Annotated in this window: 48 protein-coding genes, 2 tRNA genes and 1 other RNA gene (2 of these 51 running past the window's edge); 34 read left to right on the top strand and 17 right to left on the bottom strand. The window is 53.7% G+C overall.

The features are described from left to right. From ggt to GM557_RS08020, 6 genes are all read left to right on the top strand, one after another. A protein-coding gene (gene ggt / locus GM557_RS08045) for a gamma-glutamyltransferase (RefSeq protein WP_155573837.1) crosses the window boundary here: on the top strand, positions 1-600 show its 3' end. The gene continues 1224 nt to the left of window position 1, outside the view; only the last 600 of its 1824 coding nucleotides appear in the window; its start codon lies beyond the left edge, outside the window; it ends in the stop codon at positions 598-600. 43 nt (positions 601-643) lie between these two features. Further along, an RNA gene (ffs, locus tag GM557_RS08040) (signal recognition particle sRNA small type) lies at positions 644-740 on the top strand. A 97-nt stretch (positions 741-837) separates the two neighbouring features. Beyond that, positions 838-2916 (top strand): DNA polymerase III subunit gamma/tau, encoded by a 2079-nt coding sequence (locus GM557_RS08035; protein ID WP_370513457.1) that lies wholly within the window; start codon positions 838-840, stop codon positions 2914-2916. A gap of 27 nt (positions 2917-2943) precedes the next feature. Then, positions 2944-3267 (top strand): YbaB/EbfC family nucleoid-associated protein, encoded by a 324-nt coding sequence (locus tag GM557_RS08030; protein WP_099027016.1) that lies wholly within the window; start codon positions 2944-2946, stop codon positions 3265-3267. Between the two features lie 22 nt (positions 3268-3289). Next, a complete protein-coding gene (gene recR, locus GM557_RS08025) occupies positions 3290-3886 on the top strand; it encodes a recombination mediator RecR (protein ID WP_099027015.1) in 597 nt (198 codons plus the stop codon). A gap of 1 nt (position 3887) precedes the next feature. Then, positions 3888-4640 (top strand): SDR family oxidoreductase, encoded by a 753-nt coding sequence (locus tag GM557_RS08020; protein ID WP_099027014.1) that lies wholly within the window; start codon positions 3888-3890, stop codon positions 4638-4640. On the opposite strand, the gene GM557_RS08015 is transcribed toward GM557_RS08020, so the two are convergent. Next, the gene (locus tag GM557_RS08015; RefSeq protein WP_099027013.1) at positions 4576-5274 is read right to left on the bottom strand and encodes a hypothetical protein; all 699 of its coding nucleotides are present in this window, start codon (positions 5272-5274) and stop codon (positions 4576-4578) included. The genes GM557_RS08020 and GM557_RS08015 overlap by 65 nt on opposite strands. Then, complete coding sequence (locus GM557_RS08010) at positions 5261-5557, bottom strand: FYDLN acid domain-containing protein (RefSeq protein ID WP_155573835.1); 297 nt, start codon at positions 5555-5557, stop codon at positions 5261-5263. The genes GM557_RS08015 and GM557_RS08010 overlap by 14 nt, the downstream gene beginning before the upstream one ends. 166 nt (positions 5558-5723) lie before the next feature. Here GM557_RS08010 and aroA point away from each other — a divergent pair, with 166 nt between their 5' ends. The 6 genes from aroA to GM557_RS07980 all read left to right on the top strand — a co-directional run bounded on the left by aroA (position 5724) and on the right by GM557_RS07980 (position 17304). Then, positions 5724-7052 carry a 3-phosphoshikimate 1-carboxyvinyltransferase gene (gene aroA / locus GM557_RS08005; protein WP_099027012.1) on the top strand — a complete coding sequence of 443 codons (1329 nt, stop codon included), beginning with the start codon at positions 5724-5726 and terminating at the stop codon, positions 7050-7052. After that, entirely contained in the window at positions 7049-7702 is a 654-nt protein-coding gene (gene cmk / locus GM557_RS08000; RefSeq protein ID WP_099027011.1) for a (d)CMP kinase, read from the top strand. Before aroA ends, cmk begins: the two co-directional genes overlap by 4 nt. Positions 7703-7950: 248 nt before the next feature. Next, on the top strand, positions 7951-9660 hold the full coding sequence (gene rpsA / locus GM557_RS07995; RefSeq protein ID WP_155573834.1) for a 30S ribosomal protein S1: 1710 nt from the start codon (positions 7951-7953) through the stop codon (positions 9658-9660). A 184-nt stretch (positions 9661-9844) separates the two neighbouring features. Next, positions 9845-13225, top strand: a complete 3381-nt coding sequence (locus tag GM557_RS07990; protein WP_155573833.1) for a glycosyltransferase — start codon at positions 9845-9847, stop codon at positions 13223-13225. Then, complete coding sequence (locus tag GM557_RS07985) at positions 13222-16242, top strand: glycosyltransferase (RefSeq protein WP_230880650.1); 3021 nt, start codon at positions 13222-13224, stop codon at positions 16240-16242. Before GM557_RS07990 ends, GM557_RS07985 begins: the two co-directional genes overlap by 4 nt. A gap of 33 nt (positions 16243-16275) precedes the next feature. Then, positions 16276-17304, top strand: coding sequence for a glycosyltransferase (locus tag GM557_RS07980; protein ID WP_155573832.1), 1029 nt, complete (start codon positions 16276-16278; stop codon positions 17302-17304). Positions 17305-17387: 83 nt separating this feature from the next. Here the strand turns inward: GM557_RS07980 and GM557_RS07975 are convergent, their stop codons facing one another. Continuing rightward, on the bottom strand, positions 17388-20108 hold the full coding sequence (locus GM557_RS07975; protein ID WP_155573831.1) for a pitrilysin family protein: 2721 nt from the start codon (positions 20106-20108) through the stop codon (positions 17388-17390). A 121-nt stretch (positions 20109-20229) separates the two neighbouring features. On the opposite strand from GM557_RS07975, the gene GM557_RS07970 reads away from it, so the two are divergent. Then, positions 20230-20760, top strand: a complete 531-nt coding sequence (locus tag GM557_RS07970; RefSeq protein WP_143813650.1) for a hypothetical protein — start codon at positions 20230-20232, stop codon at positions 20758-20760. Between the two features lies 1 nt (position 20761). Next, the gene (locus GM557_RS07965; protein ID WP_196424628.1) at positions 20762-21229 is read left to right on the top strand and encodes an MliC family protein; all 468 of its coding nucleotides are present in this window, start codon (positions 20762-20764) and stop codon (positions 21227-21229) included. Positions 21230-21338: 109 nt separating this feature from the next. Here the strand turns inward: GM557_RS07965 and metE are convergent, their stop codons facing one another. Continuing rightward, positions 21339-23669 carry a 5-methyltetrahydropteroyltriglutamate--homocysteine S-methyltransferase gene (metE, locus tag GM557_RS07960; RefSeq protein ID WP_155573829.1) on the bottom strand — a complete coding sequence of 777 codons (2331 nt, stop codon included), beginning with the start codon at positions 23667-23669 and terminating at the stop codon, positions 21339-21341. 209 nt (positions 23670-23878) lie between these two features. Here metE and GM557_RS07955 point away from each other — a divergent pair, with 209 nt between their 5' ends. Together GM557_RS07955 and metF are read left to right on the top strand one after the other, a co-directional pair. Next, a complete protein-coding gene (locus GM557_RS07955) occupies positions 23879-24847 on the top strand; it encodes a metalloregulator ArsR/SmtB family transcription factor (RefSeq protein ID WP_155573828.1) in 969 nt (322 codons plus the stop codon). A gap of 30 nt (positions 24848-24877) precedes the next feature. Beyond that, complete coding sequence (metF, locus tag GM557_RS07950; protein ID WP_155573827.1) at positions 24878-25756, top strand: methylenetetrahydrofolate reductase [NAD(P)H]; 879 nt, start codon at positions 24878-24880, stop codon at positions 25754-25756. 60 nt (positions 25757-25816) lie between these two features. Here the strand turns inward: metF and infC are convergent, their stop codons facing one another. The 4 genes from infC to GM557_RS07930 all read right to left on the bottom strand — a co-directional run bounded on the left by infC (position 25817) and on the right by GM557_RS07930 (position 30175). After that, positions 25817-26377 (bottom strand): translation initiation factor IF-3, encoded by a 561-nt coding sequence (gene infC, locus GM557_RS07945; protein ID WP_155573826.1) that lies wholly within the window; start codon positions 26375-26377, stop codon positions 25817-25819. 115 nt (positions 26378-26492) lie between these two features. Next, on the bottom strand, positions 26493-28439 hold the full coding sequence (thrS, locus tag GM557_RS07940) for a threonine--tRNA ligase (RefSeq protein ID WP_155573825.1): 1947 nt from the start codon (positions 28437-28439) through the stop codon (positions 26493-26495). Between the two features lie 145 nt (positions 28440-28584). Continuing rightward, positions 28585-29550 carry a glycosyltransferase family 9 protein gene (locus tag GM557_RS07935; protein WP_155573824.1) on the bottom strand — a complete coding sequence of 322 codons (966 nt, stop codon included), beginning with the start codon at positions 29548-29550 and terminating at the stop codon, positions 28585-28587. 25 nt (positions 29551-29575) lie between these two features. Then, entirely contained in the window at positions 29576-30175 is a 600-nt protein-coding gene (locus GM557_RS07930; RefSeq protein WP_155573823.1) for a nucleotide exchange factor GrpE, read from the bottom strand. 411 nt (positions 30176-30586) lie between these two features. Between GM557_RS07930 and GM557_RS07925 the strand changes: the two genes are divergently transcribed. The 6 genes from GM557_RS07925 (at position 30587) to GM557_RS07900 (ending at position 37697) form a co-directional block, all read left to right on the top strand. Further along, positions 30587-31363, top strand: coding sequence for a response regulator transcription factor (locus tag GM557_RS07925; RefSeq protein WP_155573822.1), 777 nt, complete (start codon positions 30587-30589; stop codon positions 31361-31363). Between the two features lie 22 nt (positions 31364-31385). Next, the gene (locus GM557_RS07920) at positions 31386-33182 is read left to right on the top strand and encodes a cell wall metabolism sensor histidine kinase WalK (RefSeq protein WP_230880649.1); all 1797 of its coding nucleotides are present in this window, start codon (positions 31386-31388) and stop codon (positions 33180-33182) included. Positions 33183-33212: 30 nt separating this feature from the next. Further along, positions 33213-34148 carry an RNase adapter RapZ gene (rapZ, locus tag GM557_RS07915; RefSeq protein ID WP_155573821.1) on the top strand — a complete coding sequence of 312 codons (936 nt, stop codon included), beginning with the start codon at positions 33213-33215 and terminating at the stop codon, positions 34146-34148. After that, entirely contained in the window at positions 34145-34696 is a 552-nt protein-coding gene (locus GM557_RS07910) for a transcriptional repressor (RefSeq protein ID WP_155573820.1), read from the top strand. The genes rapZ and GM557_RS07910 overlap by 4 nt, the downstream gene beginning before the upstream one ends. 71 nt (positions 34697-34767) lie before the next feature. After that, positions 34768-36177: a sugar porter family MFS transporter gene (locus GM557_RS07905; protein WP_155573819.1), complete on the top strand. Its 1410-nt coding sequence runs from the start codon at positions 34768-34770 to the stop codon at positions 36175-36177. An 86-nt stretch (positions 36178-36263) separates the two neighbouring features. Continuing rightward, a complete protein-coding gene (locus GM557_RS07900) occupies positions 36264-37697 on the top strand; it encodes a sugar porter family MFS transporter (RefSeq protein WP_370513456.1) in 1434 nt (477 codons plus the stop codon). Positions 37698-37775: 78 nt separating this feature from the next. Here the strand turns inward: GM557_RS07900 and GM557_RS07895 are convergent, their stop codons facing one another. Beyond that, positions 37776-39311 (bottom strand): glycosyltransferase family 2 protein, encoded by a 1536-nt coding sequence (locus tag GM557_RS07895; protein WP_155573818.1) that lies wholly within the window; start codon positions 39309-39311, stop codon positions 37776-37778. Positions 39312-39350: 39 nt separating this feature from the next. After that, positions 39351-40409, bottom strand: coding sequence for a quinone-dependent dihydroorotate dehydrogenase (locus tag GM557_RS07890; protein ID WP_155573817.1), 1059 nt, complete (start codon positions 40407-40409; stop codon positions 39351-39353). A gap of 158 nt (positions 40410-40567) precedes the next feature. Here GM557_RS07890 and GM557_RS07885 point away from each other — a divergent pair, with 158 nt between their 5' ends. From GM557_RS07885 to hflX, 7 genes are all read left to right on the top strand, one after another. Further along, positions 40568-40861, top strand: coding sequence for a hypothetical protein (locus GM557_RS07885; protein WP_155573816.1), 294 nt, complete (start codon positions 40568-40570; stop codon positions 40859-40861). Positions 40862-40941: 80 nt separating this feature from the next. Beyond that, the gene (gene dusB / locus GM557_RS07880; RefSeq protein WP_155573815.1) at positions 40942-41991 is read left to right on the top strand and encodes a tRNA dihydrouridine synthase DusB; all 1050 of its coding nucleotides are present in this window, start codon (positions 40942-40944) and stop codon (positions 41989-41991) included. Then, complete coding sequence (locus tag GM557_RS07875; protein ID WP_155573814.1) at positions 41991-42722, top strand: helix-turn-helix domain-containing protein; 732 nt, start codon at positions 41991-41993, stop codon at positions 42720-42722. The genes dusB and GM557_RS07875 overlap by 1 nt, the downstream gene beginning before the upstream one ends. Positions 42723-42733: 11 nt before the next feature. Then, positions 42734-45097 (top strand): ATP-binding protein, encoded by a 2364-nt coding sequence (locus tag GM557_RS07870; protein ID WP_155573813.1) that lies wholly within the window; start codon positions 42734-42736, stop codon positions 45095-45097. Positions 45098-45106: 9 nt separating this feature from the next. Continuing rightward, positions 45107-46534 carry a sigma-54 dependent transcriptional regulator gene (locus GM557_RS07865; protein ID WP_155573812.1) on the top strand — a complete coding sequence of 476 codons (1428 nt, stop codon included), beginning with the start codon at positions 45107-45109 and terminating at the stop codon, positions 46532-46534. A gap of 11 nt (positions 46535-46545) precedes the next feature. Further along, positions 46546-46773 carry an RNA chaperone Hfq gene (hfq, locus tag GM557_RS07860; protein WP_155573811.1) on the top strand — a complete coding sequence of 76 codons (228 nt, stop codon included), beginning with the start codon at positions 46546-46548 and terminating at the stop codon, positions 46771-46773. After that, entirely contained in the window at positions 46770-48086 is a 1317-nt protein-coding gene (hflX, locus tag GM557_RS07855; RefSeq protein ID WP_099026986.1) for a GTPase HflX, read from the top strand. The genes hfq and hflX overlap by 4 nt, the downstream gene beginning before the upstream one ends. A gap of 24 nt (positions 48087-48110) precedes the next feature. On the opposite strand, the gene GM557_RS07850 is transcribed toward hflX, so the two are convergent. Further along, positions 48111-49565 (bottom strand): SulP family inorganic anion transporter, encoded by a 1455-nt coding sequence (locus GM557_RS07850; protein ID WP_155573810.1) that lies wholly within the window; start codon positions 49563-49565, stop codon positions 48111-48113. Between the two features lie 213 nt (positions 49566-49778). On the opposite strand from GM557_RS07850, the gene GM557_RS07845 reads away from it, so the two are divergent. Continuing rightward, positions 49779-49854: transfer RNA gene (locus GM557_RS07845), tRNA-His, on the top strand. Positions 49855-49905: 51 nt separating this feature from the next. Here GM557_RS07845 and GM557_RS07840 read toward each other — a convergent pair. Beyond that, positions 49906-51522: a hypothetical protein gene (locus GM557_RS07840; RefSeq protein WP_155573809.1), complete on the bottom strand. Its 1617-nt coding sequence runs from the start codon at positions 51520-51522 to the stop codon at positions 49906-49908. Positions 51523-51867: 345 nt separating this feature from the next. On the opposite strand from GM557_RS07840, the gene rplM reads away from it, so the two are divergent. The 3 genes from rplM (at position 51868) to GM557_RS07825 (ending at position 54132) form a co-directional block, all read left to right on the top strand. Further along, on the top strand, positions 51868-52341 hold the full coding sequence (gene rplM, locus GM557_RS07835; protein WP_155573808.1) for a 50S ribosomal protein L13: 474 nt from the start codon (positions 51868-51870) through the stop codon (positions 52339-52341). Between the two features lie 11 nt (positions 52342-52352). Further along, positions 52353-52841 carry a 30S ribosomal protein S9 gene (gene rpsI, locus GM557_RS07830; RefSeq protein ID WP_155573807.1) on the top strand — a complete coding sequence of 163 codons (489 nt, stop codon included), beginning with the start codon at positions 52353-52355 and terminating at the stop codon, positions 52839-52841. 205 nt (positions 52842-53046) lie between these two features. Further along, entirely contained in the window at positions 53047-54132 is a 1086-nt protein-coding gene (locus GM557_RS07825; protein WP_155573806.1) for a branched-chain amino acid aminotransferase, read from the top strand. 13 nt (positions 54133-54145) lie between these two features. Here GM557_RS07825 and GM557_RS07820 read toward each other — a convergent pair whose 3' ends face one another. The 5 genes from GM557_RS07820 to GM557_RS07800 form a co-directional block, all read right to left on the bottom strand. Further along, positions 54146-54901, bottom strand: a complete 756-nt coding sequence (locus GM557_RS07820; RefSeq protein ID WP_155573805.1) for a tetratricopeptide repeat protein — start codon at positions 54899-54901, stop codon at positions 54146-54148. A gap of 78 nt (positions 54902-54979) precedes the next feature. Further along, positions 54980-55066 (bottom strand) — tRNA-Leu (locus GM557_RS07815). Positions 55067-55079: 13 nt separating this feature from the next. Beyond that, entirely contained in the window at positions 55080-55751 is a 672-nt protein-coding gene (locus GM557_RS07810; RefSeq protein ID WP_155573804.1) for a M48 family metallopeptidase, read from the bottom strand. Positions 55752-55754: 3 nt separating this feature from the next. Further along, positions 55755-56252: a YcgN family cysteine cluster protein gene (locus tag GM557_RS07805; protein ID WP_155573803.1), complete on the bottom strand. Its 498-nt coding sequence runs from the start codon at positions 56250-56252 to the stop codon at positions 55755-55757. A 17-nt stretch (positions 56253-56269) separates the two neighbouring features. After that, positions 56270-57274, bottom strand: a complete 1005-nt coding sequence (locus GM557_RS07800) for an extracellular solute-binding protein (RefSeq protein WP_230880648.1) — start codon at positions 57272-57274, stop codon at positions 56270-56272. Between the two features lie 326 nt (positions 57275-57600). Between GM557_RS07800 and GM557_RS07795 the strand changes: the two genes are divergently transcribed. Next, a protein-coding gene (locus GM557_RS07795) for a hypothetical protein (RefSeq protein WP_155573801.1) crosses the window boundary here: on the top strand, positions 57601-57671 show its beginning. 373 nt of this gene lie beyond the right edge of the window; the window shows 71 of its 444 coding nt (coding positions 1-71); it begins with the start codon at positions 57601-57603; the stop codon falls past the right edge of the window.

Here is a 57671-nt window from a genome sequence, read left to right as displayed (position 1 = left end):
TTCTCCACTATTGACGCCCAAGGTATGGCGGTCTCCACAACCTATACGCTCAATGGTTGGTTTGGGGCTGGCGTTATGGGCGGGCGGACCGGCATTTGGATGAATGATGAGATGGATGATTTTTCCATCAAGCCTGGTGAGCCGAATATGTTTGGCCTTGTTGGGTCTGCGGCTAATGCGATTGCCCCGGGTAAGACGCCTCTTTCCTCCATGTCGCCTACGATTATTAGCCGTGAGGGCAAGGTGGTTATGGTCACTGGTAGCCCCGGCGGGTCGCGTATTCCGACCATTGTGCTTTCAAGCTTATTGGGGGTGGTGGATTACGGGTTGGATTTAGCCCAAGCGGTTGATCTCCCACGCCTGCATGAGCAATGGAAGCCGGATAGTGTGGAGATGGAGAGCGGCGCGCTTAGCCCCGAGGTGCAAAAGACGTTGGAGCATATGGGGTATCATTTCATCGCGCATCGCCCATGGGGGATTACAGAGGCAATTCTGGTGGGTGGGCCACGTTTGGGTATGCAGCCTTCTGCTAAGGGAATTGGGCCGTTTTATGGGGTGGCGGACCCGCGCCATCCCGGTGGTGGGGCTGTCGCTCCGTAAAGGGCTTGCCATCCCCCCCACCTTTCATGCTAGAAGCCGCGTGGGAGATCGGCCCTGGGCGGTTGACTTGCGAACCCGGTCAGGCCCGGAAGGGAGCAGCCGTAGTGAGATCGTATCGGGTCGGGTGTCCGGTCTTCCACCTGTTAGGCTTTGGAGGTACAAAGTCTGCAGGCTTAGAGAAATGCCCTCCGCGTGGTCTTTTCCAGAACATGAGAGCTGTGGGAGGCCAGAACAGCCGTGACGGATGATGATGCTTTGCCCCTTCCCCCGGAAGAAGGTGGTGCAGGCTTTTTTGGTGATGCTGCCCCGCTAGAGGCCGCTCCCTCGGCAGGGGAGGGTACGCCTTATCGTGTTTTAGCGCGTAAATATCGCCCCCAAACATTTGATGACCTCATCGGCCAAGAGAGTTTAGTCCGTATTTTACGGCGGGCTTTTGCTGTGGGGCGTGTGGCACATGCCTTTATGCTGACAGGGGTGCGCGGTGTGGGTAAGACCACAACCGCTCGGATTATTGCTCGCGCGCTTAATTGTGTCGGGCCAGATGGTAAAGGCGGCCCAACAGCGGAGCCATGCGGAGTTTGCCCTAATTGTAAGGCTATTTTGGCGGACCGTCACCCCGATGTGTTGGAGATGGACGCTGCCTCTCGCACAGGTGTGGATGATGTGCGCGAGATTATTGAGGCCTCCCGCTTCCGCCCCATGCAAGCGCGGATGAAGGTCTTTGTTATTGACGAAGTGCATATGCTCTCGCGCAATGCGTTTAACGCGTTGCTTAAAACGCTAGAGGAACCTCCCGCGCAGGTAACGTTCATTTTCGCTACGACAGAATTGCGGAAGGTTCCTGTCACGGTCTTATCGCGCTGTCAGCGTTTTGACCTCCAACGTGTACCGCAAGCTATGTTGGCTGAGCATTTTGCGCGCATTGCCCAAAAAGAAGGGGCAACACTGGAGGAAGGGGCTTTATCGCTCATCGCGCGTGCAGCTGATGGTTCGGTGCGTGATGGGTTGTCATTGCTTGACCAAGCGATTGCCCAAGGGGCGTCCGATACTGCTGCGGTAGCGGATATGCTTGGTCTAGCAGACCGTGGCTTGGTGTTCGACCTCTTAGAGGCGGCTTTGCGTGGGCAGGTGGCTGAGGTTCTCACCATGGCAGGGCAAGCCTATGCCCGGGGGGCAGACCTTGGCGTGTTGCTGACCGATGTGCTGGATGTGCTGCATCTGCTCTCGCGCCTTAAGGCCCTGCCTAGCCTGCGCGAAGGGAACGAGCTGCCAGAGATGGAGCGTGTTCGTGGTGGGGTGATTATTGAGCATGTCGGGGCGAGCGTTTTAGGTCGTGCATGGCAATTAGTGCTGAAAGGTCTGGCAGAGGTCGATATGGCCCCCGACCGCCGTCAAGCGGCTGAGATGGTTTTGATTCGCCTCTGCCACGCAAGTTTACTGCCAACCCCTGCACATTTGGTGCGTCAGTTGCAGGAGGTTTCCGCAGCAGAGCTTCATAAAACGGCGGGAGGAGCGCACCCAAACGGGCCATCTGGTGGGGCGTCACCTCGTGGGGCGGCAGGGCCAGCGGAGCATATGGGGCAACAGCAGCTTCCCTCAAGCCGTGCCGCGGCAACGCCTTCTTCTACAGCGTCTTATCAGGGGCAGAATGTACCTTCTGGCCCCGTAGTGCGGGGGAGTGCGATGGCGCAGCCACAGTCTGCTATGGAGGCAGAGGCGCAAACCAGCCCCGCCCCGCAGCCTTTGCGCTTAGCAACCGAGAATGGGAGCCCCGTTGCTGTACCAATCATGCCTCAACCGACCTTAGGTGAGGCGGAAGGGGGTGTCCCCCCCATGCCGCGTAGCTGGCGGGAAATGGTGGCGTTGGTAGGCCAGCAAAAAGAGGCGCATCTTCATGGTGTGTTGCGTCATTTGGGGCATTTGGTAGAGTTTGCCCCGCCCCGCGTTGTGTTGCGCATTGCTGATGAGGATAAGGAGCGTAAAAGGCAGGCTTTTCGGACGCTTATCGCGCTGTTAGAGCGGCTTTATCCCGGCCGGTGGGAGGTTCTGCCCTCCGAGGCGGCGGGGGAGCCGACATTAGATGAGCAGGGGGCGGAGATTATTGCTTTGCATAAGGATAAAGCAAAGCAACATCCGCTTGTTAAAGCGATTTTACAGCGTTTTCCCAAAGCAGAAATTGGCGAGGTGCGGGATCATACGTTGGATGATTATGGCCTCCCACCAGAGATGATTGTTCCATTAGGGGAGGATGTCCCCCCTGGTTTTGAGTTCGCCCCACCGGATGCCGATTATGCCGATGAGGATGAGTTTGAATAAGCAGCCCTTTTTTGGAGGAGTGATGTTATGAAGAATCTGGCTGGTATGATGAAGCAGGCCACCCAAATGCAAGCCCGCATGAAGGAAGCCCAAGCGAAGTTGGAACGCTTGGAGATTGAGGGTACGGCAGGTAATGGTCTTGTTCGTTTGAGCATGACGGGGAAAGGCGTGTTGAAAGCCATTACTATCGACCCCAAATTGGCAGACCCAGAGGATATGGAAACATTGCAGGATTTAATCCTGGCCGCTTTTGCTGATGCACGCACAAAGGTTGAAGCTACCAGTGCTGAGGAGATGAAGCAGGTGACAGGTGGGTTGCAGTTACCACCGGGCATGGACTTGCCCTTCTAAAAAGTGAGGACCATCATAGACCGTGCGTATAAGCCCTGAGATTGACGCTCTTATCACTCGTCTTGCCCGCTTACCCGGCCTTGGCCCACGCTCGGCACGGCGGGCGGCCTTAGCCCTTTTGCAAGCCCCAGAGACACGTTTACAGCCCTTGATGGGGGCGATGCAGCAGGCCGCGCAGACGATTCAAACCTGCCCAGAATGTGGCAATTTGGATAGCTGTAGCCCCTGCTCTCTTTGTGCGGACCCGCAGCGTGATGGGTCTGTCATTTGTGTGGTGGAGAGTGTGGGTGATTTATGGGCGTTGGAGCGTGCAGGGATGCATCGCGGGCGGTATCAGGTGTTAGGTGGGGTTCTTTCTGCTCTTTCAGGCTGTGGACCGGAGGATTTAAACCTTGAGGGCTTGATGAAGCATGTGGAGCAAGGCGCGGTGAAGGAGGTTATCCTTGCCCTAGGGGCCACGGTGGAAGGGGCAACAACGGCTCATTGGCTGCAAGAAAAGCTCGCCCCTTACCCGGTGATTGTGAGCCGGTTGGGTCATGGCGTCCCGATGGGCGGGGCGTTAGATGTGTTAGATGAAGGCACATTGGCTGCGGCTATGTCCTCACGCAAGGCGTTATAGGATGGTGGGTCTCTCGCCCCACATGCCGCGTGTGGCGTTAGTGACGGGTGGAGCGCGGCGTCTTGGCCGGGCAATGGTGGAGATGCTGGCAGCGGAAGGGTTTGCCGTTGCTATCCATTATCGTAACAGCCGGGATGAGGCCGAAGCCCTATTGCGCCAGATTGGCGGGCGGGGCTGTGTGGTGCAGGCAGACCTTGCCGATGAGGCCGCCTTATTGCCGATGATGGAGCATGTTACCGCCCAGCTTGGCACGCTGGGGGTGCTCATCAATAATGCATCAGTGTTTGAGCGGGATGAGTTTGGCAGTGTGACGCGTCAGAGTTGGGATGCGCATATGGAGCCAAATCTCCGTGCGCCTTTTGTGCTCTCCCAAGCCATGGCGGAGGCCCTGCCAGAGGGGGCTGAAGGTCTGATTGTGAATATGTTGGACCAACGCGTATGGAATCTCACGCCGCATTTTGTCAGCTATACAGTAGCGCGCTCTGCTTTATGGAGCTTGACGCGTACGATGGCTTTGGGGTTGGCCCCACGCGTGCGGGTAAATGCGATTGGCCCCGGCCCGGTCTTGCCGGCTGCTGGGCAGTCTTTGGAGCATTTTGAGGCGATGTGCCAGCGTACACCGCTGCATCGTGGGGCAGATGTTGAGGAAATTGCGGCGATTGCCCGCATGTTCCTCATGCTGCCATCTGTTACGGGGCAGATGCTCGCCCCTGATGGGGGACAACATTTAAACTGGTCGCCCCCGGCGTTGTAACAGGCGTTAGAGCCGCGCGGTTATAGCGTTCTATCAGATACGCCAAAGGCTTGCCGTCTGCTTTGCGGCGAAGAATGGCGCGATTTTCTATGATGATAAGCGGCGGGAGGCTCCCCATAGGGCGACTCAGACGTTGGCGATAGAAATGCCCTTCCCCCACAGCGCGGCCAAAGGGTGTATGACCATCGGCTAAAAGTGTGCGTGCTTGTGGGGTGAGGCGGTCTGGTAGGTAAAGATTCCACGCTTCGGAAAGTGCCGTACCTTCACAGAGGAGGAGCACATGGCGGGTGGTTAAGTGGCCATCAGAAGGGGCGTTGAGGGCATGACGTGCCTCATTATGGAGGGAAGCCGGAGCGTCTGCGCCTAATAAGCGTGCCGTTATGGGGATAGGGCAGCGTTGTTGCAACACAGCCGTGGCACTATCGCGTTGGTTTAGCTCTTGGGTGAGGGTGGCTATTGCGGTGGGCTGTGCCATGATGGGGAGCGGAATGGCAGCGCAGCCTAGAAAATGGGCAATAGAAAAAAGCCGCACCCAAGGGAGGATACGGCTTTTGCCGGGGAGGTGCGCAAGGGCCTCCCCTTTAGGGGGGCATGACCCCGGATGAGCATGAGAGCGTGATTTAGGAGTCGTCACGCTCATCTTTATCGGTTGAGACCTCAATATCTTTGCTGATGTCATCGTCATCATCCAAATCATCATCCTCGCCTGTATCGAGGTCCACATCATCCTCGTGGTCCTCTTGGGAGAGGTTTTTGTCTTTCTCGTCTGCGAGCTCGTCCTCTTTCTTCAAGCGGGAGAGGTGGCTTGGCTGGGTTGTGCCGCATTTAGGGCAGACAACTGGCATGTTGTTGAGGTCATAAAAGCGCGCATTACAATCGACGCAAGTCCGTTTCAGACCGAGTTCTGGTTTTGCCATAATCTTGGAAGCCCGTATTGCCACAAAAGAGAAGTGTTTGGCCCATGCCACCGAAATGCCCGCCTGTCAAATCATTCATGATAAGGAAGGGGACAGACTTTTCCCTTTAGATGCTGTAACCTCGCAGAATCAAACGCTCTAAACCGAGATAATGTGACGTAAAATTATGACAGCACAACGCCCTTTGATAGTTTCCTCTGCTCCTGCTGGCTTAGCGGGGCGGGTCCGTGTGCCGGGGGATAAATCCATCAGCCATCGTGCCTTGATGTTCGCAGCCCTTGCAGAAGGACGGACGCACATTACCGGCTTATTGGAGGGAGAAGATGTTCTCCGCACGGCTGAGGCTATGCGCGCTTTAGGGGCCAAGGTAACACGCAAGGACACGCAATGGGTTGTGGAGGGCTGTGGCGTAGCTGGGCTTAAAGAGCCTGCCGATGTGCTGGATATGGGTAATTCTGGCACAGCAGCGCGGCTTTTGAGCGGTGTGCTGGCAACGCATCCTTTTATGAGCATCATGACAGGTGATGCCTCATTGCGCAGTCGGCCTATGGGGCGTGTGAGCGTGCCTTTGGCCGAGACAGGGGCGCGATTCGTCACCCGTGCGGGGCAGAAGCTGCCTATGGCTGTGGAGGGGACTGGTAAAGGCAAGCCATTGCATTATCGCTTGCCAGTGGCCTCGGCCCAAGTGAAGTCCGCTATCCTGCTCGCAGGGTTGAATTGCGAAGGAGAAACCGTGGTGGAGGAGCCCGCCCCGACGCGCGATCATACCGAGAATATGCTCCGTCATTTCGGCACAGAGGTGAAGGTGGAGGAGCTACCAGAGGCAGGGCGGCGCATCACGCTAAAAGGTCCAGCGCGTTTGGTGGCTCAGGATGTGTTGGTACCGGGGGATCCATCATCAGCGGCTTTCCCCGTTGTGGCGGCGTTGCTTGTGCCGGGGTCGTCCATTGTTATAGAGGCTGTGGGGCAGAATCCGTTACGTACAGGCCTCTTTAAAACCCTCAAGGAGATGGGGGCCTCACTAGAGATACGCGATGAGCGCATTGAGGGCGGGGAAGTCATTGGGGACCTTCATGTGCGCGCTGGGCGGCTAAAGGGTGTTGATGTACCTGCCATACGCGTGCCCTCCATGATTGATGAATATCCGATTCTCGCTGTGGCCTGTGCTTTTGCGGAGGGGACATCACGCTTGCGCGGCCTTGCCGAATTGCGGGTGAAGGAGAGTGACCGCCTCGCTTCCACCGTAGCGTTGCTAGAGGCAAATGGCGCAAAGGTGCAGGTGGAAGGTGATGATGTGATTATTGAGGGCCAAGCCCGCCTTCCCGGTGGGGGGCATGTGCAAACCCATATGGACCATCGTTTAGCGATGAGTGCTACCGTGTTAGGGCTTGCGGCAGAAAAACCTGTCCATATTGATGATACAGCGTTTATCGAGACGAGCTTCCCCGGTTTTGTGGCTTTGATGAATCATCTTGGTGCGGGGCTTACGGCATGAGCAAGCATGGCATGAAATACCCTATCATCGCGATTGATGGGCCTGCGGCGGCGGGGAAGGGGACATTAGCGCGGCAATTAGCGGAGGTACTGGCTTTGCCTTACCTTGATACCGGGTTGCTATACCGCGCTGTGGCTCGCCGTGTGCTAGACCAAGGTGGTGACCCCGCTCATGATGGGCCAGAGCAAGCCCGCCAGCTTATGCCAGAGGATATGCGCCGCGATGATTTACGCACACCAGAGGTGGATCGTGCAGCCTCTCTCGTGGCAAAGGAGCCAGAGGTCCGCGCAGCGTTGCTAGAGCGGCAACGTCTCTTTGCCCGTGCGCGTGGCGCGGTTGTGGATGGGCGGGATATTGGTACGGTCGTCTTCCCCCAAGCTACGGCGAAGTTTTTTATTACGGCCTCGCCAGAGGTCCGCGCCCAGCGGCGTTACATCCAGCGTTATGGCCAGTCTTGTACCGATTCGGCAGCGTTAGCGGCGGAAGTGGCCGCCATTAATGCGCGCGATGGGCAGGATGCCTCACGTCAAACGGCTCCGCTTCGTCCTGCGGAGGATGCTGTGCAGATTTTGACTGATGGGCTTGATGCCGCTGCCGTGTTAGAGAAAGTATGCCAGATTTTGCAGGAGAAAGGGATTATTCGGGTGTGATTTCACACTTCGTTATTGACAGTCCCCCCTCCAAGCGTGTTGTGGTGGTAGCGTAATATTACACAACCCGTAATGTTACGGCCTTATATGCCTAAAACGGGAATATAAGGTATTGTGATGATGATAACTTCCACTCCGGGTTGTGGGGTTGGGAGGAGACGTTGTTCCTTGAGGCTTCGATAGTCGGGGGAATAGCGCATAGCTGAGTGTCGGGCATAGGCTGCGACGCTCTGGAATGCTGGAAATACATGGCTTCTGCCACTCAGAATACACCGGAACACGGTAAAGAAGATTTTGCAGCCCTGTTGGAAGAGACATTGGGCAGCGACAGTGCGTTTGATGGCACTGTTGTCCGCGGTCGCGTTATCCGCCTGACGGATGACCATGTGATTGTGGATGTTGGCCTCAAGAGTGAAGGCCGTGTGGCTCTGCGTGAGTTTGGCCCGCCGGGTGCAACACCGGACATTAAGCCGGGCGATGAGTTTGAGCTGTTCATTGAACGCTACGAGGATCGCGATGGCTCCATCGTTCTTTCACGCGAGAAGGCTCGCCGTGAAGAAGCATGGACCGCACTAGAAGGCGCATTCGCTCATAATCAGCGTGTTAATGGCACGATTTATGGTCGCGTGAAGGGTGGTTTCACGGTGGATCTAGGCGGGGCGATGGCCTTCTTGCCGGGTAGCCAGGTGGATATCCGCCCCGTGCGTGATGTTGGGCCGTTGATGGGCCAGCCGCAGCCTTTCCAGATTCTGAAGATGGATCGTGCGCGTGGTAACATTGTCGTCTCCCGCCGCGCTGTGCTGGAGGAGACCCGTGCCGAGCAGCGTTCTGAGTTGATTCAGGGCCTGAAGGAAGGGATGATCCTTGATGGCGTGGTTAAGAACATCACCGATTACGGTGCGTTCGTTGATCTCGGCGGTGTGGATGGTCTGCTGCATGTGACAGATATTGCGTGGAAGCGCATTAATCATCCGTCCGAAGCGTTGCAGATTGGCCAGCCCGTTCGCGTGCAGGTGATCCGCTTTAACTCCGATACACAGCGTATCTCCTTGGGGATGAAGCAGCTTGAGGCTGACCCATGGGAGAATGTGGCTGTTAAGTATCCTGTCAATGCGCGCTTTACAGGCCGCGTGACCAACATCACCGATTACGGTGCATTTGTTGAGCTGGAACCGGGCGTTGAAGGTCTGGTTCATGTCTCTGAGATGTCCTGGACGAAGAAGAACGTCCATCCGGGCAAGATCGTGGCTACCTCTCAGGAGGTTGAGGTCATGGTGCTGGATGTCGATAGCGCAAAACGCCGTATCTCTCTGGGGCTGAAGCAAGTTCAGCGCAATCCTTGGGAGCAGTTCGCTGAGGAGCATAAAGTTGGCTCCATCATCGAAGGTGAGATCCGCAACATCACAGAGTTCGGCCTGTTCATTGGTCTGTCTGCCGATATTGATGGCATGGTCCATATGTCCGACCTCTCTTGGGATGAGTCCGGCGAGGAGGTCATGAAGCGTTACGACAAGGGCCAAGTCGTTCAGGCTAAGGTTCTTGACGTTGATGCTGAGAAAGAGCGTATCTCTCTCGGTATTAAACAGCTTCAGGAAGACCCTGCTGCCGATGTGCTGGAGCGCATTAATAAAGGTGATGTCGTAACCTGTGTTGTGACTGCTGTGCAGAGCAACGGGATCGAGGTCAAGGTTGATGATGTGCTGACAGGCTTTATCCGCCGTGGTGAGCTGGCCCGCGATAAGAGCGAGCAGCGTCCAGAGCGTTTTGCCGTTGGTGAGAAGGTCGATGCCAAGGTTGTTGGCCTAGACCGTGCTTCTCGTAAGCTGGCATTGACGATTCGCGGTCGTGAGGTTGAGGAAGATAAACAAGCCATTGATGAGTATGGTTCTTCTGATTCCGGGGCGTCTTTGGGTGATATTCTGGGTGCGGCTATTCGTCGTCGTAGCTCAGAGGACTGAGGCGTCTAACCTAAAGCAGGGAGGGGGCTTGCGTCTTTCCCCTGTCTAAGGCGATAAGGGGGTGGCCGGTTGTGGTCACCCTCTTGTTGTTTCATCCTAATAAGAGTGATAAATCGCCGCTTAGTAATGAAATGAGATGGGCATTCGCTGCATGATGCAATATTTTTGGGGCGCGGAGTTATAAATGGCGGTTATCTACAATACGAATTATACACATAATCCGAATGCCTATTTGACCCTTGCTATTCAGCGTGCGGCAGAGGATCTGTTCGGCAAAGAGAATATCTTTGTTGCTGATAATATGAGCCTTGCTGGGGTTGCGGCCTCTGGTCAGCATGACACGTTGCTTTGTATTGATGGTCAGCGGCTTAATCAGGCTTTGATTCGCCGTGTGCGTCCTGCCTTTAAGACTGTAATTTTATGGACGTTTGAAGATCCCTTTATGAGGGAGTTTAACGCCCAAGCAGCTTCGTTATTTGATTATATCTTTACTAATGATCCTTCTTGCGTAGAGGCTTATCAGGGTAAGGGGCATTATCTCCCGCTTGCGGCAAGCCAGAGTCTGCATGAGCGCAAAGTGCGGGCATTGCCTGATTGCGATTATGATTTGTTTTTTGCTGGAACAATGTGGCCTAACCGCGTACGGACCTTGCGGCGTGTTTTGGCGAGCTTTCCGGATGTTCGGTTAAAGTTAGTATGTCCCGGTAACGAGTTTTTACCCCCTCTGCCAGAGGATATTGCAGCCCTTGCTTTGCAACGGCCTGTAAGTCATGAAGCGTTTATTGACTTTGCTAATGTAAGTGCTGTCGCGCTGACGATGTTTCGTGATTATGCAAGTCATGGTGATGTCAGCCAAGCGACAGCACCCGGCCCTCGTTATTTTGAGCTGGGATTAGCGGGTACGGCGCAAGTGGTCGAAGTTGCGCCGGGGATGGATGCTAATTGCTTTAAAAGTGTAGAAGGGGTTCATCTCGCTCATAATGATGATGAGGTTGTCGAGAACATCGCACGGCTCCTCAATAATGCGGCCTTGCGGAAACGCTCTGCCGTTAGTGCTCAGGAAGCTGTTTTGAAACAGCATCTTTATGAGCATCGCTTGCAAAAAATCCAAGAGATTACAAAGGCGGAGTTTAAGCGGACTTTTCCAGCGGATGTTCTGTCCAGCCCCCGGCGTAGCCGTTTGCGTGTGTTGATGTGTACGCATTCCACAATTCATGAGCAAGTGTGGGGTGGGGTAGAGGTTTATCAGCGGGAGTTGTGCGCAGCTCTTGGGCGTGAGGTTGAGTTTTATTTCTGGTTAAGGCGGGGGGCGTTTTGTCGTCTTCTCTCTGCTAATGGGCATGAGCTAGAACGCTTTGATATTGCTGAGCATGACTGGCAAGATATTGTGTGCGATGCGCAGGAGGAGACGGCGTTCTCCAGCGTGTTGAGTCAATATAATATTGATGTTGTTCATTTTCAGCATCTTGGTCATCACGCGTTGTCATTGCCGTTAATTGCAAAAGCCAATGGGACGGGGGTGCTATTCTCCGCGCATGATTTTTGGCTTGTTTCCTCGCGTTATAACTTACTGAATCAAGATATGCGCTATGTTGAGGGGGAGTTTTACTCCGTCCTTGCAATGGATGTAATGCTCAAAATAGCTGAAGGGGTGGAATATGGCGGGGAGCAAACGCGCCGCGCCTTTATCGACCGGATGTTGCATCATGTTGATGCCATCATATTTGGGACAAACCATTCGCGTGACTTCATGCACCGGGTTTATCCTGTGCTGGATAAGAAGATTAGCTTGGTAAATGGGATTCCCAGCCCAGATGTGACGGTTCCAGTTGTTCCGAATAAATATGAGCCATTAGACCGCCGCCCTCTCGGTGTGGCGATTGTGGGTAATTTTGTACGAACAAAAGGGGCTGATACTGTCCTTGCCCTTATTGAGGCTGCCCATCCAGAGCATTTCCATTTTCATATCTTAGGGTACATTCACCCCGATTATCAGCCTGTGTTGGATGCGATGGAACGGCCTAATGTGACCGTTCATGGCCGGTATGATGTAGGTGGTACGGATGTGATGAAGCAGGCTGACGTTGCTTTGTTCTTGTCCATATGGCCGGAGACTTATTGCATTTCCCTCTCTGAGGCTTGGCAATATGGGCTTGTGCCTATTGTTACTGACGTTGGTGCGTTGCATGACCGTGTAACTGATGGGGTGAATGGTTATAAAATCCCCATTAGTCGGCCTGATATTGCTTTGGAACGATTGGAGCTTTTACGGTCTTCGGAAGAGATTCGTCATAAGATGATGAAGGCTATTGGGCCAGAGCTTTGGACGCATGAGGGTGATTATGCGGCGGGCTTGCTCAAGCTGTACCATGATCTTGCACCGCGGCGTGTCTTGGGTGTTTCGGAGTTAATGCTTGATGCAGGGCAGATCCATCTCTTGCCTATCCCATCATGGAAGCACCAAGCCCCGCCGCGGCATATTTTTGATCCACCACTTATTCGTGACCTCTCAGTAAGCTTGCCTGCACAGATTACGGATTGGTTCGCCATCCAAGGGGCGCAATGTTACTTGGATGATATTTGCCATCATGTGTTGGTTGAGGGTGCAGAGAAGACCTTTAAACCTGCTGATGAGTTTCATGTGCGTGGCTGGCTCTTCTTGCCTGATGTCAGTACCTCTGGGCAGGTCTATGTCGTGTTGATTAGTGAAGATGACCCTAGCTCGTTAATTTTCATGAAGGCAGAGCGCGAGATTCGGACGGATATTTCGGAGCTTTTCGGCAGCGAAGTGCCGCGGCGTTCTGGTTTTTCAGCGAAGGTAGCGTTGCGTGGGAAATGGTGTGAGGGACGTTACCGCATCGGCATTATCAATGTGATTAATGGTCGCGGAGCCTTCCAGCTTTTATCTTATGGGATAGAGGTGGAAGAAGGCCGGGTGCAGAAGATTCTCGCTGAAAAACCGGAGAATAGCGTCATTCTGGCTGATTTCTTCCGTGTGACAAATGGGGATACTGTGCTGCGTGGTGTGCCCTTAGCCCGCTTCCCACGGGGGCGGTTATTTGCTCAAGAACGTGGCGAGCAGCTTTATTTCTTAGATCGCTTCGAGGTCCTTGGCGTAGGGGATAAAGAGGCTGTAGCCGCCACGCCAGAGGAGGAGCGTGGGGCTTTAGCCTTGCGGGGTTGGAGCTTCCTTAATGGCTTTGGCCGTTCTGGCATGCTTTATGCAGCGATGGTGAGTGATGAGAGCGATAAAGTGGTTCTTTTCGCTTTGGAGCGGTTTGCGCGAGATGATGTGCGTATGGTTCACGGGGATGCACCGCTCTGCTCCGGTTTTGAGGGGATATTGCACCCTTGGAAAGGCCAATTACATGCGCTGACGGGGACATGGCGTTGTGCGTTGGTCAATATCATTGGGGAGGTGTTTAGCATGGTGGTGACGGACCACGTCGTGCATATGGCGGACGGGCGGTGTCAGTCTGCCCAACGTAAAGAGCCAAAGGTCCAGCATGTTGAGCGGGTGCGGGCTTTGGTGTCAGAGCTTGCTGACCAACAGCCGAGTTTATGACAGCTATGCTTCCGCCCCTAGAGACCATTCCCCAAGAGGGGCGTATCCCATGTTGGAGGAGGTTTGAGAGCGACTGGTATAGGTTACGCTACCCCGATGTGGCTGAGCTTATGGCTCAGCATGGCTATGATGATGTGCAGCGTTTTTATGAGGAAATAGGCTGCCATCGGGGCCATTCTCCTAATCGGTATTTTGATGAGATGTGGTACAGGCAGGCTTACCCGGAGGTTCGCCGTGGTCTGTTGGAGCGGCGTTGGCCATCCGGGTTTGCTCACTATTGTGCTGGTGGCTATAAGCGATGCTCCCCACATTGGTTGTTTGATGAAGCTGCCTATCGCCGCCGTTATGTCGCGTTAACGGGTCATTACCTTGCCGAGCAGGGCTTTTATAACGGGTATGATCATTACCTCTCTTATGGGGAGCAGCATGGCTTTAAGGCGGGGCCGTTTTGTGATGTCCGTCTCTTGCGGGCTATGGCGCGCCGTTATGAGGCATGGTTTGGCCCAGAAGGGTTATTAGCCTCATGGCTGGTTTTACCCTCTCATATTGCTGATGCCGCTCCAGCTTCATGGTATTTTGATGCCCCTTGGTATCTACAAACCTACCCAGAGGTGCAAGAGGCGATTGCAGCGGGGGAGTATAGTAATGCGTTGCATCATTATCTCACAAACCCCACACCGGAAGCGTTTAATCCCTCCCCGTGGTTTGATGAGGCTTATTACCGCGAGACATCGCCCGATATTCTGCCCTCTTTAGGGGGGGATGGTTTGCGTAATGGCTACGAGCATTTTGTGCGTTTTGGCGCGCATGAGGGGCGCAGCCCTGCAAAAGGGGTGGACCTTCATCGCTATAAGCAATGCCCGCTTGTATGGTTTGATTGCGATGGTGGGGTCTTTGAGAGCCCCTTTGCTCGTTTTGTGGCGGAGAAACATGGTCATGCTACACCGGCGGGGATAGATGACCCCGCAGTGTTGGAGGACCAAACACGTCAGCTTTTTCGTGATGATGCTGCGCTAGCATTGCCTCTCCTAGCACGTCAGAAGTTGGATTTCCGTGTGTGGGGGATGCCGGAGGTCAGCGTCATCATGGTGGTGCATGACCAGATAGACCTTACACTTCAGGCTCTTGCCTCTTTGCGGGGGAATTATGATGGGGCGATAGAGCTTATCCTTGTGGATTCTGGCTCTTGTGATGAAACAACGGGCTTAGAGACGCTTGTGGAAGGGGCTATCATTCTGCGCCACAAGGTCAATATTGGGTATTTGTTGGGGTGTAATGAAGCCTTGGCTCATGTCACAGCCCCGGCGGTTTTATATCTTAATAATGATGTTCGTTTGTACCCAGATGCGTTGCATCACGCTCTGAGGCGGCTTTATCGTGCGGAGACAACGGGGGCTGTGGCAGCGCGGCTTGTGCGGACGAATATGCAGCTGCAAGAGGCAGGGTCTATCATTTGGCGGGATGGTGCGACATATGGGTACCGCAGGCAGGATGACCCGAATATCCCAGAGGCTAGCTTTACGCGGGATGTTGATTATGGCTCGGCAGCGTTTTTGCTGGTTAAGGCGGGGTTGCTGCGCCGTTTAGGGGGGTATGATACGCGCTATTGGCCTGCTTATTTTGAGGATACGGATTTATGCGTTCGTCTCCAAAAAATTGGGGCGCGGATTGTGTATGAGCCATTGGCGATGGTTGAGCATTTGGAGTTTGGGAGTTCTGGCCAGAGTGGGTCGCATAGTTTGATCCAACGGCATTGGAAGGTCTTTGCCCAGCAACATCTGGAGTTCCTGCGTCATCAACAGCCTCGGCATATTCGCAATGCTCTTTTAGGGCGGGAGCGGCGCAGGCCGGATCGGCAGCGTGTGCTTTTGATAGAGGATCGAATCCCCTTGCGGGGGCTTGGCTCAGGTTATGTGCGTTCTAATGATATCGTGCGTGCGTTAGTAGCGTTGGATTATCATGTGACGGTCTTCCCCGTAATGCGCGAGCAACTGCCCGCCTTTTTGCTTTATCGGGACTTCCCAGAGGAGGTAGAGCTAGCCTTTGATCATGATATGTCCACCTTGCCAGCTTTCTTGGAGGAGCGTGCGGGTTATTATGATTTGCTGTGGGTGGGGCGGACTCATAATATGGCGCGCCTATTGCCAGTATTAAATGAAGCGAGCCGGTTTTTACCTCATTGTGGCTCTGTGTTGGATACAGAGGTTGTAGCGGCCCCAAGAACATTGTTGCAACAGGCGGTGACGGGCCTTTTGCCTGATGGAACGCCTGCGGCACCTGTTAAGGGTGAGGAGTATGAGCGAGCTTTGGATGCTCTCTTAACGGAGGAATTGCAAAGTGCCCATTACTGCCAGCAAATTATTGCCGTTACAGAGCATGATGCGGAGCTGATTCGCCGTGCAGGTTATGGCAATGTGATGGTGCTTGGCCATAGCATGGAGGTTGCGCCAACGCCACGGCCCTATGCGGAGCGGCGGGATATTCTCTTTTTAGGGGCGTTCCATAGTGAGCAGTCGCCTAATTATGATAGTATGACGTGGTTTGTAGAGGAGGTTTTGCCGCATCTAAAGGCTTTGCCAGAGGATGTGTGTTTGCATATAGCAGGCTATGTTCACCCCTCTGTTGATATGACGGCGTTAGGGCAGCATCCGCGTGTGGAAATTATAGGCCCTGTGGAGGACTTAACCGCCCTTTTTGACACATACCGGGTTTTTGTTGCACCAACCCGCTTTGCGGGGGGGCTGCCGTTTAAAGTGCAGGAAGCGGCTGCACGGGGGTTGCCGATGGTAGTGACGGACTTGCTGCGGGAGGAGGTCGGCTGGCAAACGGAGGAAAGCCTTTTGAGCGTTCCTGCTGATGAGCCTATGGCCTTCGCAGTGGCGGTAGAACGGCTATATAATGATGAGGCATTATGGCAGCGGCTTCGTCATTCTGCTTTAAAGGCTGTTCAGAAGGATACAGACCCGGAGCATTTCCGGCAGGCGTTACAACATATTGTGCAAGCCTCCTTGGGCTAATAGGGCAGAGAGAGCGAGAAAGTAGGAATTGCAATGAGCGCAGCGAAGAAACGGACCACAAATAAGGCAGCTCAAGCATCTGGTTCTGCCGAGACGCAAGGGCGTAAAGTGTTGCTCTGTAGTGGCGGACGCTATGAAAGCCATGCGAATGCTCAGGTGCGCGCGACCATCATGGATGGGTTGGAGGATTGCTTTGGCAAGGGGAATGTTGTTGCGGTTAATGTCGTCACAGCAGCCTCGGCTATCCGCGCTTTGGAGCCTACGTTGGTGTTTGCGATGGGCTCTTACTTGCCGGAGAGTACCTATTATGGGGAGATTGCGCGGGAGGCACGCCATGTAGGGGCGGTAACGGCCTTTTGGGCAACAGAGGACCCATACGAGCAGGATGCGAGCTATCAAATCGGGTATGATTTTGACGTCATCTTCTCGTGCGACCGCTGGGGGCATAATTTTTATCAGCGTGATAGGGTTTTTCATTTGCCTTTAGGGGCGTGCCCTAAGCTGCATTATGTCCCGCTGGAGCGGAATACGGACAAGACGATTGATGTGCTATTTTGTGGTGTGGCGTTTAGCTCACGCAAAGAGGTGATTCGTAATTTGATGCCTCTACTGCAACAGTTGAATATCCGTATCATCGGGCCGGGCTGGGGCGAGATGGGGATTGGCTTTTCTGATGCACGAATTGAAAAGCAACAGCTTATTGAGCTTTATAGCCGCTCCCGCCTTGTGTTGAATCTAGGGCGGTCTCTGCATTTTGAGAATAAACGCTTCGTCATTGCCCCTTCCACACCAGGGCCGCGGACCTTTGAGGCTGCAGCGGCAGGGGCCTTCCAAGTCTTTCATGAGGAGACTTATGAATTACGCCGCTATTATGATGCAGATGAGATTCCCGTTTTCTCCAACCGGGATGATTTTGAGCGGATTATAAGCCGGTATTTGCGTGATGATGATTTACGTTTTGAGATGGCTAAAAAAGCGCAGGAGCGCACGATGAAGGAGCATCTCTACGGCCATCGCATCCGCCAAGCGGTGGAATATCTTAAAGCGGAGAAGCTGCTTTAAGCTGTTTTGCGCTAAAGGGAGTAGCGATGGAAAGGGCACCCGCTGGGGGTGCCCTTTTTGTTATGGGGTTGTTATGGGGCTGCTTAGTGCTGCGGCTTTGTGTGTGGGGCTGGCCCCATGATGATACGCGCCATATCCGCCGGGCGGACCCATTTAGCAAAAGCTTTCTGCACATCTGCGGCACTGAGTTCATATACAGCTTTCGCAGCTTGGTCAGGGCTATCAAGTGGGAGGCCGAGGTCAATGAGGGAGAGCCATTGCCCAGCAAGGGAGCTAAAGCTGGCGCGGCTCATAGGGAAGTTACGTAGCAAGCTGGCCTTGGCGAGGTCTAGCACATCGGCAGAGACGGGTGTTGTCCGCAAGCTTTCAAGGTCTTTTAGTGCAAGAGCTTGGGCGGCGGAGACTTTAGCGGGGTCTGCTCCAAAGGTGATGGAGATGGTACTGCGCGTACGGCTATAATTAAGCTGGCTACCCACACTATAAACATACCCCGTGCGGACGCGGAGGTCCTGCATTAAGCGGGAGGAGAAGCCATCCCCGAGGATGGTATTGCCAACGGCAAGAGCGTGACGGTCTGGGTTGGTGATAGTCAGGCCCAATGTTTCAGTCAATGTAACATGGTCTTGGGAGCGACCCGGGTCCGCTACCACGGCTTGGCTTGCCCGGCTGAGGGGAACAGCTGGGAGGTCTAGTCTAGGGGTGGGGCCTTCGGCCTTCCATCCCCCAAAAGTGGCCATGATTTTTTGGCGTGCTTCCTCTGGGGTGATGTCGCCAATAATGACGATGGTTGTAAGGTCTGGCCGGTAGGCTTGTTTATAGTAGCTTTTGACATCTTCAAGGCTAAGAGCGCGGATGCTCTCTGGTGTTGCCTCGCGGAGTGTGGGGTCCGTAGCGGGGACGAGGGCCTTACGCACCGCACGGCCAAAATGATGGGCCGGGGATTGGAGTGTCCCTTTCTGGCTACGGGCTTCTTGCTCCCGTGTGATGCGGAAGGCGTCCTCTGGGAAGGCAGGGTGAAGCTCATGTTCCGCAAGGAGGGACAGCCCTGCTGGGAAGGATTCCGTCAATGTGCTGAGGGTGAAGCTGCTCCCAGCATTTTCCTCAGCCGAGATGTCGTCCAACGCACGGGCAAGGGCCAAGCGGTCATGCTGTGTGCTGCCATAAAGGAAGAGTTGATCGGTCAGAGAGGCAACGCCATCCTTCCCCTGCGGCTGTTGTAAGGAGGGTGTCTGGCGGATTGTGCCGTAAAGCTCAATGGTGTGGCTAACATGCTCAGGCTGAACAATCAGCCGCAGCCCATTTGGTAGGATTGTCGCATAAGGTTGGGGTGAGGCTGGGGGCAGGCTCAGCCGTGCGAGGGCTTGCTCGGCCCAATCAGGGAGGGTGACATGCTCTTTGGGAGGATTAGTGAAGGATTCTGCCCCGCCAAAGCCTTTATCAGCCAAGGGCTTGCCGGAATTGCTCGGGGTGAGTGTGGCACTAATAGCATGGTCAGGCTTTAGCCATTCCTGCGCGAGGGCATCAATCTCGGCCTTTGTAACGGTTTGGAAGGCGCGGATCATATCGCGTGGGTTGTGTAGATGTTGGATGGCAACAGCTTGTGACCAGCTTTCAGCCTGCCCGCTAATGCTGTTGGCATTAAACTCCAATGCGGCAATTTCGCGCCGCCGGGCAGCCTCGATGAGGTCTGCGGGGAGGCCCGTTGTGCGGTAATGCTCCATAATTGCGGCCATTTGGGCCCGGAGGGGGGCTGGGTCACCCCCTTGGGGGAAGGCGGCATAGACGGTGGCAATGCCGCCTTGGGCGTCTGGGTCGTATAAAAAGCCAGTCTCTAACGCTTTGCCTTGGGGAACGAGGGCAAAAAGGTCGCCTCGCTGGCTGGAGAGTACATCAGCCAGCAAGGTGGCAGCAGCAAAGCGCGGGTCACGCTGGCCGGGCATTTGCCAGGCGCGTGTGACTAACCCCACAGGGAGGTCGGTCGGCAAGGCAAGCTCATGCGGGGTGACGGGCTTGGGGGTAAATTGTGGGCGCGCAGGCAGAGGGCGCGCGGCCAAAGCCCCAAAGGCCTTCTCAACAAGGGCTAAGGTGTGGGTTGGTTCAACATCCCCCGTGATGATGAGGACGGCATTATTGGGGGCATACCAATCTTTATAAAATTGCCGTAATTGCTCAACCGTTGTGGCATCGAAGGAAGGACGGCTGCCAAGGGCATCAGCCTCATAAGGTGTGCCTTTATAGAGCAAGCCGCGCACTTGCGACATATAGCGATAAATGGGGCTGGAAAGGTCGCGTGAGACTTCTTGCTCAATCGCGCCGCGCTCATGAGCCCATTCATCTTTGCTGAGGGTGAGGCCTTCCATCCGCCCTGCCTCAATGCGGAGGAGAATGTCTAAATCACTTGCAGGGGCTGTGAAGTAATATTGGGTGACATCCGAGGTTGTATCGGCATTATCATTATTGCCTAATCGTGCGCTGAGGGTAGCAAGCTGGTCCCGGCTTAAGGTTTGGGAGCCATTGAACATCATATGCTCTAGCGCATGGGCCGTACCGGGGAAGCCAGCCGGCGCATTGACCGAGCCGACCTCATAATTCATCATGGTTTGCACGACAGGGGCGAGGTGGTTCTGGATGATGATAACCCGCAAGCCATTTTTGAGAGTCGCGCGGGTGACCCCGGCTTCATCCTGCTGTGTGGTCTGCGGTGCGGTGGGGGCCGGTTGCGCAAAGGCCGCATAAGCTGGGAGGCCGCCTGCTAGGAGAGAGGCTGCTAATAAAGCAGAGCGGAAGAGTGTAGGCCGGGGCATGAGGTATATATCCTTTGATGACAAGGAGAGGCGGCTTATCGTTAAGAGGAGGGGTTTATTATCCTCCATCTCTATAAGGGATTATGCTAGGCAATGCTGGCATGGAATGGAAGAGGGCGGAATGAAAGCAGATTTTCTAAAAGCGATTGATGATTTTATTTTGGATAGGCTGTTTCAACCTCTGGTGGACCGTCTGCCAGAGGAAACATCCGCTTGGAATATCGGCATCAGTTTTGAGCTTGGGTCTGTTCTTTTACAAGTTGTCTGCCTTTTAGCTCCGTTACTCCTCTACGGGGCAACGCTGGGTGAAAGTGTGGAAGCTATTTTGGTGCTGCTTTGTAGCATCATGTTGTTTATTGGCTTCCAGCGGTTCCAGACCTTAGTAAGGCCGAATATGATGAACCCTCTAAGGCCGATGATGTATAGCTTGCGTGTGGTGTGTCTTGGGTTTTTGCTCTACGAGACCATCTCGCTATTTGTGGGGGCAGCCAAGCCACAAATGTGGTTATGGGACCGCTTGGGCTTATTATCGCAGCTGACTTTCGTTGTGGGGCTGTATTTTATGGCATGCCAAATGCCCCCGCCCGGTGCGCGTCAGGCGCGTAAACGCCGCACAGTGATAAAGGGAGTTGTGTCTGATGGGGTGCAGTAAGATGCTGAAACAGCAAAGTCGTTTATGGTTATGTGGGGTTGCGGCTTTCATGTGTGTAAGTTCTATGGCCATGGCAAAGCCTGCCCATAAGGGGGAGAATCATTTGCTCATCCCCCTCCCAGCGGATGAAACAGTCGGGCGGCAGGATGTGACCTATAATTGCACTGTGGATAATGAGAAGGCCGGGGATGATGTCCGCTCTTTACGGACTTCCCTGCCAGCAAAGCCGTTTACGGTCACATATTATAGTGCGGATATTATGGCCCTTGCCATATTGCCTGTGGATGGACGGGTGATGGTGTTTGCCAATGTTGTCGCTGGTGATGGCGCGAAATATGTCGCAGACCGCTATAGCTGGTGGTCCAAAGGCGATGAGGTCACGTTCGCTCGGGAGGATAAAGAGGGTACGGCTTTTACCTGCCATGTTGTGCCTTCTGGTAAAAGCGATAAGCCAACATCAAGCCATTAAGTCTATTATAGGATGGGTCCATTAAAAAAGGCTCTTTCCCATTAAAGGGAAGAGCCTTTTTGCTGTGGGGGAGGGTTGATGACACCCCTCCCTCAGCTTACTGCCTGCGTTAACCGCGCAGGATCTCGGCAGCTTTGACCATGTTAGCAATGGCCGGGCGGACCTCTGCCCAATTACGGGTCTTGAGGCCGCAATCAGGGTTCACCCAAAGTTGACGGCGGGAGACCTTCTTCTCCGCAGCACGGAGTAGCTCGACCATTTCCTCCACAGAGGGGACGCGGGGGGAGTGAATATCATACACACCCGGCCCAATCTCAGAGGGGTATTTATGGTGAGTAAAGGCCTCTAGCAGCTCCATTTTGGACCGTGCTGTCTCGATGGAGATAACGTCAGTATCCATAGCGGCGATGGCTTCGATAATGTCGTTAAACTCGGAGTAGCACATATGGGTGTGAATCTGCGTCTTATCCTGCACACCGCTGGCAGTGATGCGGAAGCTCTCCACAGCCCAATCCAGATAATGTTGCCAGTCTTTACGGCGGAGGGGGAGGCCTTCGCGCAGGGCGGCTTCGTCAATCTGGATGACGCCACAACCGGCTTTTTCTAGGTCTTGCACTTCATCACGGATGGCAAAGGCAATCTGACGGCATGTCTCAGAGCGTGGTTGGTCATCACGCACAAAGGACCAGTTGAGGATGGTGACAGGGCCCGTCAACATGCCCTTGACCGGCTTTTTGGAGCAAGATTGGGCATATTGCCACCAATCTAGCGTCATTGCGGCGGGGCGGGATACATCACCAAAGATGATGGGCGGGCGCACATAGCGGGAGCCGTAAGATTGTACCCATGCATGTTTGGTAAAGACAAAGCCGGAGAGCTTCTCACCAAAATATTGCACCATGTCGTTGCGCTCAAACTCACCATGAACGAGCACATCCAACCCAACCTCTTCCTGCCATTTGATGGCGGATTCTGTCTCCTTCTTGAGGAAGGCTACATAATCTTGTGTAGAGAGTTCCTTCTTCGCATGGCGGGCACGGGCTTGGCGTACCTCTTTGGTCTGCGGGAAGGAGCCGATGGTCGTTGTGGGGAAGAGCGGCAGCTTGAGGGCGTCTTCCTGCGCTTTTTGGCGTGTAGGGAAGGGGGATTGACGCTGGGTTAGCTTTGCATCTTTTTGAGCAGCACGTTTTTTGACTTCCTGATTATGGATGCGTGTGGAGGTCTTACGGCTCTGCACGGCAGCATCGGAGGCATCTAAGATGGCTTTTACGCTCTCATGCCCCTGATTAAGGGCTTTGGCAATCGTAGCCAGCTCGGCAATTTTCTGCACAGCAAAGGCGAGCCAGTTTTTAACCTCTGCATCCAGCTGTGTTTCACGCTCTAGGTCGATGGGCGTATGGAGCAAGGAGCAAGACGGTGCAACGATGATGTCCCGTTTCTCCGCAATCGGGGCAATTTGTGCGATAATTTTGGAGAGGTCTGCCTTCCAGATGTTACGGCCATCAATCACACCGAGGGAGAGCAGCAAGTCCGGCCGCGCTTTTGCGACAACGTCATTAAGTTGCTGTGGAGCGCGGACGAGGTCGATATGTAAGCCTTGGACAGGCAGGGAGAGGGCAGTCTCTAGGTTATCGCCTAACCCACCGAAATAGGTTGTGAGGAAGAGCTTGATGCCGGGTACTGCTTTATTCAGGCTCTGATAAGCATGAGCAAAGGCTTTACGGGCGGCATCATCAAGGTCCAGCACTAAAGTTGGCTCATCAATCTGGACCCATTCTGCCCCGGCTTGGTGCAATGCTTGGAGGACCTCATGATAAACAGGCAGCAAAGCTGGGAGTAAGTCTAGCTTATTAAAGGCAGCCCCATGCGCTTTACCGAGGAGCAAGAAGCTAACGGGGCCAAGCAGAACAGGGCGTGTCTCAATCCCTTGGGCCTTGGCCTCTTTATAATCATCAATAATTTTGGTGGAGGAGAGGCGGAAGCTTTGCCCCGCTTTAAACTCCGGCACCAGAAAATGATAATTAGTGTCGAACCATTTTGTCATTTCCGCCGCAGGAACATCGGTTGCGTGTTGATGCTGGCAGGAACAATCATGGGATTGGCCATGAGCGGGATGCTCGCCAGAGACCTGACGACCACGGGCCATGGCAAAATAGGTGGTGAGGTCCACCTTGCCGCCTTTATGGCCGTAAATCTCCGGCACAGCCCCAACAAGTGCGCTGGTATCTAACACATGGTCATAAAGGGAGAAGTCGTTAGAGGGGATAATATCCGCTCCTTGCTCCTTCTGGCGGGTCCAATTTTCTTTACGGAGGGCTGCGGCGGTTTCGAGCAGTTCAGCCTCGCTGCTGTTACCAGCCCAGAAGCTCTCAAGGGCTTTTTTTAGCTCACGGCGACCACCGATACGGGGAAAGCCCAATGTGGCGACACGTACGGTCATGACATACCTCCTGGCGTTTTGGTGGAGGGAAGCCCCCACCAGTAAGAATGAGACTGCTCGTGTAAGACAGCCATGGAAGATTACGTCCAACCGCTTTTTTGCTTTCAACGCGGCGGGGTGATCTCTCTTCGGCCATTAGAAGTGGCAGGGCTTTTTTAATGTGTCAATATGTATTGCATATATAATGAAATCGTTATATATGCTCTCACATGGATCGTGCTCTTATCATCTTTCAGGCTCTTGCAGAGCCAACACGTTTGCGAATCTTACGCTTATTGCGTGAGATGGAGTTGTCTGTCGGTGAGCTGGCTCAAGTTTTGGGCCAGAGCCAGCCGCGTGTCTCTCGCCATGTTAAAGTATTGGCGGAGGCGGAGTTGGTGGAACGCCGCAAGGAAGGGAGCTGGGTTTTTCTCGCCTTAGGAGATGAGAATGACCTAGAGCCCATCTTTGCCGCGTTGGACCATTGGCGGCGTTATCATGAGGAAGAAGATGACGAGACAGGCCGGGCTGACCGTCAACGTCTCCAAGCTGTGCGGAATGTCCGTATGGGTGAGGCAGAAGATTGGTTTGAGGTCCATGCCGCGGAATGGGATGCGATTCGCTCCCTTCATGTCTCGGAAGATTCGGTCGAGTCGGCCATTATAGAGCTTGTCGGACCGGGGCCATTGGGGCGCGTGGTGGATATTGGGACAGGTACGGGGCGCATGTTGGAGCTTCTCGCCCCACGTTGTGAGAGTGCCATTGGGTTTGACCGTAGCCCTTCTATGCTCCGGCTAGCGCGTGTGAAATTGGAAGATGATCGCACGGCTGATGGTGAGGAGATTAAGTTACGGCAGGGGAATTTTTATGCTCTGCCGTTAGCAGCAGGCTCGGCTGACCTGACGATTTTGCATCAGGCCCTGCGTTATGCACAGCATCCGGCGGCTGTGATTGCCGAATCGGCGCGGATTTTAAGCCCTGGTGGGCGTTTGCTGGTGGTGGATTTCGCCCTGCATGACCGTGAGGAGCTCCGTACGCGGGATGCGCATATGTATCTCGGTTTTAGTGATGAGCGCATGCAGCAATGGTTTAAAGCGGCTGGGTTGGAGTTAGACCCGCCTCTCTCTTTGGATGGTGAGTTGACGGTTAAGCTTTGGATGGGCCGCCTGCCGTTACATCAGGATTCGAAAACGCGATAACTTACATTTATTTTAGAAGGAACGGACGTCATGGCTGAGGTCTCATTCGAATTTTTTCCCGCTAAGACGGACGAGAAAGCCGCGGCTTTATTGCGGGTAGCGCAGCGTCTTGCTGCCTATGAGCCACGCTTTATGTCCGTTACATACGGGGCGGGTGGGTCCTCGCGGGAGCGTACGTTAGAGGCGTTACGACAGATGGTAGAGGCATTGCCTATCCCATTGGCGGGGCATCTTACATGCGTTAATGCCGCTAAAGGTGAGGTGGATGATGTCGCCCGTGCTTATTGGGACCTAGGGGTAAAGCATATTGTGGCGTTGCGGGGTGATGCCCCGGTTGCCAAAGGTGAGGCCCCAACGCCTTATCGCCCGCATCCAGAGGGGTATCATTATGCAGCAGACCTTGTAGCGGGGCTGAAGAAGATTGCCCCTTTTGAGATCTCTGTTGCGGCATACCCAGAGACGCACCCCGAGGCGCAATCGGCGCAGTCTGATATTGAGCATCTTAAAGAGAAGTTTGATGCGGGGGCCGATAGGGCGATTACGCAATTCTTTTTTGACCCAGAATGTTTTTTGCGCTTCCGGGATCGTGCGGTGAAGGCGGGGATTAATAAACCCATCGTACCGGGGATTTTGCCTATTGGTAAGGCGGCACAAGCATGGCGTTTTGCCAAAATGTGCGGGGCTTCTGTCCCGGAGGAGTTAAAAACGCTCTTTGAGGGGGTGGATGACCTCCCCCCTATTCGCACGCGCTTGAGTGCCGTGGTGGTGGATCGCCTCTGCCAGCGTTTGCGCGCGGAAGGGGTGGAGCATTTCCATTTTTATACGCTCAATCAAAGTGTCCCTACCTCTACCTTATGCACTTTATTAGGGCGGCAGCGGTCGCATCCACTTGTGGAGCTTGCAAGCTGATAGAAACTAAAAAACCCGGCCTTATAAAGGACCGGGTTTTTTATGGAGCAAGTACAAAGCCTACTTTGTATCCCGCTGTTTGCTTGGGGCCAGAATCATAATCATCTGACGATTTTCCAAGCGAGGGGTTTGCTCAGCTTTAGCAATATCATCCACAGACTCGCGGATGCGGTGCATCATCTTAGAGCCAAGCTCCTGATGAGCAACCTCACGGCCTTTAAAGCGGAGAGAGACCTTAACCTTATCGCCTTCCTCTAAGAAGGAACGGACAGCCTTCGCCTTGGTCTGGAAGTCATGCTCGCCGGTACCGGGGCGGACCTTGACCTCTTTAATCTCAATGACCTTTTGCTTTTTGCGGGCCTCGTTACGCTTCTTTTGCTGTTCATATTTGAACTTGCCGTAATCGAGAATCTTCGCCACCGGAGGCTCGGCCGTAGGGCTGATTTCCAGCAGGTCTAACCCTTCAGAAAAAGCACGGGAAAGAGCCTCTCTTGTTGACATAATGCCAACCATCTCGCCTGCGGCATCAATAACGCGCACCTGCGGCACTCGGATCTCTTCATTAACGCGCGGCCCTTCGCGATTAGGGGCGGCGGGAAACGGCGGTCTAGCTATGGTCATCTCCTGTCGATGTTAGGGCCTCATCCGATACAAAACGGTGAGGGGTCTCAAACTTTCTGTTTAGATTCATACCCCCCGTGCGGGTACGGCGCAAGGGGGGAGGATGGACTGCGTATCAGGCTGTTTTCTGCTGCATAGCGCGGAGGAGGTCCGGCGGTGTTGCCTCCTCCTGCAAGGCGGGGAGGATCTCCTCAAAAGGGAGGACCTTTTGGGCTTGCTCCCCAAGGCGGCGGAGGCTGACTGTACCTTCCTCTGCCTCACGGCGGCCAACAACGAGGATGACTGGTACACGGGCAAGGCTATGCTCACGCACCTTCGCATTGATTTTCTCATTGCGAATATCAGCCTCCGCATGCAAGCCCGCTTTTTGCAGACGTGCGGTAATCTCTTGGGCATAATCAGCGGCATCCGTCACGATGCTCGCTACCACAACTTGCGTTGGGGCCAGCCAGAGGGGGAACTTCCCGGCATATTGCTCAATGAGGATACCAAGGAAGCGTTCAAAACTCCCCAAGATAGCGCGATGGAGCATAACGGGCCGGTGGCGGGCACTATCTTCACCAATATAAGAGGCATCTAGCCGCTCTGGCAGAACATAATCGACCTGCAATGTCCCACATTGCCAGTCGCGCCCGATGGCATCAGTCAGCACGAACTCCAATTTCGGCCCGTAAAAGGCACCTTCGCCGGGGTTTAACTCATACTCTACCCCAACCATTTCGCAGGCACGTTTTAAGGCTCCTTCGGCACGGTCCCAGACCTCATCAGAGCCAGCACGGGCTTCAGGTCGGTCGGAAAACTTGACGCGGAAGCTCTCAAAGCCAAAATCTTGATAGACCTCGCCTAGCATAGTGACGAAGCGGGCCGTTTCTTCAGCGATTTGGTCATCCGTGCAGAAGATATGCGCATCATCCTGCGTAAAGCCGCGCACACGCATAATCCCATGCAGCGAGCCGGAGGGTTCATAGCGATGACAGGCCCCGAACTCAGCCATACGCAGCGGCAGCTCTCGGTAAGAGCGCAAACCATGGCGGAAAATCTGCACATGGCAAGGGCAGTTCATCGGTTTGAGGGCGAGGGTCTTATCCTCATCCTCCACTGTGGCGATGAACATATGCTCACGATATTTATCCCAATGGCCGGAGGCTTCCCACAAGGTGCGGTCCACAAGTTGAGGGGTGCGGACTTCTTGATAGCCGTTTCGGTTCTGGGCGCGGCGCATATAATCTTGCACCGCTGTGTAGAGCCGCCAACCTTTTTGATGCCAGAAAATCTGCCCTACGGCTTCTTCTTGAATATGGAACAGGTCCATATCCCGGCCAATGCGGCGATGGTCGCGTTTTTCGGCCTCTTCTAGGCGTTCTAGATAGGCTTTAAGCTCCTTTTTATCGCGCCATGCTGTGCCATAGATGCGCGTAAGCATGGGGTTGCGATGGTCCCCCCGCCAATAAGCCCCGGCCACCCGCATGAGCTTAAAGGCATTGCCAACATCCCCTGTCGTGCGGAGATGCGGCCCACGGCAGAGGTCTAACCATTCCCCTTGGCGGTAAATGGAAATCTCCTCACTCTCTGGCAGGTCGCGAATCAATTCGGCCTTAAAGCTCTCACCGCGTTCCTCAAAGAAGGCAATGGCCTCGTTACGGTCCCATACCTCTCGTGTGAAGGCATCTCCACGGGCGATAATCTCGGCCATTTTGGTTTCGATGGCGTCAAAATCGGCAGGGGTGAAGGGCTTGTCGCGGAAGAAGTCGTAATAAAAGCCGTCTTTAATGCTTGGCCCGATGGTCACTTGCGTCCCCGGCCAGAGGGCTTGCACAGCCTCGGCCATGACATGGGCAGCATCATGGCGAATCATCGGGAGGGCATCTTCATCTTTGCGGGTGATGAAACGAACAGCACTATCCTGCGTGATGGTAAAGCCTATATCCACAGCCTTGCCGTCAACCTCCATCGCGATGGCCGCACGGGCTAAACCTGGACCAATGGAGTCGGCGATAGTTGTCCCTGTCACTGCCCCATCGAAGGTGCGAATGCTTCCATCGGGTAGGGTAATGGCGGGCATGAAAGGACTCCTTGGTCAGTCATCATCAAGAGGGATTCTTCAGCTCATGATAAGCGAAAAGGGATTCGTTGAACATAGCGGATGGCAAAATGGCCTTTAAAGTTATGTCTCTGCAAGCTCTAATATGAGATAGTGTGCCGCTGGATCATTTTTTTGCGTAATGTGCTCTGCGTGCTTGCATGAGGGGGAGGCCCCAATCGTGTAGCAAGGTAATCACACGCTCTGGCTGTATATGAGCAAGCGTATCTGCTTGTATCACGCGGTTTTGCCCTACTGTGAGGCCGTGGGGGGCGCAACGGCGGGGGTCACTCTCGGCAGAAAAGAGGGTTAAGGTGGGGCAATCCATCATAGCGGCCATATGTAGTGGCCCAGTATCATTGCCACAACAAAGCAAAGCGCGATGGAGCAGCCCTGCTAAAGCAGGCAATGTGGTTTTGCCGGTAAAGTCCCGCGCTGTGGGAACATGGTGGCAGATATGCGCGGCAAGGGGAGCGTCTGCTGCACTCCCTACAATGAGGGGGACATACCCCCATGCGGCGATAGTGTGGGCTAAATCTGCAAAATAGGCGAGGGGCCATCGCTTGGCGGGTCTATGTGGTGCAGCACCGGGGACAAGCACCACATAAGGTTCAGTAAGGAATGGGCCTTCATCCTTTAGAAAGGTTGGAATCGTGCGGGGCTGTAAAGGGACATTTGCGCTGCGGAGCTGGTCGCGTTGTCGGCAGAGCGTATGCATCTGGCGGGCTTGGGGATTATGATGAGGGAGGCTCGCCCGCTTTTGTTGGCCTGACCATAGGATAGTACGCGGTGCAAGCGTGCGATAACGGCTCGTACGACCAGAGTTTTGGAGGTCGAACACAAGGTCCATCTTGTGCAGCAGAGCGCGGATATTACGCCAATGCCGCCAATGTGTGATGGGGGGGCGGTCATCAATCGCGATAGCGTCAAACCAAGGGGTGGAGGCAGCAAGAGCCTGATAAGGGCTGCTGGTGAGGAGGGTAATATGGGCATGCGCAAAGGCCTGCCGAATGGAGGCAAAGGCCTCAAAAGCCTGACAAACATCTCCTAAGGCCCCATGACGAATAATAAGGATGTTCTGAATGTTCGTCATAGAGCCATGAGGGTGTTTGTTTTGCTTAATCCTTCTTCGGTGCTTGACCGGTTGAGGAAGGGTTGGAGACTATAACCATAGCAGGTTTAAGCAGCCGGTCTTTGAGCAACCATGTTGGTGTCCATGCTTGGACGACATGCCCTGGTGGGAGGTGATCGACCTCTTGCTCCTGCATGGCTTGATGCAGATTGGCATCAAAAGGCTCATGGGTAGGGTCTTGTTTGGTGATGCCATGCCGCTCCAAAATGGAGAGGAAGGCACGCTCTGTCCCCTCAAACCCTTCACGCAGGCGGGTGATGAGTCCATCTTCGCCTTCTTCATGCGGGGGTAAAGCAGAGAGGCCTCGTTGAAGGTTCTCGGCAGCCTCTACAACATCGCGCGCAAATTTCTGCACCGAGTAATGACGGGCATCCTCAAGTTCACGTTTATGGCGGGTGCGAAGATTCTGGTTTTCCGCTTCCGAGCGTTTCCAGCGGTCTTCCATCTCGGCCAATTTCTCTTCTAATGCGGCGATGCGTTCTTCGGCAGTACCCTCCTGCCCTTGCGTGTGGCCCTCATCTGCTGGGGCTTCATGCGGGGTGGGGTTAGGTTGTTCTGTATCGGTATGAGATGTTTGTTCTGTCATATCGTGACCCTATTCGCGTCTTATGGGATAGCGAGCCTGCTTTATATGGCAGAGACCATCATCGCACGCTAGTCTCCTGAGATTTTGAATGTCGTGGCTTTGCACGTCTTTTGCAAGGCCTTGGGCTGGGGGGAGGTGATTTCGTACAATATCGATAAGAGATAATAGCTGCATCGATAGATATGAGGAAAAAGGTTCTGTGCGGCATTCATAGGTTAATGAAAAGTAAAATAGAGGTACAATAACTTACATAGACCATATTATTAGGTATTTAAAAATTATGAATTTTTGGTGTATAAATTATGACCGGATATGGATTTTAGATATATCCGTCAGTTTTGAAATTATATTGTGCCATAGGGGCGAGATTCTCGGTTGTTTCTAGCTCCGTGGTTAATGGTAGGAGTTCCCATGGTGAAGAGTTCCTTCCCTGGTGTTTATAAACCTTTTGGGGAAGAAACATGTGGCGGCGGTGGGCAGAAGGCCCCCATCATCGCCCTTGTAGATGATGATCGTAATATTCTAGCCTCTGTGCAGATGACATTGGAGGCTGAGGGATTTACCGTCCATACCTATACGGATGGGGAAAGTGCCTTACAGGGTATTTTATCGCGTGCGGCGTCTTTGGCCGTGTTGGATGTTAAAATGCCGCGTATGGATGGGATGGAGCTTTTACGCCGTCTACGGATGCGCTCGAGCAGTTTGCCCGTTATTTTTCTGACCTCCAAAGATGAAGAATTAGACCAGTTGATGGGCTTACGGCTTGGAGCGGATGATTACATCACTAAGCCTTTTTCTGTTCGTTTGTTAGTTGAGCGTATTCGGGCTTTGCTACGGCGGCATGAGATAAGCCAAACCGGATTGGATGGTGAAGGCTCAGGGCGTAATGAAATCATCGTTCGTGGGGGGTTATCGCTTGATGAGGCGCGCCATCAATGTATGTGGAGTGGGCAGGATGTTGCCTTAACCGTGACGGAGTTTTTGCTCGTTAAGGCCCTTGTATTAAGGCCGGGGATGGTGAAATCGCGCGACCAGCTTATCGATGCGGCTTATGGCGATAGTATTTATGTTGATGACCGCACAATCGATAGTCACATTAAGCGGGTCCGCAAAAAGTTCCGCCATATAGATGACAGCTTTAACCATATCGAAACCCTTTATGGTGTTGGATATCGGTATCGGGAGTAATACAGCAAAGGTTGAGTACGTGATGGCGGGATTAGAGGCGGCGCGGCGATGGATGGCGCATATGTGGCTTGCATCGCGTTTGCCTAAATTGCGGCGGTGGGTGTCCCCACTTACAAGCCGTCTCTTGCTGGTTAATTTCTTACCCTTACTTTTTATGGGGGGGATGCTGCTCTCCATCAATGCGGTACGCAATACGCTATTGGAGGATAGTATTGAGGCCCTGCGCGAACAGGCGCGGATTTATGTCTCGGTCCTACGGCACGCACAATGTGATGATGTATCGTCCGGTAAGCAGTTGGATGTAACAAAAGCTCATGCTCTTTTAGAGGGCATGGTGCGGTTTAGCCGCAATGCAGAAGCCCGCCTTTATGCACCGAATGGCCATATTCTAACAGAAAGCCAAAAGCAGTCCTCCCCGATTGGAGGGGTAAGCTGGCAGCCGAATGTCAGTATGGCTGATAAGCTTTATACATGGGTTTTAGCGTTAATCCCGTTACATACGAAGGAAGGGCCGGTCCCATTAGATAATTCAACAACATCTCAAAACTTTGGCAATGAGACAGGCGATGGGGTTTTAATCAGTTCGCCGTTAGACATTCCACCTTATATACGTCTGACAGATGCTCATGAGCTTGTCATGACGGTTGTAGAGCCTGTCCTCATAGAGGGGCAGACGGTGGGTGTCCTTCAATTAACGCGCTTTAATGCGGATATTGATCGCTCTTTGATGAAGGTGCGGTGGGTTATTATCGTGATGATGTTGCTGAGCATGGGTGCGGCGGTTTTGCTCTCATGGTATCTTGCGATGACCCTCGCTATTCCTTTGCGGCGGCTTGTGGTGCGCTCTCGTGATATGCGCGAGCCGGGGGCGGGGCATATAGATAGCATGCCCTATACATTACTACGCCGCCGCGATGAGATAGGTGAGCTTGCGCGCGCTTTGCGGGAGAGTGCCTTGGCCTTATGGGCACGTATGGATGATGTGGAGCGTTTTGCTGCAGAAGTTAGTCATGAATTGAAGAATCCACTCTCTTCCATCCGTTCCGCTTTAGATACGTTACCGCGGATTACGAATATGCAGGCGCGGGACCGTCTTTTATCTATCCTCGGGGGCGATGTGCGGCGGTTAGAGCGGTTAATCTCTGATATTTCCTTTGCTAGCCGTGTGGAAGGGGAGTTGCAGCGGGAAGACAGGGTTATTGTAAATCTTGTTGAGTTATTAGAACAATTTGTTGATGTTCATGAGACTGTTCGTGAGGAAGGCGGGCCACATTTAGTCCTCATCGTGCCAGAGGGGCAGCGTATCATTTGTGTGCAAGTGGTGCGGGATCGCTTAATGCAGGTCTTCCATAATCTGATAGGTAATGCTGTATCCTTTTCTCCGGCAGAGGGAACAATACGGCTTGTGATTCGCCCTGTTATTGGGCCGCCTCAGTTAGAGGAGGACGGCTTCATCACCCCCGGTAGTCCAGCTGTAGAAATCGCTGTTGAGGATGAAGGCCCCGGTATCCCCCCAGCAAAACTTGATAGTATTTTCGACCGATTCTATTCAGAGCGTCCAGCGGGGGAGCATTTCGGGGGACATTCTGGGTTAGGGCTTGCCATTAGTCGGCAAATTATTGTGGCGTTTGATGGTGCCCTTTATGCCGAAAATTGTGAGCGTGTGGATGAGGAGAGCGGGGAGAGGCATATTTGTGGGGCCCGCTTCGTGATTCGCCTGCCTTTGCTTACCTGCTTTAGGCAGAACTACTCTATGCGCCAAGGGGGGGAGTGTTTCTTGCCTGTTGGAGAGTGTGTTATGCTGCGTAAAGGGGTTTAGTTTTACCATTTAAGCGCGGGATAGAGAGCTATGGGTATCAGGGCGAAGGAACACTCTGCGCAGCATATTGTGTTGGTAACTGGCCTCTCTGGTGCTGGTAAAGCCTCCACTTTGCGGATGTTGGAAGACCTTGATTATGAGGTCGTGGATAATCCTCCGCTTGATTTATTTGAGGCCCTAGTTAGCCGGGCAGGCCAACGCTTGGCTATTGGGCTTGATGTCCGCAGCCGTGGCTTTGAGGCGCATCGTGTGGCGGATTTCTTAACCCGCACGCGGCGTCATCAGGATTGTGCGGTCCAGTTGCTGTTTGTGACAGCGGATTATGATGTGCTGTTGCGCCGCTTCACAGCGACAAGGCGGCGGCACCCTCTAGCTGGTGATGGGGGTGTGCGTCCCGCCTTGGAGTTAGAGGCCGAGATGCTGTCACCCCTACGGGCTATGGCGGACCTAGTGATTGATACGAGCGACCTCCCCGTGCCGGATTTGCGCCAGATGATAAATGCTCGCTTTAGTGCGGGGGTTGAGGCGATGTTGTCGGTTACGTTGATGTCTTTTGCATATCCGGCGGGCCTCCCACGGGAGGCAGACCTCGTTCTTGACGCCCGCTTTTTGCGGAATCCTCATTATGATGAGACGTTGCGCCCTCATACAGGGTTAGAAAAGCCCGTGGCGGATTATGTCAAAGCGGATTCCTTTTATCAGCAATTCTACGCTCATGTTTTGGGGCTAATACGCACAGTCTTGCCGCGCTTTGCCGCAGAGGGGAAGAAATACGTTACCATTGCCGTGGGCTGCAGCGGCGGGCGGCATCGTTCTGTCACATTGATTGAAGCCCTCGCGCGGGATTTAGCAGAAGACCCCATGATTGATGAGCTGCGCACAGCTGTTATGGTGGTCCATCGGGAATTAGCGCGTGAGGGGTTGGCCTCATGGCGTTGGGCTTTTTTGCCAGATGATGCATCATGAAGGGACGAAGCGTCATACCGCCGCATGTTGAGACGCCTTTTCCCGCTTATGTTACAGCGCGTTTGGAGGAGGTTGCACAATGGTGCCACCAACAGGGCCAGCGTCTCACACCAACAAGACGCCTTGTTTTGGGGCTTATTTTGGCAGAGGAGCGGCCATTAGGGGCTTATGATATACTCTCTTTATTGCGGGAGCATCACCCCAAGGCCGTACCGCCGACCGTTTATCGGGCGTTGGAGTTTCTTCTTGAGCAAGGGCTTATCCATCGCATTGAACGCTTGAGTGCCTTTGTAGGCTGTCATCATCGTTTAGCATGCCATGCGGATTGTAAATCGCATAGAGCGTGGGGTGTGCATCGCGCTCAGTTTCTTATCTGCCGCCATTGCGGGCGTGTGCAAGAGCTAGAGCAGGATGTCGTTGCGGCTGTTCTGCTGCAATCGGCCCGCGGGCAGGGCTTTCATGCAGAAGCGGCAACAGTGGAGATTGAAGGGACCTGTGCTGAATGTGCGGAAAAGAAAGTGGATAAACATGATATGATAAAGCATTAGGGTAAATTATAGTTTATGCTATCGCATGATTCTGATGCAAAATGCCCCTGAGATAGGAGAGGCTTGAGATTATGAACGAGACAGTTGAGTCCCCGCATTCGACTATTGACCCAACAGCTAGGCGACGTGTGTTGCTAGTCTGTATCCTTGCCTCCCTTGCCGGGTTGATGTGCGGGATGGATATTGGTGTCATCTCTGGTGTGTTGCGTCCTTTTGGGCAGCAGTTCCATGCCACAACGGTGGAGTTGGAATGGGTTGTCGGGGGGATGCTGGTTGGGGCGACCATTGGTGCGCTGACAGGCAGCAAGATAACATCATGCTTAGGCCGGAAGTTTACGCTAACAGTCGCTGCGGCAGCATTCTCGATTGGGGCGATTGGCTGTGCCACATCGCAATCAGTCGCGATGATGATTGCATGCCGTTTGATTGTCGGCTTCGGGATGGGCCTGTCAGATTTTGCAACACCGCTTTATCTCTCAGAGGTCTCACGCACAGAGCAGCGCGGGGCGATGGGTTCACTTTACCAGCTGCTTAAGACGATGGGCATTTTCTTAGCCTTCTTCTCTAATAGCTGGTTTGCCCCTTCTGGTGCATGGCGGTCTATGATGACGGTGGAGGCTATCCCGGCTGTTATTTTCTTACTTATCTTCCTGTTCCTCCCCCAAAGCCCACGCTGGTTGATGATTCAGGGGCGGAAGGAAGAAGCTTTGGAGACCATGACGCGTCTGCGTGATGGGCCTGCACAGGCACATAAGGAGCTGGCAGCCATCAGCGAGCAGCTGAAAACCAAGGAAGAAGGGTGGAAGCTCTTTAAGACGAATGGCAATTATCGCCGCTCTGTAGGGTTGGGGATGTTGTTGCAGATTATGCAGCAATTTGCCGGTATTAACATTATCATGTACTACGCCCCTCGCATTTTGGAGGCTGCCCATTTTGGCCTTTCTGCTCAGATGTGGTGTACAGCCCTTATCGGCCTTGTGAATGTGCTGATGACCTTTGTCGCTGTTGGATATTCCGATAAATGGGGTCGTAAGCCTATCCTTTATGCCGGTTATGGCATCATGGCTGCGAGCATGGCGATTTTGGCCTTCCTTCTCTCGATTGGGACGACAACTCTGCCCCAGCAGCTTCTTGCCTTGGCGATGATCATCATCTTCGTTGGTGGGTTTGCGATGTCTGCTGGGCCGCTTATGTGGGTTATTTGTGCAGAGATTCAGCCAGCAGAAGGCCGTAACTTGGGGATTTCCATCTCCACAGGGACGAACATGCTCAGCAACCTCCTTATCGGTACAACCTTCCTGAGTGTGATGGAGGCTATCGGCAGTGCAAATACCTTCTGGCTTTTTGCGATATTAAACGCTGTTGGTGTGGTTCTGCTCTATCTCTTTGTGCCAGAGACAAAGGATGTCCCGCTGGATGTTATTGAGAAAGACCTGATGAGCGGCGTAAAATTGCGCGACCTTGGTCATCGGAAAGATTGACCTTAGTGTGAGGGTGGGGGCGTTCTAGAGTAGAGGCCCCCATTTAGGTTCATTTATCTTTATTGTAGAGAGGGTATACTTCGCACATGGTAGATGATGTTGACCCCCGCGTAGTTCCTCCCGGTATGAGTGATGAGGATGAAGATACTTCATTCTTTGACCCAACAAAGTTTAAGATTTTAGTCATTGGCGTTGTTGCCGCTTTGGCTGGGTTGATGTCTGGTATTGATATTGGTGTGGTGTCTGGTGCGTTAGACTTCTTCTCGCGGGAGTTTCACCCCTCTACGATGGCCCTTTCTTGGGTTGTGAGTGCTATGATGGCCGGGGCGGCGATCGGCTCTGTTAGTGCGAGTACCCTTGCCCATAAGATTGGCCGTAAACGGGCGTTAATCTGTGGTGCGTCTGTGTTTGTGATCGGTGCGGTAGGCTGTGCGATTAGCTGGTCTATCTCATCGATGATTTGCTTTCGTGTTGTGATGGGCTATGCGGTGGGGCTTTCGGCTTTTACAGCACCGCTTTACCTCTCCGAGATTGCCAGTGAGGACACGCGCGGGGCGATGATTTCTACCTACCAGCTGATGCTTACGGTGGGGATTTTCATCGCCTTTTTGGCTGATACATTCTTCTCTTATCGGGGGAATTGGCGCGGGATGTTCTGGTTTGCTTCAGCTCCTGCGGTGCTGTTCTTTGTTGGGGTGCTGTTTTTGCCCTATAGCCCGCATTGGCTGGTGATGAAGGGACGCCATAAAGAAGCACGCCGTATCCTGCTGGATTTGCGTAATGACCCGCTAGAAGCGGCTAAAGAGATTCAGGCCATTCGCGCGCAATTAGAGACAAAGCAAGAGGGCTTCTCTCTATTGAAGCGGAACAAGAACTTCCGCCGGTCTGTGCTGCTGGGGATTGTCTTGCAGGCTATGCAGCAATTAGCGGGCATTAATATCGTGATGTTCTACGCGCCGAAGATTCTCCATGCGGCGCATTTCGATACCCATTCGCAGGTTTGGTGTACGGCCATTATTGGGCTGGTGAATATGCTGGCGACCTTTGTGGCTGTAGGGTTGGTGGACCGCTGGGGGCGTAAGCCGATTCTATATGTTGGTTTTGCGGTGATGGCTCTGGCTATGGGCGCATTAGCGGGCTTGTTGAATGAGGGTATGACCGAGCAAGCCTCCCAAATGATGGCGGTGTTTGTGTTGATGATCTTCTGCGCAGGCCATGCCATGTCCGCTGGGCCATTAATGTGGGTGCTATGTGCGGAGATTCAGCCCATCCAAGGGCGGGATTTTGGGATGTCCATCTCTACCCTGACGAACTGGCTGGCCAATATGGGCGTGAGTGTCAGCTTCCTCCCTTTGATGGAGTTTTTCGGCGCGGCAGGGACGTTCTGGCTCCTTGCGGTGCTGAACTTCCTCTTTATTGGGCTGACCTACCTTTATGTCCCAGAGACAAAAGGCATGTCCCTTGCGAAGATTGAGGAGCGGCTGATGAGCGGTGTGAGGCTGCGTAATCTGGGCCGCTAAAGCGTCTTTTTAGAGTGCTACAAAAAAGGCTCCCCAAGAGAGGGAGCCTTTTTTATGGGTAAACAGAGTTTGTGTCTCTTATAGTATGAAGGGCGCAAAGGGGCCTAGATAGCTTCGTAGAGTCCGGGCTTCGGCTTCGTCCAGATGCGCTGCGAGTAGTGGCAGCAACCATGTTGTTATATGGCGGTCCAACGCCGTGAGGAGGGAAATATCCTCCAAGGTCAGGGCGGGGGCTGTAAGGAGCATCTCTGCAAGGTTTAAAGCAGGGAAGGTAAGCCAAGATTGCCCCGTGGGTAGAGTTGGCTGAGGGATAGCGGTAAAACATTCCCACATATCCGCTTTAAGACGGTTGGTGGTTAGAGGCTCTTTAGGGGGAGCGGAAAGGAAATAACCGCGTCGGGAGAACCCCCCTTTCTGGCGCAGCACAATCGCTTTTTGCTCCATAATTGGCAGCAGGTCATAACGGGGCAGCCCGCCTAGTCGTCCATCGCCAAGGAGGGCAAAATCCACAATTTTATGATTTTGGTCTAAAGCAAAGAGGAAGGCCGCTGTAGGGACGCGGCGGCTTTGGAGCATAAAAAGGCCAACGCCATTTTTATGCTGCTCTAGCTCTTGAGCCTCCACATCCTGAATCAGGCCCTCTTTAAGGCCGAGATGGCGTTCCTCTTTGGGGTAAAGAGCAAAAATAGTGAAGGAGGAGGGATTCTGGGTGGAGGATGGGGGAAGATGCTTTGTTAAGGGAGGATGGCGGCGGTGGAGTTGCTCCAACGCGCTGACAGCCCCGGAGGTAATAACAGGCCGTACCCAATTTAAAAGGGAGGCTGTGACGGCACGAGGCGAGTGGTCTTCCAGCTCATTCCATTGGGAGAAATTAACATCTGCTAGGTTAAGGTGAATATCCTTGCGGTTGCGTGTACGCTCAACAAATTGCTCCACACTACGGTTTTGAAAATGCCTTAAAAAGGCAACAGACCAATCCGCTTGCTCTGCTGTGATGCCTTGCGCCTCGGCCGACCATGTGACGGGCTTGCCGCTTGCGGTAACATATTGTCCTTTTTTGAGGGGGAAGTAATGAACATTCACCCAGCTTTTTTGGTCCCAATAAGACGGGCGGATGAAGCATTTCACATGCCGGTTTATGGCTTCCTCAACCATGCTATGTTGGATGAAGCTGTGGGAGGGCGGTAAAGTAGGGGCCGTGATATGGCCATTATGACCATAAACACGCCAATGCAGAGCCACCGCACCGACATCCGTCCCCATCGTAGCGAGGAAGTCAGGTAAGGTTTCGTGTTCGCATAGGGTGAGATATTCATCTGTATCAAACAGGCCCACCCAGTCGAATTGCCCCTTCACGGCATTGAGCGCATCGCAATAGACTTGCTGTTGCCGTTTAAGGTGGCTTTGCTCTGTGAGGTCTAAACTATGCTCACGAATGTGAAAAAGACGAATATCCCAATGCACACAAGCAGCGCGGATAAGAGCGCGGGTGCCATCATCTGAATCGTCATCAAAGAGGATGAAGCTATTAATGCCTAAGCGGGCATGCCAGCCAAGCCAGTATAGGATGTCATGGGCTTCATTCTTGATGATGCCGACCAGAGCAAGTTTCATAAGATGGTCCGTGGTCCTATGGTAATTCGTCAGGAGTGTTTAGCGTGGTAGAGAGGCAAGGCTGCGAATACCATCGCGGCTCATTTCTTGCAAAAGCTCCTGCTTTAAACGTGTGAGCGCAGCAGGCCCTTCATAAATAAAGGCGGTATAGATTTGGACAAGATTAGCCCCCATTTTGAGGCGGTCTAAGATGTCACGCCCGCTCTCAATACCGCCAGATGATATGAGGCAGAGCCGCCCTTTATTCAAGTCAGCGACCAGTTTTAGCACATCGCGCGCCCGGGTAGCGAGCGGTGCGCCAGAGAGGCCGCCTGTCTCTGTACGGTGGGAGCTTGTTAAGCTCTTGGGGCGGGCGAGAGTCGTGTTGGTGAGGATGAGGCCATCCGCTCTACCATCAATCGCCGCTTGGAGGATGGGACCGTAAGCCTCGTCCTCAAGGTCGGGTGCGAGTTTGATGAGCAAAGGTGGCCGGTCTGGATGGGCCGTTTGGATGGCTTTTAACAGGCGGGAGAGCATGTCCACCTCTTGGAGGTCACGCAAACCCGGCGTGTTGGGGGAGGAAAGATTGATTGTAATATAATCGGCGTAGGATTTTACCCTGCCAACAAGGGCGGGATAGTCCGTTAAGGGGTCGGCCCCCGTTTTGTTAATGCCTAGATTAATGCCTAGAGGTACGCCAGCCGCTTGGACGTGGCCTTCTTTATTGGGGCGGAATAGCGGTGTGAGATTTTGGCAGAAGCGATCAATCCCGCAGCTATTAAAGCCCATGCGGTTGATGATGGCATGGTCATTAATTAAGCGGAAGAGGCGTGGTTTGGGGTTGCCGGGCTGGGGGCGGGGGGTAACGGTCCCTGTTTCAATATAACCGAAGCCCAATTTTGCGAGGCCTCTTACAGCGCGGGCATTTTTATCAAACCCCGCGGCAAGGCCAATGGGGTTGGGGAAGGTTAGGCCCAAAGCGTGCGTCTTTAGGGCGGAGTGGTCGGCTTTGCCACGGCCTGCTAAGCCGTATGCAATGCTGTGGATGGCGATTTCATGAGCCGTTTCGGGGTCGAGGCGGCGTAGGAGCTGTGTGGCGATTTGTCCGAGGTCCAGCATTCTCTTTCCCCTTCATATCAATGGTCTTGGCTGTTTCAGACCTCATAGCGAGGGTTTGTCAAGTAGTTTCACGCCATTCATGCCGTGTGATGATGATAGTTTAATGATATTCGTGGACGCAATAAAGTGATGAAGCGGCTCATCAGAGAGGAAAACGCATGAGTTGGGATGAATTATATTTAGAGACATGCTGCCGCTCAGCCTTGCATAGGGTGGTGTTAAGCGGCGCAACGGGGCGGCCTGTTGGCCCCCCGCCGGAGGGGAAGATGCCGGACTTCCGCGCCCCGTTAAAGGACCGTGCATGCTTAGAGCGTCTTGCAAAAAAGGGGTTTACCCAGCAACGAGAGGATGGCCGGTTTGAGGTCACTGCGGCGGGACGACAACGCCATGAGCGGGAGATTCTGGCTATGCGGCGGGTACGTCATCGTAGAGGTGGTGGAGGGGCAGGGTAGGCCCTTGTTTGCTCTTTAGCGGGGAGAGCGGTAAAATCCCCCTCATGCCCTTTATAAAAACCCGTAGGTCTTAACGAGCGATGCCCACCCCGATTCCTTTGCCTCCTATCACATTAGGGCCGGATTGCGTGATTGAGGACCCTGTCATCCTCGCGCCTATGTCTGGTGTGACGGACCTTCCTTTCCGCCGCTTAACACGCGAGCTAGGGGCGGGGTTGGTGATTTCGGAGATGATTGCCTCTTGGGCCATGGTGCGGGAGAATGAACGTACATTGAGTATGGCGCGTAGTGCTGGGGCTGGCGGGATTAATGCCGTACAGCTTGCAGGCTGTGACCCTCAAGCTATGGGTGAGGCTGCTAAAATCGCCGTGGCAGGTGGGGCGGATGTGGTGGATATTAATTTCGGCTGCCCGGTTAAGAAGGTGGCGATCGGGCAGATGGCAGGCTCCTCCCTCATGCGGGATGAGGCATTAGCCGCGCGACTTTTGGAGGCGACCGTTAAGGCAGTAAATGTCCCTGTGACGTTGAAGATGCGTATGGGGTGGGACCATGCCAGCCTTAATGCGCCTCAGTTGGCGCGGATTGCGGAGGATGTGGGCATCCGTATGATTACCGTCCATGGGCGGACACGGCAGATGTTCTATAATGGTCATGCTGATTGGCGATTTGTGCGGACGGTAAAAGAGGCCGTAAAGCTACCTGTGATTGTAAATGGGGATATTGTCAGCATGGCTTCAGCCCGTCAGGCTTTGGCGGAATCAGGGGCGGATGGCGTGATGGTAGGGCGGGGCTGTTACGGGCGGCCTTGGTTTTTAGCACAGCTTGTACAATCCTTGCGCAGTGGGGTGGATGTGCCAGACCCTGACCTCGCCACCGAGAGAGATATTGTCCTAAAGCATTATCATATGATGATGGAGTATTTTGGAGAGCGTCCCGGCCTGCGTCTCGCTCGTAAGCATGTATCTTGGTATTCGGCAGGGTTGCCGGGGTCTGCGGCTTTTCGTGCGGAGGTAAACCGGCTGGATGATCCGGGTGCTGTCATCGCGTTGCTTACGCGTTTTTATGATGAGGCGATCGCCGCAGGCATTGTAAGGGACCGAGAAGCCGCCCTTGCTCGGCATGCCGCATAATGGCAGAGCGTACTGCCCGCGAGGCCCGTGCGATGCGGCCTTTATTCCTCCACGGGGCTAGCGCGCGGGAGCGGCTGGATATTGCCCAGCAGATTCATGTTCACAGCCCTTGCGCGCATGGGGCATTTGTGGTGGCGGGCCTAACAGGCGTGCCACGGGCTTTGCGGGAGGAGCGTCTCTTTGGCACGGCAGGGAATGGCTGGTTAGAGCAAGCTCAAGGAGGCACGCTCTTAATTGATGAGCTGGATTGCCTCTCCCCCCAGATGCAGCATCGCTTTGCGCTGTTTTTAGCCGGGCGGACTCATGTGAGGCGGGAGGAGCGCGTACGGATTATTGTGGCGAGCTGCCATGACCATGCGACTTTGTTGCGTCATGGGGGGCTGGAGGACGGCTTGCGGCATTGGCTAGCCTCCTTACCGGTGGAGCAATGTTTAGGCCCGGAGCGTTTGCAAGCTGTGGGTAGTTTAGCGGCGGCCTCTAAAGGCGGTTTGGCGGCGATGTTTGAGCCTGTGATGCGGAGCTACGTGCGTGCAGGGTTAGAGGCAGGGAGTTGTAACCTCCATAATAGTGTGGTGGGCGCGGTAGAGAAGCCTCTTATTATGATGGTCTTGCAGCATACGGGGGGTAATCAGCTTAAAGCCGCTGCTTTATTAGGGTTGAATCGGAACACATTGCGCAAGCGGATTCAGGAGCTTCAGATTACGATTCCCCGTCCGCCAGGGGCGCGGTAGGAGAGCGCGTGATGAGGCGGTTCTTTTCTGGGAAAATGAGGGCCTCCCTCTGGCGGCTTACCAGCCCTAACGGTATGGTGGTGCTGACGGTTGTGGCGTTGGTACTGACCTTTGTGACCTTCATCGTCTTAGCTGGGGGTGTGTCTCTCGCGCGTGTGCCGCGGGCCCAAGCTTTGCTTTTTCTGCTCGATTTCATCACAATTATGCTCATTGGGGCGGCGGCAGTGCGGCAAATTGGCCGGATGTTGGCCGAGCGGCGCATGGGCCAAGCAGGTGCGCGGCTGCATACCCAGCTGGTTATGCTCTTTGGTGTTGTGGCTGTAGCCCCTGCTTTGATGGTCGGGGTATTGTCTGCGCTATTCTTCCATTACGGGGTGGAGATTTGGTTCTCCAATCGGGTGAATAATGCGTTGAGTGAGGCACGCTCTGTCGCGGCGGGGTATTTGCGGGAACATAATGAGAATACACGGACAGAAGCCTTCGCTTTAGCTAATACGCTGCTGACGGTTCAGAATGATGAAATGTTCACCCATGGGACGGATTTGTTCCATGATCATTCCCGCTTACAAGCGTTGTTAGAAGATGAGGTGACCGAGCGCGGGTTGAATGATGCGATTATCTTTAACCCGCTGACTTATAAAATCATCGCCACTGGGGGATTGCTGGCCATTCGGGCGGAGGACCCGCAAAAGGAGCTTCCTCCACGCTCTGTTGCGGCTATGGCGCGGACGGGTGAGGTCGTGCTGCTGGACCAACCAGAGGCAAAACTGGTCCGCGGGGTCGTCTCGCTGGGGGGTAATTCTGGCTTGATGCTCGTCATTACCCGCCCGGTGGACCCTGAGATTCTTCATCATATGACACGGACAAATGCGCTGGTGCAGGATTATCAGCGCATGCTCAATAATCGTGGGAAGGCGCAGCTTGTCCTTATTGTGATTTTGGCTCTTATGGGGCTGCTGGTGTTAGCGGTGGGGATGTTAAGTGGCCTCTCCCAAGCTAATCGCATTACACGGCCGCTTAGCCAGTTAATCCGCGCGGCACAGCGTATCTCACGGGGGGATTTAACAGCGCGTGTTCCCGTGGAGGGTAAGGGGAATCGGGAAGATGAGTTGATGGCACTCTCTCGGGCGTTTAACCTCATGGCCAGCCAGCTTGCTGACCAACGCTCTGAACTCATGCTGGCTTATGACCAAATTGATGAACGCCGCCGTTTTACCGAGACAGTCCTTGCCGGTGTGTCTGCTGGGGTGATTGGCTTAGACCATAATCAGCTTGTTGAGCTGCCTAACCGGGCAGCGTCTTTTATTCTTCAGCGGGATATGGAGCAAGCAAAGGGGCGGCCCTTAGTGGCCTTCGTGCCAGAGTTTGCCGCTTTGCTGCAAGCGGTGAAGGAGCAGCCTGATAAAGAGCATGGCGCGGAGATTCAAATTGATGCTGAACATGCTCATGCCCCCGGTGGCCCGGGGAGTGGTGGCGGGGCTGGGGCAGGGCGGACCTTGCTTGTTTGTGCTGTGGCGGACCAAAATGATCATGCAGGGTCAACGGGTTATGTTGTCACGTTTGATGATATTACCCTCCTCCAAGTCGCGCAGCGTAAAGCCGCATGGGCGGATGTGGCACGCCGTATTGCTCATGAGATTAAAAATCCACTCACGCCGATTCAATTAGCGGCAGAGCGATTGCGGCGGCGTTTTCATAAAGAAATTACCAGCGACCCGGAGATTTATGACCGTCTCATCAGCACGATTGTGCGGCAGGTGGGGGATATAGGGCGCATGGTGGATGAGTTTTCCTCCTTTGCGCGGATGCCCCAGCTGGAAATGGCCGAGCATGACCTCGTCCGGCTTTGCCGGGAGACGTTGTTCCTCCAGCAAAATGCCCATCCCGAAATTGCTTATCAGTTGGATATGCCAGAGGGAGGGGCGGTTATTGTACGGTGTGACCATCGTTTAATTAGTCAGTCTCTTATCAATCTGTTACAAAATGCAGCAGATGCTATCCTCATGACCAAGCGGCAGGTTGGGGAAGGGCACCCTGTTATCGGGACGATTATCCTGCGCTTGACGCAAGAGGAGGGAGTGGCAATCATAAGCGTTGCAGATAATGGCGTGGGTCTGCCTGCTGGGGAGCATCAACGCCTTACCGAGCCTTATGTAACCCATAAGGAGAAGGGGACGGGGTTGGGGCTGGCCATCGTTCATCGTGCGATGGAGGCTCATCACGGTCAGGTGCGGTTACGCCCGTTGACAGAGCAGGAATGTCAGATGTTCGTTGGGGCTCTTGAGGCAGGACAAGAGGCAACAGGGACGTTGGTCGCATTGCATATCCCTTTGATGGATAAAGACCTTGCAGGAGATGGCGAAAGCAGAGCATGAAGGTAAGTCATGGAGCATGAGATTCTGATTGTTGATGATGAGCCGGATATCCGCTTTCTCTTAGCTGGGATTTTGGAGGATGACGGCTATCTAACCCGTGAAGCGGCGAATTCTGATGAAGCGATTCGTCTCTTTAGGGAGAGCCGTCCCTCGCTCGTCATTTTGGATATTTGGCTGCAAAACTCGCAGCTTGATGGTATGGCCCTTTTAAAGCTCTTTAAGGAGCAACGTCCTGATGTGCCCGTGATTATGATCTCTGGCCATGGGACGATTGAGACCGCCGTCTCCAGCCTTCATCATGGGGCTTATGATTTTTTAGAGAAGCCATTTCAGACGGATCGGCTATTGGTCATTGTGCGCCGTGCGTTAGAGGCAGCACGGTTGCGAAAGGAAAATGCCGAGCTACGTTTGCGGGCAGGTGAGCAAGGGACATTGATGGGCGATAGCGCGCTGATTAATGCTTTGCGTGGGCAAATTAGCCGTGTGGCCCCTACAAACTCACGCGTGTTGATTTCCGGCCCGGCTGGGGCAGGGAAGGAAGTGGTCGCGCGGATGATTCATGCGCAATCTAAACGCGCAGAAGGTCCTTTCGTGGTGTTGAATTGCGCGGCTCTTGCGCCTGATCATTTTGAGGAAGAACTTTTTGGGGTGGAAGGGAGTGAGGGCAAACCCGGCCGCCCCGGCTTGTTAGAGCGCGCCCATAAAGGCACGCTCTTGTTGGATGAAGTCGCAGATATGCCGCTGGAGATTCAGGGCAAAATTGTGCGCGCTTTGCAGATTAATACCTTCGAGCGTCTCGGTGGGACGCATAGTATGAAGGTGGATGTCCGCGTTTTAGCGGCAACAAGCCGGGATTTGCAGGCAGAGATTACAACACGGCATTTCCGGGAGGATTTATATTACCGCCTCGCTGTTGTGCCGTTGCAGGTCCCCTCTTTGGCGGAGCGGCCAGAGGATATCCCCATGCTGGCCCAATATTTTTTGGAAAGTTGCGCACGCTCCTCTGGCTTGCCTGTGCGGACATTGTCGGTCGATGCGTTGGCGTGTCTGCAAACTTACGATTGGCCGGGCAATATTCGTGAGCTGCGTAATTTGATGGAGCGTATGCTCATTATGCTTCCCGCTGGGGAGGGGGAGCAGTCCAACATCATCCGGGCGGAGATGTTGCCTGATATTGTGCGTGAGGGGGCCCCCTCTATGACATGCCTTACTGCGGAGGCCGATGTGATGAGCCTGCCCCTGCGTGAGGCGCGGGACCATTTTGAGACGCAATATCTGCAAGTCCAGCTTATGCGTTTTGGTGGTAACATCAGCCGGACAGCGAATTTTGTGTGTATGGAGCGCAGCGCGCTACATCGTAAATTAAAACAACTGGGCGTCACGCAAGAGGATCGCTCTGCTGCTCAATCAGCGCGAAGCGGGCAGGAAGCAAAGTGAAGAAGGACCATATGGTAGAGCCAAAAGGGAGCGATGTGCAGAGGCAGTTTTTGGCCTATGTGCAGCAGCAGGAAGAAGCGGTGACGGTCTTTTTAGTCAATGGGGTGAAGCTACAAGGCGTCATCGTTCAATTTGATGATGAGAGCGTGTTGCTACGCCGGGATGGTCATGTACAGCTCGTCTATAAACATGCGGTGAGCACGATTATGCCTGTTGCTGCTTTACCGGATATGCTGTGAAGCAGCCTTTGCACGATACAGCCCGTAAGCCGACCCTCGCTGCTGTTATCCTTCCCGCAGAGAAGCAGGCTTTTCTTGAAGGGCGCGCGGCTGCGGCACGCCTTGAGGAAGCCGTAGGGCTGGCGGCATCGATTGGGTTAGAGATTGTCCATACGGCGATTTACCCGCTAAGGGCGCGGCGGCCAGCGACCTTGCTGGGGGCAGGGCAGGTGGAGGAACTGACGGAGATTGTCAAAGCAGAATCCGTTGGGGTTGTGGTAGTAGATGCGCGCCTCTCACCTGCGCAGCAACGTAATTTAGAAAAAGCGATGGGCTGTAAGGTCGTGGACCGTACGGGCTTAATCCTTGATATTTTCGGCGCACGGGCTGCCACGCGGGAAGGTGTGTTGCAGGTCGAGCTTGCACATTTGGAGTATCAACGCTCCCGCCTTGTAAGGCTTTGGACGCATTTGGAGCGGCAACGCGGTGGGTTTGGCTTCCTCGGGGGGCCGGGGGAAACGCAGATTGAGGCTGATAGGCGGATGCTGGATGAGCGTTTGGTCAAGCTGCGTAAGGAGCTAGAGCAAGTCCGCCGGACGCGTGGGCTGCACCGTCATGCGCGCCGGAAGGTGCCCTTCCCCGTTGTGGCGTTGGTTGGCTACACGAATGCAGGGAAATCAACCCTTTTTAATAAAATCACAGGGGCGGGTGTGCACGCGCAGGACCAGCTTTTTGCAACGCTAGACCCCACAATGCGCAATCTGACGCTCCCTTCCGGGCGGCGGGTGATTTTATCGGACACGGTGGGGTTTATTAGCGACCTCCCTACGGAGTTGATTGCCGCCTTCCGCGCAACTTTAGAGGAAGTGGCGGAGGCTGATATTATCCTCCATGTCCGCGATGCTGCGCACCCAGATAGTGCTGCCCAACGTGATGATGTGTTGTCCGTACTTAATGATATGGCGGCCGATGGCATGTTGGATGAAGCATGGCCGGAGCGCGTTATCGAGGTCCTCAATAAAGCGGATTTGCTTGGTGGGACAGCCAGTATTCCTGTGCGGGAGGGGAGTGTTGCTGTCTCTGCCCTGACAGGGGAAGGCCTCCCAGACCTTATGGAGGCGATTGATGCCTTCATGACCCGCTCTATGAAGCGTTTTAGCGTATCCATCCCCGTGACAGAGGGAGCCGCTTTAGCGTGGCTCTATGAACATGGGGAGGTGACAGAGCGGCATGATGGGGAGGAGCGTCTCACCCTCATGGTCCGTCTCTTCCCAGCTGACCAGCAGCGTTTTGTGCGGCATTACCCGCATCTCACCCTCCAGCCAGAGGGTTAGAATATGGCGTAAAGAGAGCTGCCTTCAGAGAGTGAAGGCATCCTCGTTAGATTGCTCGGTCAGGATGGCATGTTGGGCGTGATTTAACCCGCAGACAGTGACCTCCTTGCCGTGTTTACGGAACTTCTCGACAATCTTTTCCAAGGCTTGCACGGCGGTAATATCCCAAAAACGGGCATGGGAGAGGTCTAGCGTTACGCGGGGGGCGGAGGTTCCATAATCCATAAAGTCGGCCATGAGGTCAGCTGAGGCGAAGAAGATTTGCCCCTGTATCTGGTAGGTGAGGATGTTATGTTCCTCCATGGCATGGACATGAACAAGCCGTGCTGTATGCCAGGCAAAGAACAAGCCAGAGAGTAAAACACCGACCAACACACCAGCTGCGAGATTATGGGTCAGCACCACCACGATGACGGTGATAATCATCACAAGGCTGGTTAATTTGGGATGATGGAAAATATCCCTTAGGCTCCCCCATGCAAAGGTGCTGATGGAGACCATAATCATGATGGCCACCAAGGCTGCCACAGGTACACGCGCGACCCATGGATGCAGCACAACCATGAGGAGCAATAAGAAGGCCCCTGCGGTGAAGGTAGAAAGCCGGCCCCGTCCGCCATAGCGGAGATTACCCACTGTTTGGCCAATCATCCCACAACCGGCGATTCCACCAAACAACCCGACAAAAATATTGGAGATTCCAAGGCCGGTACATTCTTGTTGGGGTTTCCCATGCGTATCGGTGAGGTCATCTACCACGCTGGCCGTCATGAGGGATTCCAACAACCCCACGGCAGCCACAGCAAGAGCGTAAGGGAATGTGATGGATAATGTTTCCGCCGTGAGGGGGATATGCGGCAGTGTGAAATGCGGCAGGCCAGTCGGCAGGGGGCCGAGGTCCGCAATCGTGCGGACAGGCATAGGATGAATCACGGTGATGAGCGTGAGAATAACAATGCAAATTAGAGGTGAGGGAATGGCTTGGGAGAGGCGCGGCAGCAAGTAAATCACCGCTAGCCCAATGAGAATCAGCATATGAGTTTGCCACCCGACCCCCAGCATTTGAGGCACTTGGGCAGAGAAGATGAGAATCGCCAACGCATTGACAAAGCCCGTGCGGACTTCGCTGGAGACAAACCGCATGAGGGAATGAAGGCGCAGCATGCCAAAAAGGATTTGCAGTCCCCCCGCCATGAGGGTGGCGAGGAGCATGTAATCGACCCCATGAGCATGGACAAGTGGGGCTAAGACCAAGGCAACGGACCCCGCCCCGCCAGAAATCATCCCCGGTCTCCCCCCAAAAATAGCGATGGAGACGGAAATGACAAAGGAGGCAAAGAGCGAGACGGAAGGGGCGACCCCCGCAACATAAGAAAAAGCGATAACTTCGGGAATCAGCGCAAAAGTCCCCACCATCCCAGCGAGGAGTTCTTTAACGGGGCGTTGGGTCCATTGTTGGATGTAATGATTCATAGCCATAGATGCTGTACGTTGTTCCCTATTATTATAACGATATGCCAAGGATTCATGCGGTGATATGTCTCGCAACTATAAGCTGCTGGCTCGGGAGTGTGAAGCCCGCGCCCCCGTTTGGAAGGGGGGCTGTGTCATCTTGCAAAAAAAGATGACAAAAATCTTTGTAAGGGGCTGGACGCGGCAAGCAGGATTTAATAAATATCAGGTCGCTGTGTGGCGGATGTAGCTCAGTTGGTAGAGCGCCGGTTTGTGGTACCGGTGGTCGCGGGTTCAAGTCCCGTCATTCGCCCCAGCCTCTTTCCCTTACAAAATGATGATAGACGCCTCTGTAAGAGCTTAAGGCTTATTGCATCTCCTGCGTTGTGACGCTGAGGATATGTAGCCGGTCGAAGCGGGATTCATCAGTGGCATCGGTCGAGATATGGGCGAGGTCCTCCAAGGAGAGGGGGCCGGTTTTGATAGATAAAGTGCGTCCCTTCGGGCTGAGGAGAAAATCCAACACAGGGGCAAGAATGGGCCGTTGTAAGGCTAACGCGTTAAAGCGTGGGGCAATGGTTTTGTTCGCTTCTGCGGGCGGGGTATTCTCACCACTGCTTTCTCCCTCTGTAGGGGCAGGTGCAGCAGGTTGATGGGTGAAGAGTTTGTAATAAGAGAAGAAATCCGCCCCTTGGATAGAAAGCTCCGTGCTCAGGCACTGGCCTGTATGGAGGAATCGTGCTGCGTTATTATCGGTAAGATGGAGCGGGTTAATCTCTGGAAGGCTCAGCTCCATGGAGAGCAAGGTGGGACTATCGGTGCCAAAAGTGGTCCGTAATTGGAGGCTCTCACGCCATGATCCCATCTCAAGGCGTGAGTTCGCGTTAAGATGATACATAGCGGGCATGCTCACTGAGGGCGCGGTAAGCGATGACGGAGGGGCGAGTCGTGTTGTCAGCCCTTGTAAGTCGGCTTCCGTATGGAGGTTATTTTTCTCATTACGCCGTTCTCCTGTGAGATGAGCGAGATTGATCGTGCGGCGGTGGTCAGCTTGATTAACGATGAGCGACAGCCCTGCAACTTCAATTTTACCCGGTTTTTCCCATAGAGGGGCAGCAGGGTCTTGCCAAAAAACCTCTGCAGGGTCGCTATCGTGATGGGTGGGATGTTTCAGCCATTGAATATAGCCTTGCCGTGCTTCCAAATGTTGGAGAGCAAGATGAGCAGCAAGCGGAGCTTTTGCTTGCGGTGCTGATAAGCCTTGTGAGGGGAGGAGGATTTGCCGCAGAATAGCGGGAATTGCGCCATTTGGCTCGCTAGGGAAGCGGACATCCAGCGTAACATTATCCATTAATGTATGGACGCGGACCCCCTTACCATAACCCTCTACAATAAAATCCTCTGCTGAGAGGGCTTGTATCGTGAAGGGGCGTGGAGGTGTGGGGGTTTGTGGCGTTGTGGGGGGGAGGCTACTTACTTGCAAATGCGTAAGTTCCATATGCTCAAAGCGTAAGGAAGTAATATCTTCTGGCTCGAAGGACATAATCGCCACGAGGGAGTGCATACTATCGGCTTCATCATGGCCTTCATGCAATGTCTCGGCGGAGGAGGGGATGAGCAGATGATGGAAGTTAGCTTGTGTGACTGTGATGTGATGGGTGTGGTTTGTATAGCTTGGGGTTTCTAAGCGGAGGCTAGAGAGGCTTAATGTCCCGTTGGAGAGAAGTTTAGGATAGCCAAAACGGACCCGCTGCGCTTGGAAGGTTGTATCTTTATAATGGAAGGATACGTCATAAAGGGTGATTCCTCCCAATAGGAGGGCTGGGCGAACCTTACGGTAATGAAAGCTGGCCTCTGCGGGCAGAGCGGTACGAAAACGCTCTAACGCATGGGAAAGGCGTACGCCGGCCTCGCGATAGATGCCGAATCCTCCCATAATAATGACAAGGGAGGCCAGACATAGGGAGAGCCATAACCGTTTCATGCAGAAAAACCTTATCCGGGCACGCCATTAACAGGCCGTACAATAGCATTGGTAGGCTTATGGGCAAGCGGGGGGCAGGTAGGAGAGCGAGAAAAAGGGTAAAAGAGGGTCATTATTTTGCGGTAATATAATACCATACACTAAAAAACGGCTATTTTCTGCCCGTCTCTCGCATGGGGATGGAAAAGAAAAAGCTTGACCTTTTCGCTGCTGCTCGCGATAAGGCACCCATCTTAGAACTGTTCTTTGCATCTGGTGCCTTCATTTATAGGGGAGAGCCGTGCTGGGGCGGTCCTTTTTCTGGCACTATTATGGTGTGGTGCCTCAAACAGGAAATGATACGTCATGAAGACTACACTTTCGCTGAAACCCGCGGAGGTGACGAGAAAATGGATCCTGATCGATGCCGAAGGGCTGGTCTTGGGTCGTCTCGCCACCATCATTGCTAACCGCCTGCGTGGTAAGCATAAGCCGCAATACACACCGCATGTTGATTGCGGGGATGCGGTTGTCGTTATTAATGCAGAGAAGATTGCTCTGACAGGCAACAAGGTCGGCCAGAAGCTCTTTCACTATCATACCGGTCATCCCGGTGGGATTAAAGAGCGCAGCATCACTCAGCGTCTTGAAGGGAAAAACCCCGGTCAAGTCGTAGAGAAAGCTGTCGAACGGATGATTTCTCGTGGCCCGCTTCAGCGCGCACAGATGAAGCATCTCTATGTTTATGCGGGTACAGAGCATCCGCATGATGGGCAGAAGCCAGAGGTGCTGGATGTTGCATCCCTGAATCGTAAGAATATCCTGAAACGTCAGTCGTAAGGCCTGTCACTATGTCAGAAACTCAAGAGCGTACCGGCACATTGCAGGACCTCGCCAATGCGGCCCCTGCTGTTGCTAATGCAGCCCCCGTTTATGAAGTTAAGCGCGATAAGCAAGGCCGGTCTTACGCGACAGGCCGCCGTAAGGATGCCGTTGCCCGCGTATGGATTAAGCCTGGTAAGGGTGAGATTGTTGTTAATGGTCGCCCGGTGGCAACATATTTTGCCCGCCCCGTGCTGCGCATGCTCATCAATCAGCCTTTCTTGCTGACGGATCGTGATAATCAGTTTGATGTTTATTGCACTGTGAGCGGTGGTGGTCTGTCTGGGCAGGCTGGGGCTGTTCGTCATGGTATTTCCCGTGCTTTGACTCATTATGAGCCAGAGTTGCGTGGCGTGCTGAAGATGGCTGGCTTTCTGACGCGCGATAGCCGTGTTGTCGAGCGTAAGAAATACGGTAAGGCCAAGGCTCGCCGTTCCTTCCAGTTCTCCAAGCGTTAATTTCCTTCTTACGTGGAGGCTGGCTTGGGCCAGAGAAGAAACCCTCACCTCTTGCAGGTGGGGGTTTTTTTATAATGAGGCTTTTTTCGTCAGGCTGTTTTGAGATATAAAGTTTCAAGAAAATATCTTTAAAAGACATAGTATGTCTTATATCCTATTTTAAACGTTGGTTTTGAGTCGCGCTGGGAAGATTAGGAGAGGTTCCATGGTAGAGTTTACGGTTGAGCAAACAACAACACCGACATCAGCTGAGCAACGGGCCGCTTTAATGGCCGACCCCAAGTTCGGGCGTGTATTTACCGACCATATGGCGGTTATTCGCTATAAAGACGGGCAAGGGTGGTATGATGCCAAAATTATTCCCCGTCAGCCGCTGCAAATCGACCCGGCCTCTACCGTGCTGCATTATGGGCAAGAGATTTTTGAGGGGCTAAAAGCCTATCGTGGTAAAGATGGTGCGGTAAGCTTATTCCGCCCGGAGGCCAATGCAGCACGTTTTGTAGCCTCGGCACGCCGTCTTTCTATGGCGGAATTGCCTGAGGAGCTTTTCCTCGGGGCTATTAAGGCTTTGTTGAAAGTGGATCGGGATTGGGTTCCCGCGGAGGCAGAAAAGAGCCTCTATCTCCGCCCCTTTATGATTTCTAATGAGGTTTTCCTTGGCGTAAAGCGGGCTAATGAATATCTCTTCATCGTGCTGGCAAGCCCAGTGGGGGGCTATTTTAGCGGGAATGGGAGCATCCCTGTTTGGGTATCGGAGCATTATACACGCGCCGCTATAGGGGGTACGGGAGAGGCAAAATGTGGTGGTAATTACGCCTCTAGCTTGCTCCCTCAGCAAGAGGCAAGCGATAATGGCTGTAGCCAAGTGCTGTTCCTTGATGCGAAGGAACGCCGCTTTATTGATGAAATGGGCGGCATGAATGTTATGTTCGTGCGGAAAGATGGCAGCGTGGTGACCCCGCCATTAGGGGGCACGATTCTGCGCGGGATTACACGCGATAGTATCCTCAAGCTGGGCCGTCATATGGGCCTTACGATGGTGGAGGAGCCTTTGGCGATTGAGGATGTCTTTAAGGCTGCGGCCACAGGGGACATTACCGAAGCCTTTGCATGTGGCACGGCTGCCGTTATCTCCCCGATTGGAGAGTTCCGCCGTAAAGCGGGGTCTGTTGCCTTTGGGGATGGCAAGACGGCTGGGCCTGTTACGATGAAGTTGCGCAACGCTCTCTGCGGCTTGCAACGTGGTGAGGAGGCTGACCCATTCGGTTGGGTCCATCCGGTCGCCCTTTAATCTATTTGAGGCTCTAGCTCTTTTTGGCTAGAGCCTCTTTTAGCCTGCGTTGCAGGGTCGCCATGAGTTCTGGGTCTTGAGGCGCGTCAGGCTCGCTTAAATCCCGGTGCATGGCTTGGAGAATGTCAGGCGTGGCGTCTTTTACCGCTAGTCGCCAATAATGTAATGCCGCTTCTGGCTGGCCCATGCTGAGGAGGGCTGTGGCGTAATTATGTTGGCCACGATAATCGCCCCCTTCGGCAGAGAGGCGATACCAATCTAGCGCGGCGGCGGGGTTTGGCGGTGTCTCCCATCCTTCCTCAATAAAGCGGGCAAGGAGGTTCATAGATTTAGCATGACCGCGCAGAGCTGCACGGCGGAAGAAGATGAAGGCGGCTTTGCGGTCTGCCTCCACCCCTAAGCCGCGCATATGGCAAATGCCGAGATTATAAATCCCCCATAAATCCCCAGTTTGGGCAGCTCTCTCGTAATGGCGTACGGCTTCGGTGAGGTCTAAGGGGCAGCCCCACCCAAATTGAGAGCAACGGCCAAGCATATTATGGGCAGGTCCATAATTGGCCGAAGCTGCAACCATAAACCATTCACGGGCTCGTCCTTCATCGCGCGCAACATACCGGCTATTGAGCAAGGCTTTGCCGAGGAGGACTTGCTCTAACACATGGCCTTTGCATGCTTTACGATATATGCGGACTAACTCAGGAGAATAGTCGCTACGTGCTTCGGAAACAGTAACACGGCCAAAAAAGCGACGGATGCGTGCAAGCACCATGGTAAATCCTAATCCTCACACTTTCTCTAGCCGTAGGCCTGATAACGGGGAGGGCGTTAAGGGGGCTATACAGCCCCCTGGTGCGCGCTGCGGGACTTGAACCCGCACGTTCTAAGCGAACTCGAGATTTTAAGTCTCGTGCGTCTACCATTCCGCCAAGCGCGCTCTGGATGGTCCCCTATATCATAGCTAAAAGATTAGCACCATTCTGTGAAAGCCATTTTTCTGCTTTTTTACGTCCAATTTGTCCGTGCGGGGTGTAAGCATCCACTAAGGCCCAGAAATCTGGCCCATGATTAAAATGGGTGAGGTGGGCTAATTCATGCACAATCACATAATTATAAATATCCGGCGGGGCCATGATAAGCCGCCAGCTAAGCATGATGCGGCCTTGTTGTGTGCAGCTTCCCCATCGGCTTTTAACATCGCGTAAGCTGAGCTTTGTTGGGCGTGTCTTCATCCGCTGGCTATGATGTTGGAGAAGGGATGGGAAAAGAGCCTCCGCGCGGCGTTTAAGAAAAGAGCGTACATAACGAGGATGTTCATCAGATGGATGGCCAATATGGAGGCCCTGCTCTGTTAGGCGTGTACGGCCATCCATCGTAATGGTGGGGAGGAGAGGGATGATGCTGCCTTCTAGCCAGATATATCCTTGCTCTATGGCAGTGCGGGGGAGGCTCTCCATCGCTTGGGCAAGCCATTGTGATTGGCTTTGGAGAAATTGCATCCCCTGTTGGCGATTCACACCGGGGGGTAAGGTGATGACGATGGCACGTTTGCGGAGGTCTAAGCGCAAAATAATGCGGCGCGCCCGCGCAGAATGACGCCAAAGGAGTGGCGGCAATAACATGGATTATGAGCGTGTATGGCGGTTATGGCGTGCTAGGCAGGGTGGAGCATGTTCGGGCCACGCACCGGGCCAGTCGGCGATATGGTCTTCTAATAATCCGGCCTGTTTCTCATTCAGGCAGCGACCACTTGCGGAGGCTCCCGCTTTGATGACCGTCTCGCTCGTCCCGCTGCGGAGGGGATGCCAGTCTGGCAGATCATACCCATCATGGAGGAGGCGATAGGCGCAGCTTGGGGGGAGCCAATCTATCTCATCCAATAAAGCGGGGGTGAGGGAGATACAGTCAGGAACGCGCTTATGCCGGCGGTGATAATCTGTGCAACGGCATGTGGTTGTATCGAGTAAGCGGCATGAGACATCGGTCCAGATAATCTCATCAGTATCATCATCGCGTAGTTTATTGAGGCAGCAACGACCACAGCCATCACAGAGGGATTCCCATTGTTCTGGTGTCATATCCATAAGGGACGTTGTTTTCCAGAAAGGGGGATGGTTAGTCATGAGCAATACTATGTAGGTTAGGGGATGGGAGGAGAATGGGCGAGCCATCTATTAAAACGCTCACCTAAGAAGAGTGCATGTGATGCCCAGAAACTATCACTAATTTCAAGTGATTCGGGCGGTAAGGAGGCAGGAAGCTCGGCTGTACGAGGGGGGTCGGTGAGGAGTTTCTGCTTTGTTTCATTGCTTTTTTGGTAAGGTAAAGTGATGGGAATATCCCACATAGCAGGGCTATAGAGGATTGTTTTCATCTGGACACGATAAGGGGGTGCGGTCCCATGTTGAGATTGGCTGGAGAGGACGATTGTACAAGGGGCCACGCCCATGAGGACAGAATGTTGGGCAAGGATATGATGAGCTTGCGAGGTTGAACGCCACCATATGATGTAAGGGCGTAGCTGGTCTAGTTTATGGAAGGCGCGGTCTGCCCCTTGAGGGGTGGCAAGAACTTGGTAGAGGTGGGAGGGAGGTACGCTATCAGCGAGTAGGGCAATCTCTAAAAGTGGACGTGGCCCTTGGAAGAAGATGCGTTGACCAGGATAGCGCGCCACATCCCAAAGGTCAGCCCAATGGGGTGGGGTAGTTAAGCGTGAAGGGTCCCAGAAAATAACATCGCGGAAATACCCAGCAGGCTGCCCACACTGTCCTGTCGCTTGGAGTGGCTGTGCCCAACCGCGTGCGCAAATGATGGCCGATGTTGTACTATCAAGGAGGATAGCCTGCATTCTTTGGGGATAGGAGAGCGTGAGCTTTTTAATATCATCTAGGGCATAACTGTCACGCTCTAGGAAGTAAGGAAGGGTCTGCTCAGTTTTCTGCGTAATAATGGCTGTAAGGCTTTGCTCTGGTATAGCCCAATAAGACGGTGCTGCGCTTGGTAAAGAGGAAGCAGCCCAAGAGGAGGGGGAGAATAGAGCTATAGTGAAGATATAAGCAATGGTGGTCGTGCGCCGCCATAACGGCGTGGGTTTTAGAAAAGATGCAAAGAAGCACCATAATTGAGAAGAGAACATGACACGCATGATGATTGTGAAGACCATATATCGAAGAACAAAATGTTACAGCTGAGCTTAGGCTCGATGGGACGGTGTTAAGGCTTTTTAACGAAAAAGTCTTGCAATATGATTAAAAGCAAAAGGTTAAAATTGCTACTGTCATTTTTTTGCCTTCTTTCTGCCTTAGAATTAAACGCTATTTATGACGCGACATCGCGCCTTATGGGGGAGATTGTTCTTTTCCCCAATGCGGTGCTATAGTCGTACTCTACCCTATGCGGGCCGTGGATAGACTCATCTCGGTTATCCGGTTATGGCGTGTTTGGATTAAAAGAGGGGGCAGCAGTCACATTATGAGCGATTTACTGGAAATTGGGCAGGCGATTTTTTCTGCTCAAAGCAAGATTTTTCAAGAATGTGCAAA

Origin of the sequence: Bombella sp. ESL0385, assembly GCF_009725755.1 — a bacterium.
Classification (GTDB): Bacteria; Pseudomonadota; Alphaproteobacteria; order Acetobacterales; family Acetobacteraceae; genus Bombella; species Bombella pollinis.
This window is presented reverse-complemented; position numbering and strand designations above follow the sequence as displayed.

Bases quoted from the DNA above. Each gene is read 5' to 3' on its own strand.
- GM557_RS07820 (WP_155573805.1), bottom strand. From the start codon at position 54,901: ATGGTGCTTGCACGCATCCGTCGCTTTTTTGGCCGTGTTACTGTTTCC.
- GM557_RS07895 (WP_155573818.1), bottom strand. From the start codon at position 39,311: ATGAAACTTGCTCTGGTCGGCATCATCAAGAATGAAGCCCATGACATC.
- GM557_RS07875 (WP_155573814.1), top strand. From the start codon at position 41,991: ATGGCAGAGCGTACTGCCCGCGAGGCCCGTGCGATGCGGCCTTTATTC.
- GM557_RS07825 (WP_155573806.1), top strand. From the start codon at position 53,047: ATGGTAGAGTTTACGGTTGAGCAAACAACAACACCGACATCAGCTGAG.
- GM557_RS07800 (WP_230880648.1), bottom strand. From the start codon at position 57,274: ATGCGTGTCATGTTCTCTTCTCAATTATGGTGCTTCTTTGCATCTTTT.
- GM557_RS07810 (WP_155573804.1), bottom strand. From the start codon at position 55,751: ATGTTATTGCCGCCACTCCTTTGGCGTCATTCTGCGCGGGCGCGCCGC.
- GM557_RS08010 (WP_155573835.1), bottom strand. From the start codon at position 5,557: ATGGCAAAACCAGAACTCGGTCTGAAACGGACTTGCGTCGATTGTAAT.
- metE (WP_155573829.1), bottom strand. From the start codon at position 23,669: ATGACCGTACGTGTCGCCACATTGGGCTTTCCCCGTATCGGTGGTCGC.
- GM557_RS07885 (WP_155573816.1), top strand. From the start codon at position 40,568: ATGAGTTGGGATGAATTATATTTAGAGACATGCTGCCGCTCAGCCTTG.
- thrS (WP_155573825.1), bottom strand. From the start codon at position 28,439: ATGCCCGCCATTACCCTACCCGATGGAAGCATTCGCACCTTCGATGGG.
- GM557_RS07965 (WP_196424628.1), top strand. From the start codon at position 20,762: ATGCTGAAACAGCAAAGTCGTTTATGGTTATGTGGGGTTGCGGCTTTC.
- GM557_RS07910 (WP_155573820.1), top strand. From the start codon at position 34,145: ATGAAGGGACGAAGCGTCATACCGCCGCATGTTGAGACGCCTTTTCCC.
- GM557_RS07905 (WP_155573819.1), top strand. From the start codon at position 34,768: ATGAACGAGACAGTTGAGTCCCCGCATTCGACTATTGACCCAACAGCT.
- dusB (WP_155573815.1), top strand. From the start codon at position 40,942: ATGCCCACCCCGATTCCTTTGCCTCCTATCACATTAGGGCCGGATTGC.
- GM557_RS08030 (WP_099027016.1), top strand. From the start codon at position 2,944: ATGAAGAATCTGGCTGGTATGATGAAGCAGGCCACCCAAATGCAAGCC.
- GM557_RS07870 (WP_155573813.1), top strand. From the start codon at position 42,734: ATGAGGCGGTTCTTTTCTGGGAAAATGAGGGCCTCCCTCTGGCGGCTT.
- GM557_RS07935 (WP_155573824.1), bottom strand. From the start codon at position 29,550: ATGACGAACATTCAGAACATCCTTATTATTCGTCATGGGGCCTTAGGA.
- GM557_RS07975 (WP_155573831.1), bottom strand. From the start codon at position 20,108: ATGCCCCGGCCTACACTCTTCCGCTCTGCTTTATTAGCAGCCTCTCTC.
- aroA (WP_099027012.1), top strand. From the start codon at position 5,724: ATGACAGCACAACGCCCTTTGATAGTTTCCTCTGCTCCTGCTGGCTTA.
- GM557_RS07955 (WP_155573828.1), top strand. From the start codon at position 23,879: ATGGATCGTGCTCTTATCATCTTTCAGGCTCTTGCAGAGCCAACACGT.
- GM557_RS07890 (WP_155573817.1), bottom strand. From the start codon at position 40,409: ATGCTGGACCTCGGACAAATCGCCACACAGCTCCTACGCCGCCTCGAC.
- rpsI (WP_155573807.1), top strand. From the start codon at position 52,353: ATGTCAGAAACTCAAGAGCGTACCGGCACATTGCAGGACCTCGCCAAT.
- cmk (WP_099027011.1), top strand. From the start codon at position 7,049: ATGAGCAAGCATGGCATGAAATACCCTATCATCGCGATTGATGGGCCT.
- rapZ (WP_155573821.1), top strand. From the start codon at position 33,213: ATGGGTATCAGGGCGAAGGAACACTCTGCGCAGCATATTGTGTTGGTA.
- GM557_RS07925 (WP_155573822.1), top strand. From the start codon at position 30,587: ATGGTGAAGAGTTCCTTCCCTGGTGTTTATAAACCTTTTGGGGAAGAA.
- infC (WP_155573826.1), bottom strand. From the start codon at position 26,377: ATGACCATAGCTAGACCGCCGTTTCCCGCCGCCCCTAATCGCGAAGGG.
- GM557_RS07930 (WP_155573823.1), bottom strand. From the start codon at position 30,175: ATGACAGAACAAACATCTCATACCGATACAGAACAACCTAACCCCACC.
- GM557_RS08020 (WP_099027014.1), top strand. From the start codon at position 3,888: ATGGTGGGTCTCTCGCCCCACATGCCGCGTGTGGCGTTAGTGACGGGT.
- GM557_RS07840 (WP_155573809.1), bottom strand. From the start codon at position 51,522: ATGAAACGGTTATGGCTCTCCCTATGTCTGGCCTCCCTTGTCATTATT.
- rpsA (WP_155573834.1), top strand. From the start codon at position 7,951: ATGGCTTCTGCCACTCAGAATACACCGGAACACGGTAAAGAAGATTTT.
- hfq (WP_155573811.1), top strand. From the start codon at position 46,546: ATGGTAGAGCCAAAAGGGAGCGATGTGCAGAGGCAGTTTTTGGCCTAT.
- GM557_RS07985 (WP_230880650.1), top strand. From the start codon at position 13,222: ATGACAGCTATGCTTCCGCCCCTAGAGACCATTCCCCAAGAGGGGCGT.
- GM557_RS07920 (WP_230880649.1), top strand. From the start codon at position 31,386: ATGGCGGGATTAGAGGCGGCGCGGCGATGGATGGCGCATATGTGGCTT.
- GM557_RS07970 (WP_143813650.1), top strand. From the start codon at position 20,230: ATGAAAGCAGATTTTCTAAAAGCGATTGATGATTTTATTTTGGATAGG.
- GM557_RS07990 (WP_155573833.1), top strand. From the start codon at position 9,845: ATGGCGGTTATCTACAATACGAATTATACACATAATCCGAATGCCTAT.
- rplM (WP_155573808.1), top strand. From the start codon at position 51,868: ATGAAGACTACACTTTCGCTGAAACCCGCGGAGGTGACGAGAAAATGG.
- GM557_RS07900 (WP_370513456.1), top strand. From the start codon at position 36,264: ATGGTAGATGATGTTGACCCCCGCGTAGTTCCTCCCGGTATGAGTGAT.
- GM557_RS07805 (WP_155573803.1), bottom strand. From the start codon at position 56,252: ATGACTAACCATCCCCCTTTCTGGAAAACAACGTCCCTTATGGATATG.
- GM557_RS07980 (WP_155573832.1), top strand. From the start codon at position 16,276: ATGAGCGCAGCGAAGAAACGGACCACAAATAAGGCAGCTCAAGCATCT.
- metF (WP_155573827.1), top strand. From the start codon at position 24,878: ATGGCTGAGGTCTCATTCGAATTTTTTCCCGCTAAGACGGACGAGAAA.
- GM557_RS07865 (WP_155573812.1), top strand. From the start codon at position 45,107: ATGGAGCATGAGATTCTGATTGTTGATGATGAGCCGGATATCCGCTTT.
- GM557_RS07850 (WP_155573810.1), bottom strand. From the start codon at position 49,565: ATGGCTATGAATCATTACATCCAACAATGGACCCAACGCCCCGTTAAA.